General features: G+C 62.8%; 52 protein-coding genes. 28 read left to right on the plus strand and 24 right to left on the minus strand.

Going from position 1 to position 55,936, the window contains the following annotated elements; genetic code table 11:
- Positions 1–320 (minus strand): cupin domain-containing protein (locus tag G5134_RS18020; protein WP_336291972.1); only part of this gene is annotated, 320 nt, incomplete at its 3' end.
- 226 nt (positions 321–546) lie between these two features.
- Between G5134_RS18020 and G5134_RS18025 the strand changes: the two genes are divergently transcribed.
- From G5134_RS18025 to G5134_RS18045, 5 genes are all read left to right on the plus strand, one after another.
- Positions 547–1,905: an NCS2 family permease gene (locus G5134_RS18025; RefSeq protein WP_065017551.1), complete on the plus strand. Its 1,359-nt coding sequence runs from the start codon at positions 547–549 to the stop codon at positions 1,903–1,905.
- 239 nt (positions 1,906–2,144) lie between these two features.
- Positions 2,145–3,215 (plus strand): dihydroxyacetone kinase subunit DhaK, encoded by a 1,071-nt coding sequence (gene dhaK / locus G5134_RS18030; RefSeq protein WP_065017552.1) that lies wholly within the window; start codon positions 2,145–2,147, stop codon positions 3,213–3,215.
- 9 nt (positions 3,216–3,224) lie between these two features.
- Entirely contained in the window at positions 3,225–3,854 is a 630-nt protein-coding gene (gene dhaL / locus G5134_RS18035) for a dihydroxyacetone kinase subunit DhaL (protein ID WP_017765520.1), read from the plus strand.
- Between the two features lie 2 nt (positions 3,855–3,856).
- On the plus strand, positions 3,857–4,573 hold the full coding sequence (gene dhaM / locus G5134_RS18040; protein WP_065017553.1) for a dihydroxyacetone kinase phosphoryl donor subunit DhaM: 717 nt from the start codon (positions 3,857–3,859) through the stop codon (positions 4,571–4,573).
- 152 nt (positions 4,574–4,725) lie between these two features.
- Positions 4,726–5,808, plus strand: a complete 1,083-nt coding sequence (locus tag G5134_RS18045; protein ID WP_065017554.1) for a glycerol dehydrogenase — start codon at positions 4,726–4,728, stop codon at positions 5,806–5,808.
- 89 nt (positions 5,809–5,897) lie between these two features.
- On the opposite strand, the gene dhaR is transcribed toward G5134_RS18045, so the two are convergent.
- Together dhaR and G5134_RS18055 are read right to left on the minus strand one after the other, a co-directional pair.
- Entirely contained in the window at positions 5,898–7,808 is a 1,911-nt protein-coding gene (dhaR, locus tag G5134_RS18050; RefSeq protein WP_197495607.1) for a dihydroxyacetone kinase operon transcriptional regulator DhaR, read from the minus strand.
- A gap of 67 nt (positions 7,809–7,875) precedes the next feature.
- Entirely contained in the window at positions 7,876–8,769 is an 894-nt protein-coding gene (locus G5134_RS18055; RefSeq protein WP_065017555.1) for a LysR family transcriptional regulator, read from the minus strand.
- A 154-nt stretch (positions 8,770–8,923) separates the two neighbouring features.
- On the opposite strand from G5134_RS18055, the gene G5134_RS18060 reads away from it, so the two are divergent.
- The 4 genes from G5134_RS18060 to G5134_RS18075 all read left to right on the plus strand — a co-directional run bounded on the left by G5134_RS18060 (position 8,924) and on the right by G5134_RS18075 (position 11,706).
- A complete protein-coding gene (locus tag G5134_RS18060) occupies positions 8,924–10,057 on the plus strand; it encodes an agmatine deiminase family protein (RefSeq protein WP_065017556.1) in 1,134 nt (377 codons plus the stop codon).
- A gap of 311 nt (positions 10,058–10,368) precedes the next feature.
- The gene (locus G5134_RS18065; RefSeq protein WP_080761028.1) at positions 10,369–11,037 is read left to right on the plus strand and encodes an HNH endonuclease signature motif containing protein; all 669 of its coding nucleotides are present in this window, start codon (positions 10,369–10,371) and stop codon (positions 11,035–11,037) included.
- Positions 11,037–11,438 (plus strand): hypothetical protein, encoded by a 402-nt coding sequence (locus G5134_RS18070; protein ID WP_155292476.1) that lies wholly within the window; start codon positions 11,037–11,039, stop codon positions 11,436–11,438. Before G5134_RS18065 ends, G5134_RS18070 begins: the two co-directional genes overlap by 1 nt.
- Positions 11,410–11,706 (plus strand): hypothetical protein, encoded by a 297-nt coding sequence (locus G5134_RS18075; protein ID WP_082970021.1) that lies wholly within the window; start codon positions 11,410–11,412, stop codon positions 11,704–11,706. Before G5134_RS18070 ends, G5134_RS18075 begins: the two co-directional genes overlap by 29 nt.
- Before the next feature lie 245 nt (positions 11,707–11,951).
- Here G5134_RS18075 and ydiK read toward each other — a convergent pair whose 3' ends face one another.
- Both ydiK and G5134_RS18085 read right to left on the minus strand, forming a co-directional pair.
- A complete protein-coding gene (ydiK, locus tag G5134_RS18080; protein ID WP_065017557.1) occupies positions 11,952–13,037 on the minus strand; it encodes an AI-2E family transporter YdiK in 1,086 nt (361 codons plus the stop codon).
- Positions 13,034–14,413 carry a phosphatase PAP2 family protein gene (locus G5134_RS18085; protein ID WP_065017558.1) on the minus strand — a complete coding sequence of 460 codons (1,380 nt, stop codon included), beginning with the start codon at positions 14,411–14,413 and terminating at the stop codon, positions 13,034–13,036. The genes ydiK and G5134_RS18085 overlap by 4 nt, the downstream gene beginning before the upstream one ends.
- A gap of 196 nt (positions 14,414–14,609) precedes the next feature.
- Between G5134_RS18085 and G5134_RS18090 the strand changes: the two genes are divergently transcribed.
- The gene (locus tag G5134_RS18090; protein ID WP_005306207.1) at positions 14,610–14,990 is read left to right on the plus strand and encodes a hypothetical protein; all 381 of its coding nucleotides are present in this window, start codon (positions 14,610–14,612) and stop codon (positions 14,988–14,990) included.
- Positions 14,991–15,044: 54 nt separating this feature from the next.
- Here G5134_RS18090 and G5134_RS18095 read toward each other — a convergent pair whose 3' ends face one another.
- Both G5134_RS18095 and G5134_RS18100 read right to left on the minus strand, forming a co-directional pair.
- The gene (locus G5134_RS18095; RefSeq protein WP_017787909.1) at positions 15,045–15,818 is read right to left on the minus strand and encodes a substrate-binding periplasmic protein; all 774 of its coding nucleotides are present in this window, start codon (positions 15,816–15,818) and stop codon (positions 15,045–15,047) included.
- Positions 15,819–15,963: 145 nt separating this feature from the next.
- Positions 15,964–17,214, minus strand: a complete 1,251-nt coding sequence (locus G5134_RS18100; RefSeq protein ID WP_065017559.1) for a hypothetical protein — start codon at positions 17,212–17,214, stop codon at positions 15,964–15,966.
- A gap of 214 nt (positions 17,215–17,428) precedes the next feature.
- Here G5134_RS18100 and G5134_RS18105 point away from each other — a divergent pair, with 214 nt between their 5' ends.
- The 3 genes from G5134_RS18105 to G5134_RS18115 all read left to right on the plus strand — a co-directional run bounded on the left by G5134_RS18105 (position 17,429) and on the right by G5134_RS18115 (position 19,541).
- Complete coding sequence (locus G5134_RS18105) at positions 17,429–17,755, plus strand: YnjH family protein (protein WP_065017560.1); 327 nt, start codon at positions 17,429–17,431, stop codon at positions 17,753–17,755.
- Between the two features lie 446 nt (positions 17,756–18,201).
- Positions 18,202–18,687, plus strand: coding sequence for a GNAT family N-acetyltransferase (locus tag G5134_RS18110; protein WP_005306188.1), 486 nt, complete (start codon positions 18,202–18,204; stop codon positions 18,685–18,687).
- The gene (locus G5134_RS18115; protein WP_017782148.1) at positions 18,684–19,541 is read left to right on the plus strand and encodes an AraC family transcriptional regulator; all 858 of its coding nucleotides are present in this window, start codon (positions 18,684–18,686) and stop codon (positions 19,539–19,541) included. The genes G5134_RS18110 and G5134_RS18115 overlap by 4 nt, the downstream gene beginning before the upstream one ends.
- A 71-nt stretch (positions 19,542–19,612) precedes the next feature.
- Here G5134_RS18115 and G5134_RS18120 read toward each other — a convergent pair whose 3' ends face one another.
- Positions 19,613–20,512 carry a DMT family transporter gene (locus G5134_RS18120; protein WP_421232107.1) on the minus strand — a complete coding sequence of 300 codons (900 nt, stop codon included), beginning with the start codon at positions 20,510–20,512 and terminating at the stop codon, positions 19,613–19,615.
- Positions 20,513–20,660: 148 nt separating this feature from the next.
- Positions 20,661–21,101: a DUF2214 family protein gene (locus G5134_RS18125; RefSeq protein ID WP_005306181.1), complete on the minus strand. Its 441-nt coding sequence runs from the start codon at positions 21,099–21,101 to the stop codon at positions 20,661–20,663.
- A 109-nt stretch (positions 21,102–21,210) separates the two neighbouring features.
- On the opposite strand from G5134_RS18125, the gene G5134_RS18130 reads away from it, so the two are divergent.
- Positions 21,211–22,821 carry a sensor domain-containing diguanylate cyclase gene (locus tag G5134_RS18130; RefSeq protein WP_206866007.1) on the plus strand — a complete coding sequence of 537 codons (1,611 nt, stop codon included), beginning with the start codon at positions 21,211–21,213 and terminating at the stop codon, positions 22,819–22,821.
- Positions 22,822–22,836: 15 nt separating this feature from the next.
- On the opposite strand, the gene G5134_RS18135 is transcribed toward G5134_RS18130, so the two are convergent.
- From G5134_RS18135 to G5134_RS18160, 6 genes are read right to left on the minus strand one after another with little or no spacing between them, the layout of a single operon-like run.
- The gene (locus G5134_RS18135; protein WP_206866006.1) at positions 22,837–23,496 is read right to left on the minus strand and encodes an HAD family hydrolase; all 660 of its coding nucleotides are present in this window, start codon (positions 23,494–23,496) and stop codon (positions 22,837–22,839) included.
- Positions 23,497–23,535: 39 nt separating this feature from the next.
- Positions 23,536–24,543 carry an ABC transporter ATP-binding protein gene (locus G5134_RS18140; RefSeq protein WP_421232108.1) on the minus strand — a complete coding sequence of 336 codons (1,008 nt, stop codon included), beginning with the start codon at positions 24,541–24,543 and terminating at the stop codon, positions 23,536–23,538.
- A 6-nt stretch (positions 24,544–24,549) separates the two neighbouring features.
- Positions 24,550–25,326, minus strand: a complete 777-nt coding sequence (locus tag G5134_RS18145) for an ABC transporter permease (RefSeq protein WP_421232109.1) — start codon at positions 25,324–25,326, stop codon at positions 24,550–24,552.
- A complete protein-coding gene (locus G5134_RS18150) occupies positions 25,319–26,218 on the minus strand; it encodes an ABC transporter permease (RefSeq protein ID WP_421232110.1) in 900 nt (299 codons plus the stop codon). Before G5134_RS18150 ends, G5134_RS18145 begins: the two co-directional genes overlap by 8 nt.
- On the minus strand, positions 26,218–27,051 hold the full coding sequence (locus G5134_RS18155; RefSeq protein ID WP_017787902.1) for an alkaline phosphatase family protein: 834 nt from the start codon (positions 27,049–27,051) through the stop codon (positions 26,218–26,220). The genes G5134_RS18150 and G5134_RS18155 overlap by 1 nt, the downstream gene beginning before the upstream one ends.
- 10 nt (positions 27,052–27,061) lie before the next feature.
- Positions 27,062–28,108 carry an ABC transporter substrate-binding protein gene (locus G5134_RS18160; RefSeq protein WP_005306158.1) on the minus strand — a complete coding sequence of 349 codons (1,047 nt, stop codon included), beginning with the start codon at positions 28,106–28,108 and terminating at the stop codon, positions 27,062–27,064.
- A 197-nt stretch (positions 28,109–28,305) separates the two neighbouring features.
- Between G5134_RS18160 and G5134_RS18165 the strand changes: the two genes are divergently transcribed.
- Positions 28,306–29,145 (plus strand): UTRA domain-containing protein, encoded by an 840-nt coding sequence (locus tag G5134_RS18165; protein ID WP_421232111.1) that lies wholly within the window; start codon positions 28,306–28,308, stop codon positions 29,143–29,145.
- 39 nt (positions 29,146–29,184) lie between these two features.
- Here the strand turns inward: G5134_RS18165 and G5134_RS18170 are convergent, their stop codons facing one another.
- Positions 29,185–29,949, minus strand: coding sequence for a helix-turn-helix domain-containing protein (locus G5134_RS18170; RefSeq protein ID WP_005306152.1), 765 nt, complete (start codon positions 29,947–29,949; stop codon positions 29,185–29,187).
- A 445-nt stretch (positions 29,950–30,394) separates the two neighbouring features.
- Positions 30,395–31,309, minus strand: a complete 915-nt coding sequence (locus tag G5134_RS18175; protein ID WP_010635876.1) for a LysR family transcriptional regulator — start codon at positions 31,307–31,309, stop codon at positions 30,395–30,397.
- Positions 31,310–31,566: 257 nt separating this feature from the next.
- Here G5134_RS18175 and G5134_RS18180 point away from each other — a divergent pair, with 257 nt between their 5' ends.
- The 7 genes from G5134_RS18180 to G5134_RS18210 all read left to right on the plus strand — a co-directional run bounded on the left by G5134_RS18180 (position 31,567) and on the right by G5134_RS18210 (position 43,355).
- Positions 31,567–31,899 (plus strand): hypothetical protein, encoded by a 333-nt coding sequence (locus tag G5134_RS18180; protein ID WP_011707661.1) that lies wholly within the window; start codon positions 31,567–31,569, stop codon positions 31,897–31,899.
- 30 nt (positions 31,900–31,929) lie between these two features.
- Positions 31,930–32,616, plus strand: coding sequence for a pirin family protein (locus G5134_RS18185; RefSeq protein ID WP_042006079.1), 687 nt, complete (start codon positions 31,930–31,932; stop codon positions 32,614–32,616).
- A 40-nt stretch (positions 32,617–32,656) separates the two neighbouring features.
- Positions 32,657–33,049: a DoxX family protein gene (locus G5134_RS18190; protein ID WP_024941255.1), complete on the plus strand. Its 393-nt coding sequence runs from the start codon at positions 32,657–32,659 to the stop codon at positions 33,047–33,049.
- A 223-nt stretch (positions 33,050–33,272) separates the two neighbouring features.
- On the plus strand, positions 33,273–36,623 hold the full coding sequence (gene recC / locus G5134_RS18195) for an exodeoxyribonuclease V subunit gamma (protein ID WP_065017568.1): 3,351 nt from the start codon (positions 33,273–33,275) through the stop codon (positions 36,621–36,623).
- Positions 36,623–40,228 (plus strand): exodeoxyribonuclease V subunit beta, encoded by a 3,606-nt coding sequence (gene recB, locus G5134_RS18200; protein WP_065017569.1) that lies wholly within the window; start codon positions 36,623–36,625, stop codon positions 40,226–40,228. Before recC ends, recB begins: the two co-directional genes overlap by 1 nt.
- Positions 40,225–42,264: an exodeoxyribonuclease V subunit alpha gene (gene recD / locus G5134_RS18205; protein ID WP_065017570.1), complete on the plus strand. Its 2,040-nt coding sequence runs from the start codon at positions 40,225–40,227 to the stop codon at positions 42,262–42,264. Before recB ends, recD begins: the two co-directional genes overlap by 4 nt.
- 380 nt (positions 42,265–42,644) lie before the next feature.
- Positions 42,645–43,355, plus strand: coding sequence for a winged helix-turn-helix domain-containing protein (locus G5134_RS18210; protein WP_005306127.1), 711 nt, complete (start codon positions 42,645–42,647; stop codon positions 43,353–43,355).
- Between the two features lie 394 nt (positions 43,356–43,749).
- On the opposite strand, the gene G5134_RS18215 is transcribed toward G5134_RS18210, so the two are convergent.
- The 3 genes from G5134_RS18215 to G5134_RS18225 all read right to left on the minus strand — a co-directional run bounded on the left by G5134_RS18215 (position 43,750) and on the right by G5134_RS18225 (position 45,765).
- A complete protein-coding gene (locus G5134_RS18215; protein ID WP_421232112.1) occupies positions 43,750–44,691 on the minus strand; it encodes a LysR substrate-binding domain-containing protein in 942 nt (313 codons plus the stop codon).
- A complete protein-coding gene (locus tag G5134_RS18220; RefSeq protein ID WP_156559802.1) occupies positions 44,688–45,038 on the minus strand; it encodes a hypothetical protein in 351 nt (116 codons plus the stop codon). The genes G5134_RS18215 and G5134_RS18220 overlap by 4 nt, the downstream gene beginning before the upstream one ends.
- A gap of 328 nt (positions 45,039–45,366) precedes the next feature.
- On the minus strand, positions 45,367–45,765 hold the full coding sequence (locus G5134_RS18225) for a VOC family protein (protein ID WP_065017572.1): 399 nt from the start codon (positions 45,763–45,765) through the stop codon (positions 45,367–45,369).
- A 75-nt stretch (positions 45,766–45,840) separates the two neighbouring features.
- On the opposite strand from G5134_RS18225, the gene G5134_RS18230 reads away from it, so the two are divergent.
- The 3 genes from G5134_RS18230 to G5134_RS18240 all read left to right on the plus strand — a co-directional run bounded on the left by G5134_RS18230 (position 45,841) and on the right by G5134_RS18240 (position 48,502).
- Positions 45,841–46,752 carry a helix-turn-helix transcriptional regulator gene (locus G5134_RS18230; protein ID WP_421232113.1) on the plus strand — a complete coding sequence of 304 codons (912 nt, stop codon included), beginning with the start codon at positions 45,841–45,843 and terminating at the stop codon, positions 46,750–46,752.
- Between the two features lie 188 nt (positions 46,753–46,940).
- Positions 46,941–47,942: a sensor domain-containing diguanylate cyclase gene (locus tag G5134_RS18235; protein ID WP_042050151.1), complete on the plus strand. Its 1,002-nt coding sequence runs from the start codon at positions 46,941–46,943 to the stop codon at positions 47,940–47,942.
- A gap of 140 nt (positions 47,943–48,082) precedes the next feature.
- On the plus strand, positions 48,083–48,502 hold the full coding sequence (locus G5134_RS18240) for a hypothetical protein (protein ID WP_421232114.1): 420 nt from the start codon (positions 48,083–48,085) through the stop codon (positions 48,500–48,502).
- A 57-nt stretch (positions 48,503–48,559) separates the two neighbouring features.
- Here the strand turns inward: G5134_RS18240 and G5134_RS18245 are convergent, their stop codons facing one another.
- The 3 genes from G5134_RS18245 to G5134_RS18255 all read right to left on the minus strand — a co-directional run bounded on the left by G5134_RS18245 (position 48,560) and on the right by G5134_RS18255 (position 49,699).
- A complete protein-coding gene (locus tag G5134_RS18245) occupies positions 48,560–48,910 on the minus strand; it encodes a hypothetical protein (protein WP_010635886.1) in 351 nt (116 codons plus the stop codon).
- A 218-nt stretch (positions 48,911–49,128) separates the two neighbouring features.
- Entirely contained in the window at positions 49,129–49,455 is a 327-nt protein-coding gene (locus tag G5134_RS18250) for a hypothetical protein (RefSeq protein WP_017782165.1), read from the minus strand.
- Between the two features lie 70 nt (positions 49,456–49,525).
- A complete protein-coding gene (locus tag G5134_RS18255; protein WP_017765550.1) occupies positions 49,526–49,699 on the minus strand; it encodes a hypothetical protein in 174 nt (57 codons plus the stop codon).
- Between the two features lie 179 nt (positions 49,700–49,878).
- On the opposite strand from G5134_RS18255, the gene G5134_RS18260 reads away from it, so the two are divergent.
- From G5134_RS18260 to G5134_RS18270, 3 genes are all read left to right on the plus strand, one after another.
- On the plus strand, positions 49,879–50,601 hold the full coding sequence (locus G5134_RS18260) for a response regulator (RefSeq protein ID WP_005306095.1): 723 nt from the start codon (positions 49,879–49,881) through the stop codon (positions 50,599–50,601).
- 10 nt (positions 50,602–50,611) lie between these two features.
- Positions 50,612–51,997 carry an ATP-binding protein gene (locus tag G5134_RS18265; RefSeq protein WP_005306091.1) on the plus strand — a complete coding sequence of 462 codons (1,386 nt, stop codon included), beginning with the start codon at positions 50,612–50,614 and terminating at the stop codon, positions 51,995–51,997.
- Positions 51,998–52,098: 101 nt separating this feature from the next.
- Entirely contained in the window at positions 52,099–53,586 is a 1,488-nt protein-coding gene (locus tag G5134_RS18270) for a diguanylate cyclase domain-containing protein (protein WP_421232115.1), read from the plus strand.
- Between the two features lie 35 nt (positions 53,587–53,621).
- Here G5134_RS18270 and G5134_RS18275 read toward each other — a convergent pair whose 3' ends face one another.
- Positions 53,622–55,568, minus strand: a complete 1,947-nt coding sequence (locus G5134_RS18275; protein WP_421232123.1) for a ligand-gated channel protein — start codon at positions 55,566–55,568, stop codon at positions 53,622–53,624.
- Between the last annotated feature and the right edge of the window lie 368 nt (positions 55,569–55,936).

The following is a 55,936-nucleotide window of genomic DNA, read 5'->3' on the forward strand; positions in this document are numbered from 1 at the left end:
CAGAGCCAGACAGTGGTCATGTCGGGATGGGTCCACTCGACCCTGTGCTTCTGGCGGGCAGGGATATTGATGTGATCGCCCGGCCCCAGCTGGACCAGCTGCTGTTGTTGGGTTTGCGGATCGATGAACAGCAGGCTAGCTTCACCCTGCACCACCAGGATCCACTCATGTTCGTCCTGATCGTACCATTCGCCGGGGGCCGTCTGATGGCCATGGGAGAGAATGCGCTCGATCCTCAGGTGATTGGTACTGACCAGATCCTGAAAGAGTTCGGTGGGGAGTGGCGAGGGGATATCGTTCAGCAGATTGCGGGTGTGCATGGGTATCTCCCGTCTGGCGGCGTGAATGGTTACCTGCAGTATAGGTGGGTCGTTTACGCTCGCAGGGGAAGAGGGGCAGCCTGAACCCGTCATATCTGTGCCCGAACGAGAACGTTCCCTGTGATTTTGATGAAAAAATCAGGGAAATCGCTGCAATCCGGATAAATTCTTGCTATTTTGCGCGCCATTAACGCAAACGATTTCCTTCACACTTTCAGGATTAGTTATGGTAAAGCAAGATATGGCCGCCCAATCAGGGAATGGCGGCTTTCTGGACTCTTATTTTTCCATTTCTGCGCGCGGCAGCAGCGTGCGTCAGGAGCTGGTCGCAGGGCTGACCACCTTCCTGGCTATGGTCTACAGCATCATAGTGGTGCCGAACATGTTGGGTGCTGCCGGCTTTGAGCAGGGGCCGGTGTTTGTGGCGACCTGTTTGATCGCCGCCTTCGGCTCTCTGCTGATGGGTCTGTGGGCCAAGCTGCCGATGGCCATCGGTTGTGCCATCTCTCTCACCGCCTTTACCGCCTTCAGCCTGGTGCTGGGGCAGGGGCTGAGTATCCCGGTGGCGCTGGGCGCCATCTTCCTGATGGGGGTGCTGTTCACCCTGATCAGCGTCACTGGCGTGCGCCAGTGGATCCTGGACAACCTCCCCTCCGGCATCGCCCACGGCACCGGCATCGGTATCGGCCTGTTCCTGCTGCTGATCGCCACCAACGGCGTCGGCATGGTGATCAAAAACGAAGGAGCCGGTCTGCCGGTACAACTGGGTGAAGTCACCGCCTTCCCGGTCATCATGACGGTGCTGGGTCTGGCCGCCATCTTTGGTCTGGAGCGTCGCAAGGTGCCGGGCGGCATCCTGATGGTGATCATCGCCATCTCCATCCTCGGCCTCATCTTCGACCCGAAAGTGACCTGGCAGGGCTTCTTCGCCATGCCGAGCCTGACTGGCGAGAAGGGCTCTCTGGTTGGCAGCATGGATCTGCTGGGTGCCCTCAATCCGGTGGTCATTCCGACCGTACTGGCGCTGGTAATGACTGCTGTGTTTGACGCCACCGGCACCATCCGTGCCGTGGCCGGTCAGGCGGGCCTCATCAACGAGCGTGGCCACATCATCAGTGGCGGCAAGGCATTGACTGCCGACTCTGTCAGCAGCATGGTGGCAGGCGCCGTCGGTGGTGCACCGGCTGCCGTCTACATCGAGTCCGCTGCAGGCACTGCCGCCGGTGGCAAGACCGGTCTGACCGCCACCCTGGTCGGAGTGCTGTTCCTGCTGATGATCTTCCTCTCGCCGCTGAGCTATCTGGTACCGGCTTACGCCACCGCACCGGCGCTGATGTACGTCGGCCTGCTGATGTTGGGCAATGTCACCAAGCTAGACTTCAACGACTCGGTCGATGCGCTCTCCGGCATGCTGTGCGCCGTCTTTATCGTGCTCACTTGCAACATAGTCACCGGCATCATGCTGGGCTTCGTGGCCCTGGTGATCGGTCGCCTGTTTGCCGCCGAGTGGAAGAAGCTCAACATCGGTACCGTCATCATCGCCGTGGCGCTGGTTGTTTTCTATGCCGGTGGCTGGGCCATCTAACCCGTCAGCTTATTGCGGTTGTAGCGAAGGGCCCCCGCGGGGCCCTTTTTGTTGGCTGTGAGGCGGCTAACAGTTTTCCTCTTATTTGCTCTGCACTGTTTCAGATTGAAACGCCAACCCCTCTTCTGCTGTTTCAAATCCGAACCAAACAGCCCGTCATTTTTATCCTCTTTTCTGCCGTTAGACTGGCTCCATCAACCATTTGCCCACCCGAGCGGTGGCAAGCCAAGGAGTGAGCCATGAAGAAACTGATCAATGCCGTCGATGCCGTGGTCCGTGAACAGCTGATGGGGATGGCCGCCGCCCACCCCGAGCTCAAGGTGCGTATCGAGCCCCATTTCATCACCCGTGCCGATGCTCCCGTGATGGGCAAGGTGGCGCTGGTCTCCGGCGGTGGCAGCGGCCACGAGCCGATGCACGGTGGCCTGGTGGGCAAGGGGATGCTGGATGGTGCCTGCCCCGGCGAGATCTTCACCTCGCCTACGCCGGATCAGATGTACGAGTGCGGCCAGGCGGTCGATGGCGGCGCTGGCGTACTGTTTCTGGTGAAGAACTACACCGGCGACGTGCTCAATTTCGAGACTGCGGTCGAGCTGCTGCACGGTGACGGGGCCAAGGTGGGCTTCGCCCTCATCGATGACGACGTGGCGGTGAAGGACAGCCTCTATACCGCCGGTCGCCGTGGCGTTGCCACGACCGTGCTGTGCGAGAAGCTGGTCGGTGCCGCTGCCGAGGCGGGCTATGATCTGGCGCGCTGCGAGGCACTGGCCCGCCGCATCAACAACCAGAGCCGCACCATAGGGGTAGCCATGCATGCCTGCACAGTTCCTGCTGCTGGCAAGCCCTCCTTCACCCTGGCGGACAACGAGGTGGAGTTCGGCGTCGGCATCCACGGCGAGCCCGGTATCGAGCGCCGCCCCTTCACCGACCTTAACACCCTGGTGGACGACATGTTCAAGGAGCTGGTCGACAACCGCCCCTACGGCCGCACCCTGCGTCACTGGGACAGAGCCTCCGGCAGCTGGCAGGAGGAGCACACCTTCATCGAGCCGTTCAACAAGGGCGACCGGGTCATTGCGCTGGTCAACAGTCTGGGCGGCACCCCCATCTCCGAGCTCTACGGCGTCTATGGCCGCCTCGCTACCCTGTGCGAAGAGGCGGGCATCCATCTGGTGCGCAACCTGATCGGCCCCTACTGCACCTCCCTCGACATGACCGGCATCTCCATCACCTTGCTCAAGGTGGATGACGAGCTGATGACCCTGTGGGATGCCCCCGTTCACACCCCCGCCCTGCGCCGCGGCTGCTGAGGAATATTCATGTTAAGCAAGCATCAAATCGTCAACTGGCTGCTCGACTGCGAGCACATCTTCACCGAGCAGCGTGACTACCTCACGGCGCTGGATACCGACATCGGCGACGGCGACCACGGCCTCAACATGCAACGCGGTTTCGCCAAGGTGGCCGAGAAGCTGCCGGCGGTGGCGGACAAAGACATCGGGCAGGTGCTGAAAACCACCGGCATGACGCTGCTCTCCTCGGTCGGCGGCGCCAGCGGCCCACTCTACGGCACCTTCTTCATCCGGGCCGCGGCCAGCAGCGATGCCTGCCAGAGCCTGACCCTTGGCCAGCTAGGCAAGATGCTGAGCGACGGGGTGGAGGGGATCGTCTCGCGCGGTCGCGCCGAGCCGGGTGACAAGACCATGTGCGACGCCTGGTGGCCGGCCCTGGCCGCCCTGCAGCAGGCGGAGCAACAAGGCTTGCCGCTGCCCGAGGCGCTGGACAGGGCGGTGGCGGCCGCTGCCGCCGGCACCGAGGCCACCATCCAGATGCAGGCTCGCAAGGGGCGCGCCAGCTATCTTGGCGAGCGCAGTATCGGCCATCAGGATGCCGGGGCCACTTCGACCCTGCTGCTGCTGACCGCCCTGCGTGACAGAGCGAGGTTGTAGACATGATCGGAATCGTAGTGGTCTCTCACAGCGCCATGCTGGCAGCCGGCTTGAAAGCGCTGGCCGATCAGCTGGGCAGCCCGGCGAAACTGTTGCTGGCGGCCGGGGTCGATGACCCCGATCACCCCATCGGCACCGACGCCATCGCCGTGATGAGTGCGATTGAAGAAGCGGATGACGGCAGCGGCGTGCTGGTGCTGATGGATCTTGGCAGCGCCTTGCTCAGCGCCGAGACCGCCCTCGAGTTGCTGCCCCCTGAGTTGAGTGCCCGGGTGCGGCTCTGCCCGGCCCCGCTGGTCGAGGGCACTCTGGCTGCCGTGGTGGCGGCCGGTTCTGGCCTGACGCTGGATGAGGTCGCCGCCGAGGCGCTCGGCGCGCTGGGCCCGAAACAGGCGATGCTGCGGGGCAAGGCGGAGCCGCAGGCCGTTGAAGCCGCTCCTGCGCCCGACGGCGACTGGCTGCGCTGCGAGGTGGTGGTAGACAATGCCCACGGCCTGCACGTGCGCCCCGCCGCCCGCCTGGTGGCCGCCCTCAAGCCCTTTGCCGCCGAACTCAAGCTGCAGAAGGGGGAGAAAGAGGCCAACCCCCGCAGTCTGACCCGGCTCACCATGCTCGACGTGCGCCAGGGGGACCGGCTCACCCTGCTGGCCCGCGGGGAGGATGGTGAGGCCGCCTTGGCCTGCTTCCAGCAACTGGCAGCGGAGCGCTTCGGCGACTGACCTGCCTGCTTCAAGGCGCTGTGCTCGCTCGCCGAGCCTGCACAGCGCCACTGTCATGCAAGTAAAAGACGAAGGAGTCCCCGGCACTGCCGCCCCTTCGCCTCCTTTAGTTTCAAAAGAAGTCTTACGAAATAAAGAGAGAGGGATAAAATATGGACCGCATCATCATCAGCCCCAGCAAATACGTGCAAGGCAACGGGGCCCTCGCCAACATAGGCAACTACGTCAAGGCACTCGGCGCCAAGCCGCTGATCCTAGCCGACGCCTTCGTCACCAAACTGGTAGGCGATGCCGTGGCCACCAGCTTCCACGGCGCCGGTATCAAGCCCGAGTTCGACTGCTTCAACGGCGAGTGCTCCCGCCCCGAGATCGACCGCCTGCTGGCCCGCTGCAAGCAGACGCCGTTTGATGTCATCATCGGCATCGGTGGCGGCAAGACGCTGGATACCGCCAAGTCGGTCGCCTTCTACCAGCAGGTGCCGGTGGTCATAGTGCCGACCATCGCCTCCACCGATGCCCCCACCAGCGCGCTGGCGGTCATCTACACCCCACAGGGGCAGTTCAGCGAATACCTGATGATCCCGACCAACCCCAACATGGTCATCATGGATACCGGCGTGGTCGCCCGCGCCCCGGTGCGGCTCTTGGTCTCCGGCATGGGGGATGCGCTCTCCACCTACTTCGAGGCGCGTGCCAACAAGGTGTCCGGTTGCCAGACCATGGCCGGTGGTGCCTCCACCCTGGCGGCGCAGGCCATCGCCGAGCTCTGCTACCAGACCCTGCTGGCCGATGGCTACAAGGCCAAGCTGGCGGTGGAGCAGGGGCTCTGCACCAAGGCGGTGGAGAACATCATCGAGGCCAACACCTATCTGAGTGGTATCGGCTTCGAGAGCAGCGGTCTGGCCGCCGCCCACGCGGTTCACAACGGCCTGACCCAGCTGGCCGAGTGTCATCACCTCTATCACGGTGAGAAAGTGGCGTTCGGTACTCTGGTGCAGCTGGTGCTGGAGAACGCGCCGATGGCGGAGATTGAGACAGTGCTGGGTTTCTGCCGCTCTATCGGCCTGCCGACCAACCTGCATATGATGGGGGTCAAGGAGCTGGACATGGCGCGCCTGATGGAGGTGGCCAAGGCCTCTACCGCGGAAGGGGAGACCATCCACAACATGCCGTTCAAGGTCACCGCCGAGGATGTGCTGGCGGCCATCGTCACCGCTCACCAGCTGGGGCTGTAACGACCAGCCAGCTTGCCATAGAAAAGGCCCCGCATCTGCGGGGCCTTTTTCATTTTCTGCGAACCGGTATGCAATGGTTCAGGCCGGCGTCAGCCGTGGTAGTCGGCGGGATCGATCTCGAGCAGTTTGAGCCGCCGCCAGAGGGTGGTGCGGCTGATGCCAAGATGCAGGGCCATCTGGCTCACCTGCCCCTTGCAGGCGTGGGCGCAGCGCAAAATGGCCTGGCGTTCCAGCTCGGCCAGGGTGAGCAGCGGCTGCCCCACCACCTCGTCCGCCACCTGCTGATAGCCGTGCCGAATGGCGGCTGGCAGCGCCTCCGGCGGGATTGGCCCCTGACCGGCGTGAAGCAGGGCATGCTCGATGGCGCTGCGCAGCTCCCCCAGATTGCCGGGCCAGGGGTAGGCGAGCAGGCAGTCGAGAGCTGCCGGGCTGAACTGGCGCCCCAGCTCGCGCCCCTGCGCAGCCAGCTGCTGGCTGATGAGGCCGGGCAGATCGGCGCTGCGCTCGCGCAGGCTCGGTAGCCACAGCTCGCACGCCTGCAGGGCATAGAGCAGCTGGCGGCCGAAGTGCCCCTCCTGCACCTTCTGCTCCAGCGCGGCGCTGCTGGTGGCGATGATCCGCACCTTGAGCGGCAGGATACGGGCCGAGTCGAAGCGCTGGAGGCGACCGGTCTTGAGCAGTTGCAGCAGCGCCGCCTGCATGGGGGCAGAGAGGCACTCCACCTGCTCCAGCACCAGGGTGCCGCCGTGGGCCAGTTCGAACTTGCCGGCCCGCTCCTGTCCGGCCTCATCGGAGCCCATCAGCTCCAGCGCCATTCGCTCGCTCGGCAGCGCCTGACAGTTGAGGGTGATGAGCGGCCCGGCGGCCCGTTCGCTGCCGAAGTGGATCGCCTCCGCCAGTTGGGCCTTGCCCACCTCCTCCTCGCCGCGCAGCAGGATGGGGCCCTGGCTTTGGGCTGCCTGCCGGGCGTAACGCAGCAGCTTGCGCATGGCGCTCGACTCCCCCACCAGCGCCGACAGCTCGGGTACCGTCTGGCGCAGCTGACTGATGGCCCGCAGCCGATCGACCGGGTGCAGCAGGGCGATAAAACTGACCCCGTCCGGCCCGGGTAGCGGCTTGAGGCTCACCAGCGCATTGATGAACTCCCCCTCCTGAGCGCCGAGCTTTTCCAGCGTCACCTCCACATGGCTGAGTGGAGTCTGCCCCTTGATGGCGAGCTGTAACCGCTGGGGCAACAGCAGGTGCTGCTCCAGCGGCTGGCCGAGGCAGAGCGCCGGATCGAGCCGCAGCCGATTGGCCGCCAGCGCGTTGAGGTAGCGCAGCCGGCCCTGCGGATCCCAGGCCAGTACGCCGTCATCCATGCCGTCCAGCAGGGCGTAGAGCTCGCTCAGGTGGTGCTGGGACTCCTGCATCAGGGTCTCCATCTGCAGCAGGTGGGCCAGCTCGCGTCCCGCGCTGACGGTGAGCGCCAGATCGCCGGCGCTCGCCTCCTCCACCTTGCAGGTCAGCGCCATGATGGCGACCTGACGGCCGTTGCTGTTGTAGACCGGGCTGGCGCAGCAGTGCCAGGGGTGCAGGGTCTGGTTGAAGTGTTGGGGGCCGCTGACGCAGAGCGGCATCCCCTCCAGCGCCGCCAGGTTGATGGCATTGGTGCCGATGCGCCCCTCGCTGAAGAAGGCTCCGGGGCCAAACCCCAGCGTCGCCAGCTCGCGCAGGGTGTCGGGGTGACCGGTCTGGGCCAGCAGGCAGCCACTCTCGTCGGTGAGCTGCAGGGCGCAGGGGCGCCCCTCCATGAATTCGTAGAGATCCTCGAGCGCCATTTCGCCGGTGGTGAGCAGGTCGCGCTTGCGCTGGCGCAGGCTCTGCAAGGTCTGCCCCTTGGCGCTGTGGGGCGGATGCCAGAGGGTGGCGCTGGTCTGGTGGGCGCAGCGCAGCCAAGAGGCCTGCAGATAGTCAGGCCAGTCCCGGGCTGGCGGCATGGAGGCGGACAGGATGGTCACGACAAGATCCGGCAAAGAGATGAACGCCCATTTAACCACCCTTGCGGGCCCGATTCAGTGACTTGCCTCAGAGGGATGGCAAACTATCCTCGGCGGGAGCGGGGTCGGCAAACTGCAACGCAAGCCAGCGACAGAAGGCGCGGCACTCCGGCATGGCCTCGCTCTCCTGATGCACCAGCAGATGCCACTGCGGCCCCTTGACCCTGTGGGTGGAGAGCGGCAACAGCTGCCCCTGCTGACGGGCGGGACGGGAGAGCCGCTCGCTTACCAGGGCGATGCCGAGCCCCTGGCAGGCGGCGTCCAGCAAGAGGCCGGGATCGGAGAAGTTGAGCCCCCGGGTCTGCAGTTGCAGATCCTCTCCACCCTTGAGGGTCCAGTGGTGCCAGTCCAGCTCCCGCTCCCCGTGCAATGTGGTGCGCTCTGCCGCCGGCAACGCCAGCACGGCGGGGGCGGCCACCGGCAGCAGGCGATCTGTCAGCAGCAACTGGTGACGACACTCGGCCTGGGGGGCCAGCTCCCAGCGCAGGGCGAGATCGATGGTCTGCTCGGCCATGTCGGGCTCTTCGTCGCTGGTGAACAGCCAGAGATCGACCTCGGGATGGGCGCGATGAAAGGCCCCCAGCCGCGGTAGCAGCCAGTGGCGAGCGATGGCTGTGCTGGTGTTGAGCACCAGCTGGTTCGGTTTGCGGTACTGCTCCAGCCGCTGGATCCCCATCGCCAGCTGCAGCAGCACGCTCTGGGTGGTCTCCAGCAGATCCTGCCCCGCATCGGTCAGCGCGACCGAGCGCCCCTGCCGGTGAAACAGCGGCTGGCCCAGCAGCTCTTCCAGCGAGCGGATCTGCTGGCTGATGGCGGACTGGGTCAGGTGCAGCTCCTGCGCTGCCTGATGAAAGCTGCCGAGTCTGGCCGCCGCCTCAAAACCCCGCAGCACGTTGAGCGGGGGCCACTGTTTGAACACCATTGATTAGCTCCACTTATCACTTTTACGGAAAATCGATCGTTTGTTCGCCATCTATGCGGCAGATAGTCTATTACTCAACGCAATTTGATTAACAGTGCTTGTCATTTTGGCCACTCATCGACGGTCAAGAGCGCGATCACCCAAGGAGTTTTTCATGTCATCCCGACGCAACGTCTTGAAACAGCTGGCCGCCATTGGCGCGCTGGCCGGGCTCGGCAACCTGCCGGGCAAGGTCAGTGCAGCCAGCAACAACGCAAGTGAAGATACCGCCACCAGCGGCGAGCCGTTCCATATGCCCGATGAGGCCGCCTCTCAGACCCGGGTCTGGGTCGCCTTTGTCGCCAGCGCGGATATCTGGGGCCGCGATTACCAAGAGGTGCAGGCCACCATAGGCCGGCTGGTGCAGGCCATGGTGCCCTATACCCAGGTGAACGTGCTCTGCCGCGCAGCCGAACAGGCGCTGGCCCGCCAGCTCTGCGGCGAGCAGAACACCCGCTTTGTCGTCGCCGAGCTGGACGACATCTGGCTGCGGGATACCGGCGGCGTCTTCGTCCAGAACGAGGAGGGGGAGCTGGGGCTGGTGGATTTCAACTTCAACGGCTGGGGTGACAAGCAGGAGCACGAACAGGATGCAGGCGTCGCCGAGCTGGTCAGCCAGCAGGCCAAGGTCCGTTATCTGCAGAGCAAGCTGACCGGCGAGGGGGGCGGCATCGAGGTGGATGGCAAGGGGACCGCCATCCTGACCGAGAGCTGCTGGCTCAACAACAACCGCAATCCGGGGGTGAGCAAGGCGCAACTGGAGGCGGAGCTGAAAGCCAATCTGGGGCTGCGCAAAATCATCTGGCTGCCGGGCATCAAGGGCCGTGACATCACAGATGCCCACGTCGATTTCTACGCCCGCTTCGTGCGCCCCGGGGTGGTGGTGGTCAATCTGGACAACGACCCGCAGTCCCACGACTACGAGGTGACCCGCCGGCATCTGGCCATCCTCAAACAGGCCACCGATGCGGACGGCAACAAGTTGGAGCTGCATGTGCTGCCGCCCCCGCTGGACGGGCGGGACAACCGCTTCAGCCGCAGCCGCGACTTCGCCGCCGGTTATATCAACTATCTGTCGATCAATGGTGCGGTGATCGCCCCCGAGTTTGGCGACAAGGCGGCCGACCGCTACTGCCACGAGTTGTTGGCCCGCCTCTACCCCGGCCGCGACATCGTGCAGATCAATATCGATCCGGTGGCCGCCGGTGGTGGTGGCATTCACTGCATCACCCTGCACCAGCCGGCCTGACCCTCATCTACCCACTGATAACCCGGGGCGTTGCCATGCCCCCGGTTATATCGCCATGCCAATACGCCCTCAGACCCATAGCCATAAATCTTGGCCAGATATGCCATATTATCTGTCACCTCGATCACACTCCTGAGTTGTTCAAGATGCTAAATCTTGGTAACGCTTTCCATTGCCACTCTAGAGGTGTATTTTTGCCCCATGGGAAAATAGGTCAAAGAGAAAGTTTTCAATGTATAAGTTTATTAACAAACTTATACAGCCTTTCAGCTAATCGTTGTTAGGCTTTTATACTAATCGAGGCAGCAAAAATGGCGATTGGCTCTGTTGATATAAAAATCCTTTGGGGTAGAGCAGGTGGTAGGTGTTCTCATCCAGATTGCGAAGAAGATCTTACTTCGTTAGTTGAAAATGGGAATTATGTTATAGGGGAAATGGCGCATGTAATAGGAAATAAGCCAACAGCTGCACGAGGAACACCCGAGGGTGGTGCTGATACCTATGATAACCTTATTCTGCTTTGTCCAACCCATCATACTCACATTGATAAAGCTCCCGAGGGTACTTATCCCGTAGAGATGCTGCATGAATGGAAAAGAAATCATGAAGAAAAAATTCGCTATGCGGGAAAAGCAGTAAAGTTTGAAGATTTCCAAAAATTACATACTGCTATAGCCAGATTATTAATTGCCAACAAGGCAATCTTTGATGCTTTTGGCCCAAAAAGTGAAGCTGCGAACGAGGATCCAAGCTCTAATGCATTTATCGTTTGGGAGTTACGTAGAATAGATAAAATTTTGCCTAACAATAGAAGAATACTACATCTTCTTGATGCTAATGAAGAGCTTATTGAAGATATTTCAGTTATTAAAGTCATTGAAAAGTTTCGTGCTCATGTAGAATCATATGAGAAACACGTATATTACAAACTAGATTCTTACCAACTCTTTCCAAGTGAATTTGCAGAGGTATTTTCATAATGTCAAACGGAACTAATTCTTGGGGGGTATCGTACAGTCGTATTGCATGGCTAGAATCAGCTATTCAATCTCACGAAAACGTAAGAGGTTATTCTAGACATGATGACATAATAATGGAGATCGAGAGGATAGATGGACCATCAATAACACTTATATGTTTAGATGAATACACACTAGGCGAAGCGATGGTCCATAGAGTATTGCAAGAATTCCCTACGGTTAACTATATTTCAGTAGGTGGTAACTGGAACGGATATACAGTAGAAGCCAAGAAGCTTTGTTTATCTAAAAAAATTGGTCTTTTCAATTCCAGTGAGTTAACAGGAGCTTTGTGGAAAAATGAATTCTGGAAATACCATAAGCAAGATAAAGATGGGAATCCAATCCATCAGTATAAATAATAGTAATTTACTGAGTGTTTATGGATTCGGTTCTTTTTTCCGAAGCGACACTCCTAATGATTGTGACTTATTATTAGTAGTTAAGGATACTAGTTTTGGCTTAGGGCAACTTCACGCAGTTTTATGCCAAGCCTTTGAAGAACTGGGTGCAAAGCTAAAAATTAAATTTGATCTAACTATTTTAACTGAGCGAGAACATAAACGGCGTCCACTTCGAGAGCATGACCAATTAGTTGAGCTTTTAACTGTACAGAAAAAAAATCCGTAGGTTCGATTAGCCGTCAGGCGTAATCGGACGTTCGCGTCAATCCATTCCCCCGCGATAACAGCCATCCATATTTCCCCTCTGCCAGATGCCGCTGATTCACGGAAATACCGTAACAACGGCATCTCGATCGTCCGATTACGCTTCGCTAATCGAACCTACATGGGGCGGTAATAAACAAAAGAGCCGCCCGATGGGCGGCTCTTTGTATCAGCGATGGATGGCTGAATCGTCTTTTTACTGAATCGTTATTGGGCCTTGGGCGGTTCAACCGCAACGGCCGCCGGTTGGTCGCCTTCCTTGATCCAGGCATCCAGCAGGGTGTAGCCCACTGCCAGCACCACCGGGCCGATAAAGAGGCCGATGATCCCCATCGCCAGCAAGCCGCCGATAACCCCCACCAGAATGAGGATCAGCGGCAGGTCGGCGCCGCGCTTGATCAGGAAGGGGCGCAGGAAGTTGTCCATGGTGCCCGCCAGCAGCGACCAGACCAGCAGGAAGGTGCCCCAGGTGGTGTCGCCGCTCCAGTAGAGGTAGCCGACGCAGGCCAGCAGCACCGGGAAGGGGCCAATCTGGGCGACGATCAGCAGGAACATCACCACCACCAGGATCATGGTGTAGGGAATGCCGGCAATCAGCAGACCGATACCGGCCACCGAGGATTGCACCAGCGCGGTCACCACGACCCCCATGGCCACGGCGCGGATCGCCTGTGAAGCGAGCACTGTGGCGTTGTCGCCGCGCTCGCCGGCCAGCCGGTGGGCGAAGCGGCGAATGCCGGTCGCCACCACTTCACCCGAGTGGTAGAGCAGGCCGCAGATGCCGACGGTCAGCAGGAAGTGGACGAACAGCAGCCCCAAATTGCCCGCCTGGGAGGCGAGCCAGCGGGCAGTCTGGCCGAAGTAGGGGGCAAGCTTGGCGAACAGCACCTGACCACCGCTCGCCAGGATCTGCTGCCAGAAGTCGTAAAGCTTGCCGCCCACCAGTGGCACCTGCTGCAGCCAGAGCAGCTCGGGGGGCGGGGAGTGGCTGATGGTGGTGCCCAGCTCGATCAGCATGGGCGCCTTCTCCGCCACGTTGGCCAGCGCCATGAAGAGCGGGATGACGAACATCAACAGCAGCACCAGGGTCATGAAGAGGGCCGCCAGGGCGCGCTTGCCCCACAGCAGGCGCTGCACCATCAACATCAGCGGCCAGGTGGCGATGGTGATCATGGTGGCCCACACCAGCGCGGGCAGGAAGGGGCGCAGCACCATGAAGCAGGAGACGATGAGGAGGCTGATAAACAGCACTCCCAGGGTTATCTTGGCTAAATCCACTTTTTTCATATTCATAGCAATCCCTTGTCAGGGCCTGGGCCCTTGGGTAGCGGGTCATTATTCACGAGAGAGAGTATCCACCAGAGACCGGCGCTCAACCAGAGCCCCAGGCAACAATAAAGCAGCCACTGGCCGAGCAGAATGAGCCAGGAGCTGGTCAGCCAGAGCGGCAGCGCCCACCACAATGCCCCCAGCGGCAGGCCACCGAGCAGGGCCAGCAAGGGGAGGCGCCAGCCGGCCTGCGCCGTGCGCGGCAGCGGCAACATCATGCCGAGGGTCAGCCCCAGGCTGAAGGTGGCCAGGCCCGCCAGCGCCGAAGATTGGCTCCACCCGGCGGCCAGCGCGCAGGCGAGGGTGAGCCCGGCCCAGCCCCGGCGACTGGCTGCCAGGCCGGCGAGGCGAGGATGCAGGGCCAGCAGCAAGGCGCCAAGTAGCAAACCGGCCGCCACATCCGACAGGAAGTGCACCCCGAGCCAGACCCGGGCCAGTCCGGTCAGGGCGGCCAGCAGCAGGGCCAGGGTGGCACTGCGCCAGGGGCTGGCGGGCCAGCACCCTCTGAGCAACACGCCCCAGAACAGCAACGCAGAGGCGGCGTGGCCGCTCGGCATGCCGAAGCCCTGGGCGCTGCCCTGTGCCAGGGCGGGGTCGAGGTGGAAGGGTCTGGGCCAGCCAATCCCCTCCTTGGCCAGCTGCACCAGCAGGGTGAGGGTCAGCATGGCCAGCAGCAGCTGGCGCACCCGGGGCCAGCCCAGCCAGGGCAGCAGCAAGGGTAGCAGGGCAAGCTGAAAGGCGGCTGAACCGAACAGGTTGCTGACCTCGAGCCAGCGCACCTGGGCACCGAGCCAGGTCTGCAGCTGGTGGATCAGCGGGACTTCCATGCGGTGCAGTGCATTGCCCTCGCCACGAAAATCGGGCAGCCAGAGCACGGGGCTGTCGGGCATGGCGGCCAGTTGGGGGGCTAGCCAGTCGAGCTGGGCCGGGAAACGGCGCTGATCCTCCGGCAACCGGGCCGGCGCGATCAGCCTGGCGTTGAGGATCTCGCCGCCCAGATTGGGGGCCTGCAGCAGGGAGACAAAGCCAGAGCCGGTCTGTGCGCGGATGGGCTCCAGAGTCTCACAGGCAAACAACAGGGCGCGCTGCCATGGCCCCAGCTCGGCGACGACCCGGCCTCGCAGACCGGTCTCTTCATACAACTCCCGCAGTGCCGCCTGTTGCGGCGTCTCCCCTGCATCTATGTAGCCACCGGTCAGGCTGTAGCGGGAGGAGACCCTGTCCTGCACCAGCAACAACTGCTGCTGGTGCTTGACCACGCAGACGGCCGCCGTCGGGGCGGCAAGGAGGGGCGGTGACGACAGCAGGAGGCAGAGCAGCAAAAAACAGTGGCGCAACATGAAGGCCTGACCGATAGGGGGTGATGGACACAAGCGTCACAGAAATCAGATAGTTGGGCAATGGTTTGTGGCCGGGCGCCGGGGCCGGGCCGGCGTGGCAAGCGGGCGACCCGGCGCGCAAGGATTGCCGTGGGGTAAGGCAGTCCCTAGTATTGGCAGCTATGTTATTTCCATGCAGCAAACCTTGGGACCTTCCATGAAACAGTTTGGTTTTTTTCTGGGCATCGCCATCGGTGTCATCCTGATCCTGTTCGGCAGCATCGTCATCTTCCAGGCCCTGCCTGCCGCGCTGGACGTGCTGGAGATGCCGAGCCGCATCCCCTTCGTGCGCGAGGTGTACACCTGGCTGATGACCAGTGCCAGCGGCCTGACCGGCCAGCTGGAGCAGAACTTCCTGGAGGCGTTCCAGACCGTGCTCAAGCTGATCCTGCTCATCACCTTCATGTGGGTCTGCGTCAAGCTGGTCAACATGGGGGTCCTGATCATCCGGGCCGGGGTCGACCTCATCCGCACCGCCATCGAGCACAGCGAGGGCGCCCAGAACAAGAAGTCCGAGCACGACCATCACTTCCAGTGAACGGCTCGCACCATGAAACAGGCCACCTTAGGGTGGCCTGTTTGCATCTGGTACTTACTCTATTCGTGGCAGGTGATCGGCCGGCGGTGGCTGCACCACATCCTGGTAGCGGGCGATGAGCTGCTTGAAGGCCTCCCCCTGTCTGACCTTGTCGAGCGCCTGCTGCAGACGGGCGACCTGCTGTTTGTCCGCCGCCGGGTTGAAGGCGAAGCAGTTGTCCTGATCCGCCAGGGTGGCGACGGTGACGAAGGTATCGGACGAAAAACCGAGCTGCCTGGCCTGATGAAACAGCATCACCTCGTTGCCGGCCACCAGATCGGTGCGGGCCATGATGAGCTGGCGCACCACCTGATCCATGCGCTCCACCGACATCAGGTTGGCGGGGCTGATGCCCCGGTTGAGCAGCAGCTGCTCCCCCACGTCCGCCTGCATCACCCCGATCTGCAGCCTGGTCAGATCGGCCTTGCCGGTCACCTTGGGGGCATCCCGCTTGCGGCCCACCAGCGACACCCGCGAGTGGCTGATGGGGCAGACCCAGAGGAAGTGGGGATCCCGCGCCCGGGTGTGGGCCGTGGTGAACAGCACGGCATCCGGCTGCTGGGTCAGCAGGTACCAGGCCTTGGCCCAGGGCATGAAGTGGATGGGCTGCTCCGGCTCCCCCATCTCCTGCCACATCAGTCTCAACAGCTCTACCGCCAGGCCGGTGCTGTTGCCCTTCTCATCCTGGCCGTTGAACGGCATGTTCTGCTCGGAGTAATAGGTGAACGCCGAGGCGGGCAGGGCGGCCCCCAGACAGCAGCAGACAAACAGACCGAGCAGACGCGACATGGCAGCACTCCTTGCGAAAAGTCGTCTTCATCCAGTTTAGGGAGTTATGCCGAGAAGTTCATGATTTCCGCTGCCAGGGAGCGGGTGGGAGGGGAGTGCGGGAGGGGAAAACAGCCAGGCCATCTTGCGATGGCCTGGGAAGGGGTTACTTGAGCAGAGCTTCCATCTCGGCTTCGGCGGCGGCGCGCGCGGCTTCGGCCTTGGCAGCCGCATCGGCGACCGCCTTGCCGGCGGTGGTGGCATCCGCGCTGCTGACCGCCTGCTTGGCCGGTTCGGTCACGGCCTTGGTGGCCTGCTGCTGCACGGTGGAAGCGGCACTGCTGACTGCCTGCTTGGCAGGCTCTGCCACCGTCTTGGCGGCCTGCTGCTGCGCGGTGGCAGTGGCGTTGCTGACCGCCTGTTTGGCCGGCTCGGTCACTGTCTTGGCAGGCTCTGCCACTGTCTTGGCGGCCTGCGGCTGCACGGTGGCAGCGGCGCTGCTGACCGCCTGCTTGGCGGGTTCGGTCACCGTCTTGGCGGCCTGCTGCTGTACGGTGGCATCCGCGCTGCTGACCGCCTGCTTGGCGGGCTCGGTCACTGTCTTGGCGGCCTGTTGCTGCACGGTGGCAGCGGCGCTGCTGACTGCCTGCTTGGCGGGCTCTGCCACCGTCTTGGCAGCCTGTTGCTGGACGGTGGTCGTGGCGTTGCTGACCGCCTGCTTGGCAGGCTCGGTTACGGCCTTGGTGGCCTGCTGTTGTACGGTAGCAGTGGCACTGCTGGCTGCCTTGCCGGCTTGTTGCTGGGCCGAGGTAGCGGCGCCGTTCACGACCTGCTGGGTGGTGTCAGCCATGGTCTTGCTGGCGCCCTGCTGCAGGGAACCCAGCACGCTGCCGAAGAGCGAGCTGCCGGTGGCCGCGCCGCTCAGGCTGTTGGTGGCACCGGAGAGCGCACTGGCTGCCGGATTGCCCTGCGCCTGCCAGTTCTGCATCTCGCTGGGCCAGCTCGGAGCGCTGGCCGCCAGGTTCTCGCCAAAGACCTGGGGCGTGCCGTCTCCCTTGAGCAGCATCACGGACATCTGGTTGGTCTGCGAGTTCCAGACCATGCCTGCCTGCTTGGCCACCTCGGGCATGGGGGCATAGCGGGAGACCACGTAGAACAGCGGCCCCTCCTGCTGCAGCTCGTTGGCGGTCTTGAGCAGCTGCATGGTGCTGTCGTAGTTGGGGCCGAGGATGGCGGTCATCCGGTCCTTGATCAGGGGCTGTTCAAACAGGTTGGCCTGGTTGGGATCGAAGCCGACCAGGGGTTTGAGCAGGGCCCACATCAGCTGGCTGGTGGGGCTCATCATCAGCAGGGGGGCAACGCAGGCGGACAACATCAGGCTCAGGCAGGCCGCCTGGAGCAACGGCATGATACGCATTGGGATAATATCCAAATAACGATTTGATTAATAAGGTTATATTTGTCTGGGGCCGACAAATTCAACGGGTTTTCCTGGCCCGGTTCTGAGACGGGCGGGCAGGCGCTGGCAGGCTACCATATTGGCTTGGGAATGCCAGAGAGGGCATCGCTTATTAATCAAGTTTGTGCGGCTGCCGGTCGCTTCCATTCTTCATCAAGCGAGGAGTGACATCATGAATTCAGGCAAGAGGGCAGGCAGCTGGCTGCTGCTGGCGCTGCTGGGCGGTGCGACCGGTATCGGCGTGGCGGCAGAACCGAAGCGGACGGAAGTGGGCAGCGAGCTGGTGTTGCCGCTGGGATCGCTGCCGGAGCGGGTCTGCTGGTATCAGGATCAGAAGTATTCGGCAGGGGCCCGGATCCGGCAGGGTGATGACTGGCTGGAGTGCGCTGCGCAAAACGAACAGGAGAGCAACGGGCCTCTGGTCTGGCGCGAGCCACAAAGGGCGTCGGATGTGGCTGGCAAGGCGACGCAGAGCGGCACCATCACCGTGGGCCAGTGAGGCTTTTCTTGATCCAGCTAAAGACATGGACGTGACCTCTATCGCATAATGCGGCTCTTTTCCTCTCTTGACTGGGACTTCAGAAATGGCTCGTCGCTCTTCCAACACTCAACGTCGTCGCAACAGCTGGTGGTACAAACGCCTGTTGGTACGGGAACGTGCAGAGCGCGAAGCGCGTTCCGTTCGAGATTGATACTGCAGTGAAACACGGAGCCTCTGGCTCCGTTTTTTATTCATCATGCGCCGTGATGATGCGGGGGCCCTTGGGCCCCCGTTTTGTTTGTCCGCCGCCCGGTGCAGCCAGCGGACGGGGCCGTTCACCTGTTTCGGCTCGCGGCGCTGACCCATGACGATAGTTGCCGGATCGTCCGCGCAAATAACCGTGGCAGGGGGATGACCGGACCCTTCTGATACTGCATGATGAAGTTTTCGAGAAGGAGCCTCAGATGCAGATCACCATTCGTCACGCCGAACCGGCCGATGCCCCCGCCTTGCGGGATCTCTATGCCATGCCCAATGCCCAGGCGGGCACCCTGCAACTGCCCTATCCGACCCTGGGGGTCTGGCAGAAGCGACTGGAGAGCGGCAGCGTGGTGGCGCTGGTGGCTGAGGTTGACGGTCTGCTGGTGGGGAATATTTCACTCCATATCGAGCCCAACCCGAGGCGCAAACACGTGGCCTGTATCGGCATGGGGGTGCGGGATGACTGGGCGGGCAAGGGAGTGGGCTCTGCCCTGTTGGGGGCCGCGCTGGAGATGGCCGACAACTGGCTCAACCTGCGCCGCATCGAGCTGACCGTCTATGCCGACAATGCAGCGGCGCTGGCGCTCTATCGCAAGTTCGGCTTCATCGAGGAGGGGCTGGCCCGTGGTTTCGCCTTTCGCCAGGGTGAGTATGTGGACGCCCTCTATATGGCGAGGATCCGGCCATGATCGACTACCGCCGCCGGCTCATCCCGGTGCTGCGGGCGCTGGAGCAGGATCCGGATCTCTCCATCGAGGCGCTGGCGGAGCGGGCCTGTCTCTCCCTCTACCATTTTCACCGGGTGTTCACCGCCGTGGCGGGGGAAGCCCCGGGCGAGATGTGCCGGCGCCTGCGCATGCAGCGTGCCGCCTGGCAGCTCTGCTACACAGATGCCAGCGTCACCGCCATCGCGCTGGGGGCGGGGCTCGGCAGCTCCCAGGCGTTCGCCAAGGCGTTTCGTCGCTACTATGGCTGTACCCCGGGGGAGTTTCGCCGCGACAAGGGCAAGAACGGACACCTGGAGAGCAAGGATGGACACGCATGGGATGCTCTGTCCCCTTATGCTGAAGGCCACTCATCAGCAAGGAGCAACACCATGAAAACCGTCGAGATGGATGCCCGTACCCTGGCCTATGTGCGGGTCACCGGTCCCTATGGCGAAGGCTATGATGCCGTCTGCGGTCGCCTGCACCAGTGGGCCGCCGCCCGCGGGCTGGAGGGCGGGGAGTGGATCTTCATCTACCACGACAACCCTGAGGTGACGCCGCCGGCCCAGTGCCGCACCGATATCGGCATCACTGTGCCGCCCCAGACTCGGGGCGAGGGGGAGGTGGAGACCCAGCTTATTCCGGCTGGGCGCTATGCCCAGTCCCGCTACCTCATCACCGACCGCAGCCAGTACGGGCCGCGCTGGCAGGAGCATGTGGGCGACATAGTGGCGGCCGGGCTGGAGTTCGGCAGCGGTCCCTGCTTCGAGCTCTACCACAGCGTGAGCAACGATCCCCTGCGCGATGACGTGAGCTTCTGCTCCAGCGTGCGCTAGACGTGCGGCAATAAAACGAGGCGCCTGTGGGCGCCTCGTTTTATTTGGGATGAAGGCTGACCGTTACCTCATCAGGGCTGGCTGGGCACCTTGTCCCGCCGGGATTTCCACCACCAGCGCAGGCGGATCTGGGAGATCAGCATACCCGCCAGCATCAGGGCGCAGCCGACGAAGGCGCGCTCGTCCAGGTGTTCCCCCAGCAGCAGGACACCGCCGATGGCGGCGAACACCGTCTCCAGGCTGAGGATAATGGCGGCATGGGCCGGGTGGGCGCCGCGTTGGCCTACCACCTGCAAGGTGTAACCCACCCCCACCGACACCAGGCCGGCATAGAGCAGCGCCTGCCAGCCGGCCACGGCACCGGCCACCGAGGGGGTCTCGATGAGGAAGGCGGTGGCCAGGCTGAGCAGGCCGCACACCACGAACTGCACCCCGGCGAGGCGAATGGGGGCGACCCGGCTCGAGTAGTGATCCAGTACCAGCAGGTGCACCGCCCAGAACAGGGCCCCCACCACCTGCAGCAGGTCGCCGTAGCCGATGGTGAAGTCCTCGGTAACGCTGAGGTAGTAGAGTCCCGCCATGGCGATGAGGGCGCCGACCCAGGTGTTGGCCCCCGTCTTGTGGCGCAGGGCCAGGCCGATGACGGGCACCAGTATGATGTAGAGGCCGGTGATGAAGCCCGCTTTGGCGGCCGTGGTGTAGAGCAGCCCCACCTGTTGTAGCGAGGCGGCGCTGAACAGCACGGTACCTGCGATGAGGCCGCCGGTCAGCAGCAGGCGGCGATCTCCGGCCTGCCCGCCCGGCTGGCGGGATTTGAGCCACCACAAGAGCGGCAGCAGGGAGAGGGCCCCCAGCAGAAAGCGCAGGCCGTTGAAGGTGTAAGGCCCCATGTGGTCCATCCCGAGCCGCTGGGCGACGAAGCCCAGCCCCCAGATGGCGGCGGCCATCAATAACATCATGTTCGAACGCATAGATTCATCCCTGAAAGACGGACGGGCAGGGCCGTGCCGCAAAGCGCCAGCCTCCAAGATAACCGTGAGCGGGGGGATTTGTCTTGCGCTGTCGGTGAGGTTGGCGGCGTGAGCGGTTATCCCGCTGCACTGCCGCAGGCCGGGGGAGTTAGCCGTTGGCGATTCTGGCCAGCAGGGGAATGAGGGCGAGCAGCAAGAGGTTGCCACGCAGGATCCAGATCACCCAGAACTGCTGTTGAATGGAGACCATGGGGGCGCGTCCCTGACGCAGGGAGCGGCGCCAGCGATAGAAGAGGCGGCTGGGGTAGCCAAAGCTGATGGCCATCACGAAGAACAGCAGCAGCTTGGTGCGGTAGCCCGGATTGGCAAGCAGCACGGCCGGTTCGTCGGGGTGAGCGAGCACCTGCAGCACCCCGGTGATGAAGATGAGCAGCAGGGCCAGCGCCGCCAGGCCGTCGGCCAGCAGCAGCTTGCGCACCTGCTCGATGGACATGCCGCGGCGGAACAGGAAATATTCGGAGGTGATCGCCCCGGTCAGGGTGATCACGGCGCAGTAGTGCAGCGCCATCAACAGGTCCGGGTTCAGCATCCGTGTCGATTACCTCTAATTGAGCAGATAAACAGCTTCCTTTTGGACGCCATCTCGCGCTGCTGATATTCTGACACTACGCGTGGTCTGGCAATAGCAGGAGTCAGGATTGGTTAAACGAGCGGTCGCCAAAAAAACCTGGTCCCTGGTGACAAGGATGCGTATGGGTCTGCTTTTGCTGTTCATTCCGGTGTTGATGCTGGGTGGTATCTACTACCTGCACATGGAGCGGAGTCTGCAAAGCGAGCTGCAGCAACGCCTGCTCGCCACCAACCACCAGCTTCGTCACGTCTTCATCGAGCCCTATCTGCACGAGATGGAGCGCCAGTTCACCCTCATCTACGACAGGGTCAAGGTTGAGGACATCAGCGGCCCCCGCCTGCTCAACACCGAGACCTATCTGAAGGAGTGGCAGCTCTACAAGGGGATCATGGCCGATCTGGTCTACATCTATGTCGGCACCGCCGAGCGCCAGATGCTGATCTACCCCGATTGGCAGGCGGATGCCAACTTCGATCCCAGGGTGCGTCCCTGGTATCAGCTGGCCAGCCAGCACGTGGGCAAGATGGTCTGGACCGAGCCCTATTACGACTACACCAACGGCAACCTGGTGATCGCCCTGGCGCGGGCCCTGACCGACAGAGAGGGCAAGGTGCGCGGGGTCCTTGCGGTCGATGCCATCCTGGCTCCCTTCTCCGCCCAGCTGAATCGTCAGCTGGGTGAGGGCTACCAGATGATCGTCAACCAGTCCGGCAAGGTGCTGGCCCATCCTGACGCGGCCCAGCTGCTCAAGCCCATGACCCACCCAGAATGGCTCGCTCGCTTCACTCAGGAGGACGGCATCTTTCTGGACAAGGACTCCCGCCAGTTCGTGGCCTACAGCAGGCTGCAGGAGCGCAACTGGGTGCTGATCAGCGTGCAGCCGGCGGCCAGCGTGATGGCGGTGGTGGACAGGGTCTCCCTCAATGTGCTGCTGATGGTGGCACTGGCCTGTGTGCTCTACCTGATGCTGGCGCTGATCTGGTCCCGCTATTTTCGCCGCATGCTCGACGAGATCTCGAGCATGATCCGGGCCAGCCGGATGGAGCCTGACGGGGTACCCCTGGGGGGCATGCGCGAGCTCAGGCACGTCTATGCCGAGCTGGCCGAGGTGAGCAAGGATTATCACGAGGCGCGCCAGCAGGCCAACCTGGACAAGCTGACCGGCCTCTACAATCGCCGCTTCTTCGACGAACGTTTCAACCGACTGCTGCAGGATCAGCAGCCGTTCTGCCTGGCCATGGTGGATCTGGACGACTTCAAGCGGGTCAACGACACCTTCGGTCATCAGACCGGGGATGTGGTGCTCAAGCGGGTGAGCCAGCTAGGCCGGGCCCTGCTGGGGGATCACGGCTGGGTCTGCCGTTACGGTGGCGAAGAGCTGGTGGTGTTGCTGGTCAACCCGGACATCCACTTCTGCCAGATGCTGCTGGAGCAGTTCCGCAAGGGGGTGGAGTCACTGGACTGGCGCGAGCCGGGGCTCAGGATCACCTTGAGCGGCGGGCTGGTGGCCAGCCGGGCGGGGATGGATGGCAAGGCGCTGCTGGCGGCGGTCGATGCCGAGGTGTATCGCGCCAAACGCGACGGCAAGAACTGCATCCATCTGGGCCGAGCAGAGGCGAAGGGGCAGGAGGAGACGCCCCCTGCCGACGATGCACTGCTGAGCAACGAAGAGGCCTGAGGGCCTCTTCTTCATTCAGGAGGCCAACTGCCACTCGAGGGTGGGCCAGGCCTGCTCGGTGGCGATCTGGCGCAGCCTCGGGGCGGGATTGACCGCATGGGGGTGGGTCACCGCCTGCAGCAGCGGCAGGTCGTTGTGGGAGTCGCTGTAGCCGTGGCTCTCCCGCCAGGGGTCGGCGCTTGCGGCAAACAGCTGGTTGATGCGGGCCACCTTGCCCTCGCGAAAACTGAGGGTGCCGCGGGTCTGGCCGGTCAGCATGCCGGCCTCTTCATCCAGCAGGATGGCCACGCAGTGATCCATCCCCAGCATCTGCGCCATGGGGGCCACCAGATGCTCACCGGAGGCGGAGATGAGCACCAGCTCGTCGCCCCGCTTGCGGTGCCACTCGATGCGCTCCACCCCCTCAGGGTAGATGCGCTCGCGCAGCACCTGTTCGGCAAAGCGGGCACAGAGCGGGTCGAGCCATTGGCGCGACTTGCCTGCCAGCGGCTGCAGGGTGAAGGCCATGTACTGGTGCATGTCCATCTTGCCCTGATGGTAGAGGGACATCATGGCCTGCTCCTCGGCGATCATGTCGGCCGGGGCCAGCTCCTCGGTCACCATGTACTCCAGCCAGAGGCTGGCGGAATCCCCCGCAATCAGGGTCTCGTCCAGATCAAACAGTGCCAGTGCCATGGGCGCTCCTCGCAGTGAAAATGGAAATGTAATGGGGCGTCATGCTACCTCACAGAGTTGATCCCGGGCCACCGCCAGGGTCACGGCGCTGCCCACCGGCAGCAGATCCCGGGCCGAGCGGTTGAGGCAGTCCACCGTCAGCAGGCCCGCCGCGCAGCTCACCTGATAGCGGATCACGTTGCCGAGCAGCTGCTGCCCGCTGATAACCCCTGGCAGGTGCGGCTCGTCGCTGCGGACGCCGGCCGGCAGCAGGGAGAGGGACTCCGGTCGCAGCGCCAGCTTGCCACGGCAGTGCTGGCCGAACAGGGCCTTGGCCTGCTCGCCATCGAGCAGGTTGTAGTTGCCGATAAAGCCCGCCACGAAGGCATCGGCGGGGCGGGTGTAGATCTCCTCCGGCGTGCCGCTCTGGACGATGGATCCCTTGTTCATCAGGAAGATCCGGTCCGACATGGTGAGCGCCTCCTCCTGATCGTGGGTGACGAAGATGGTGGTGAGCTCGAGGCGCTGCTGGATCTCGCGGATCTGCTGGCGCAGGCTGCGGCGGATGCGGGCATCCAGCGCCGAGAGCGGCTCGTCCAGCAGCAGGATCCGCGGCTGCACCACCAGAGCGCGGGCCAGGGCCACCCGCTGGCGCTGGCCACCGGAAAGCTCGGCCGGATAGCGGCGCTCGAAGCCGGTCAGCTCCACCAGCGCCAGCGCCTCCTGCACGCTGGCGGCCAGATCCCGTCCCGGCTGGGGCTTCATCTTGAGGCCGAAGGCGACGTTGTCCTGCACCGTCATGTTGGGGAACAGGGCATAGCTCTGGAACACCATGCCGATGCCCCGCTTCTGGGGTTCCTGCCAGGTGATCTCCTCACCGGCCACCCGCACCTGGCCGCCATCCACCGGGGTGAGCCCGGCCAGCGCCCGCAGCAGGGTGGACTTGCCGCAGCCGGAGGGGCCGAGCAGGGTCACCAGCTCCCCCTTGCGGATGCCGAATTCGATCCCCTCGAACACACTGGTGTCGCCGTAGGATTTGTGCAGTTGATTCACTTCTAGATGGAACATCTTGATTCACCTATGAAATCTGTTCGCCGCCCAGGTGAGCAGCAGGGTCAGCAGGAAGTAGCTCATCACCAGCGCGCTGGTGAAGTGGCCCGAGGTGGCGCGCATGTTGTAGAGGTAGACCTGCAGGGTCTCGTAGCGGGTGCCCACCAGCATGTTGGCAAACACGAACTCGCCGAGCAGGAAGGAGAGCGACAGAAACAGCGCCGCCAGCAGCCCCTTGCGCAGGCAGGGGATCACCACCAGCAGGAAGGCGCGGCTGCTGCTCGCCCCCAGCAGGTGGGCGGCATCCATCAGATCTTTCAGCGGCACCCCCTGCAGGCTGTTGGCCAGTGCCCGGTACATGAAAGGCAGCACCACGGTGAACCAGGTGCCGATCAGGATCCACGGCGTGCCTATGATGGGCAGGATGCCGTCGGCGTAGATCTGCAACAGCCCTACCGAGGAGACCACTGGCGGCACCGCGAAGGGGAGCAGGATCAACAGGTTCATCCAGGGATCCAGCTTTGGGAAGTAGTAGGCCACCACCAGCACGGTGGGCACCAGCACCAGGGTTCCCAGCAGCAGGGTGGCGAAGCAGACCAGCAGGCTTCGGCCAAACGCCGCCAGAAAGCGCGGGTCGCCCCAGAGTTTGAGATACCAGTCGAGGGTGAAGCCGTCTGGCAGCAGGGTGGCCCCCCAGCGGGTGGAGATGGAGTAGAGAAAGGTGGCCAGCAGCGGCAACAGCAGGGTGGCCACCAGGGCCCCCAGCACCCAGCGCGGCCAGCCAGGTTTCAAATCATGCATGGGATTGCCCCTTGTTCACGTAGCTCTTTTTCAGCAGCCACTGGTTGGCGGCCGTCACCGCCCCCAGCAGCACCATCAGGATCACCGCCAGCGCCGCCGCCATATTGGGTTCGAGGAAGATGTCGCCGGAGACCAGGCTCGCCACCCGGATGGTCACCAGGTTGAAGTTGCCGGTGGTGAGGGCATAGGCAGAGGCATAGGCCCCCACCGCGTTGGCAAACAGGATGATCAGGGTGCCGAGCAGGGCGGGGGTGAGTACCGGCAGCGCCACGTGCCAGACATATTGGCTCTTGCTCGCCCCCAGCAATGCGGCGGCCTGCGGCCACTCATCCTGCAGCGCATCGAACGCCGGATAGAGCAGCAGCAGGGCGAGCGGGATCTGGAAGTAGGTGTAGATGAGGATGAGACCGGTGCCGGAGTAGAGGTTGAAGCCGTCGATGAGGCCCCAGGATTTCAGCAGCAGGGTCACGGCGCCATTGATGCCGAGAATGATGATGAAGGCGAACGCCAGCGGCACCCCGCTGAAGTTGCCGGTCATGGTGACGAAGGCCAGCAGCAGCCGTTTTACCCGCTCACCGCTGTGGCGCAGCGCCGCCGCCCCGAGGGTGCCGATGGCAAGCCCCGCCAGGCTGGCGATGCCGGCGATGCGCAAGGAGTTGCCGAATGATTGCAGGTAGAAGGGGGAGCTCAAAATCTCCCGGTAGTAGTCGAGGCCCCAGCCATCCGGGGTCTGAAAACTGCCCACCAGCACCCACACCATGGGGGCGAGCTGGAACAGGATCATCAAGAGGATAAAGGGCAGCAGCACCAGGGCGGGCAGCCAGTGGCGACGCAGCCGGCGTCGGGTGACGGTCGGTTGATCCGCGAGGATCTCGGTGGTGGCGGGCATCATCAGTGTACCTCCGGCAGGTTGCCGGCCTTGAGCAGCGGCGGGCAGCCCGGCTTGTCGTGGGAAACTCCCAGCAGGTCGGCCATCAGGGCGCAGAGCTGGGTCTGCTGCATGGCGGGACCGGCCGGCCACTGGGCCACGAACGCATCGCCAAACAGCCAGAGCGGTACCCGGCGCTCTTCGGTCAGGGTACCGCCATGGCTGAGATCGTTGTTCATGCCGTGATCCGAGGTGATGACCACCTGGTACCCCTCCGCCAGCCACTGGGGCAGCAGGTCGGCCAAGAGGCTGTCCATCCGGCGTGCCTGATTGCGGTACTGACGGGAGTCGAGGCCGAACTGGTGGCCCGCATCGTCCACCCCCATCGGGTGGATCAAGAGAAAATCGGGGTCGTACTGGCTGCGCAGCCACTCGCCATCCATCAACAGGTGGCTGTCGGGGTAGCCGTCATCCCAGTAGAAACAGCCGTGCTGGATGGGCAGTCGCTCGTCATGGGTGAAGCGATCGCGGGCCGCTTGCCAGGGGCTCTGGTTGTAGAGCTCGCTTATCCAGTGGTAGGCCGCGGCCGCGGTGCGTTTGCCGCCCGCGCGGGCCAGATGGAAGATGGACTCCTGCCGGCTGAGACGGCTCACCCCGTTGTGGGTGATGCCGCTCTCCACCGGCGTCGTTCCGGTCAGGATGCACTCGTAGAGGGGCCGGGAGAGGGAGGGCAGGGCGCAGCTCAGGGTGGCCTGCAACCCCTGTCCCGCCTCCACCATGCCCGCGAGGTAGCCCATGCAATGGGCTACCTCGGCAGAGAGGCCATCCACAAGTACCACTATCACCTTGTGTTGCACTGGCCGCTCCTTACTGCATGTTGATCATGACGGTTTCCTGCCACTGGCGCGGCAGGGCCTTGGAGCTCTGCTCCCAGGCGGCGTGATCCTGGACCGGTTTGGCATTGGCGTACTGCTCGGCCGGCAGCAGCTTGGCCTTGACGTCATCCGGCAGGGTCACGTTGCTGCGGATGGGGCGGGCGTAGCCGCGCGCCAGGTTGATCTGGCCGGCGTCGGAGAGGATGTATTCCCGCGCCAGCTTGGCGGCGTTGGGGTTTTTGGCCCACTTGTTGATGATGGTGGTGTAGCCGGCGATGACGGAACCGTCGCTCGGGATCACCACATCAAACTTCTTGGGGTCGATCTGGTCGCGGTAGTTCAGGGCATTGAAGTCCCACAGCACCCCCACTTCCACTTCGCCCTTCTCGATGTTGGCGATGGTGGGGTCGTTCAGCGACAGACGGCCCTGCTGGGCCAGCTTGCCGAACAGCTCCAGCGCAGGCTTGAGGTTCTTCTCGCTGCCACCGGTGGCATAGGCCGCCGCCAGCACGCCGTTGTTGGCCTGGGAGGCGACACCCACGTCACCCAGGGTCACCTTGTAGTCGCCGCCCAGCAGGGATTGCCAGCTGGTGGGGGCCGCCTTGACCAGATCCTTGTTGATCAGAAAGGCGATGGTGCCGGTATAGGCCAGCATCCAGTGACCATCCGCATCCTTGGCCCAGTTCGGAATGTCGGCCCAGGTGGAGGGTTTGTAGGGCTGGGTGACCCCCTGCTTGACCGCGACTGGGCCGAAGGCGCCGCCCACGTCGCCGATGTCGGCGGTGGCGTTGCCCTTCTCGGCGGCAAACTTGGCGATCTCCTGGGCCGAGCTCATGTCGGTGTCCTGATGCTTGATGCCGTAGATGCTGCCGAGCTGCTGCCAGGTATCCTTCCAGTTGGCCCAGCTGTCCGGCATGCCGACGCTGCTGAGCTGGCCTTCACCGCGGGCGGCCTTCTCGAGATCCGCGATGTTCTCGGCGGCAAACAGTGGCTGACTGATGGCCACCAGGGCCAGTGCACTTGCGATCACGCTTTTCATCATTCCATCCCTCTGGACTAGGTCAGTTAAGGTTCGAGAGGGATGCTAGAGGGGAAATATGACGGTGGCGGGGCGCTTTGATGGCAGTTTGATGACAATCGCCCTGTCATGGCGCTGTCATCCTGCACGGTTACAACTCTCAATCCGAGTGAGGCTGGACTACTCCAGCGAGAGTTGAGTCAGCCACAGCAGCCAGGATGATCGACAGGAAGATGAGCGTGATCGAACCGAGATTGAGCGAGCGGGCAGTGGCCGATGGCCGCGCCTCCAAGTGTGAACAGATTTGCCAGACCCTGCGCCGCTATATCGGCAGCGGTCAGCTGGGGGCGGGGCAGCAGCTGCCCGCCGAGCGGGCCCTGAGCGAGCGCTTCGCCACCACCCGCATCACCATCAAGGAGGCGCTCTCCAGTCTCGAGGCGGATGGCCTCATCTACCGGGCTGAGCGGCGCGGCTGGTTCGTGGCACCGCCCCGCCTCACCTACGACCCCGCCATCCACACCCACTTTCACCAGTGGATCGGCGAGCAGCAGCGCACCGCCGAGACCCGGGTGCTGGCCCACGGCGGCGAGCTGGCCAGCAGCGAGCTCTGCCGCTGGATGGGGCTGGAGCCTTTTACGCCGCTCTATGAAATCCGCCGCCTGCGCCTTATCGACGGGCGCCCCGTGCTGCACGTCAGCCACCATCTGTTGGCAAGCCGCTTTCCCGATATCGCCAGCACGCCGCTGGCCAGCTCCCTCACCGAGCTCTATCGGGAGCACTATGGCATAGGCCAGGGTGGAGCGAGCCTCGAGATCACCCCCTCGGCGGCGCGCGGCGCCATTGCCCGCGCCCTCAATCTGGCGGAGGGGAGCGCCGTGCTGCGGCTGGTACGGGTCAACTACGACGAGCGGGGAGCGCTGGTGGATTGCGACATCGAACACTGGCGGCCGGATGCCATCCGCATTCACCTCGATACACGAGCATTGCAGCCCCTAGCAGGCAAGCAGCAGCAAACCCGGCTCGTGGATCCGGCGTGTCCTGGCGGGTCATGCCTGTGAGGAAAGGAGGGGGAGCGGATCCCGCGGGATCCGCCGGGATCAGTTGTCGATATTGGGGATCAGATCGTCGAAGCTCTGATAGCCGCAGTCGGCCAGTTGCAGCGACATGGTGTAGGTCTTGCTGCCCTCCCGCTGGCCGATGGCGGGGCGGTTGAGCTTGAGCTCCTGGTGCCAGTACTCCTTCATCCGCTCGATCAGCGCCATCGCCTCGCTCTCGTCCAGGTGGAGCTGACACAGCGCCATGTAGTTGTTGGGTCTGTGCATGTTCTCCACCAGATAGTCCCCCAGCACCGACATCGCCTGGCGCGCCTGCTGACGGGCGAAGCGGCTGTGCTGCTCGAAGCTGATCCGCTCGCTGATGAGGAAGTGGTAACTGTTGTCGATGCCGAGCTGCAGGATGCCGAGCTTCTCCAGCTTGCGCAGGTAGAGGTAGCAGGAGGCATCGGTCAGGCCGTACTCCCGCTTGAGATCGATTAACGTCTTGTCGCGCCAGAAGATGTTGGCGAGAAAAGCGTAGAGGCCGGGCTCCCTGTGGAACGCCTCGTCCTGCTCCTGGGTGAAGACGGCGCGCCGGCTCTGGGCGTCCTGGGTGCGGTCCAGCAGCTCTTCGAACGAGAGCCCCACCAGGTGGCACACCTCCAGCAGGGTGTCGAACGGCAGGGAGGGCTTGTTCATCATCCGTTTGACGGTGGCGATGGAGACCCCCATGGCTTCTGCCAGGGTCTGATAGCGGATCCCCTTGTCGGTCAGGGTCTTCTTCAGGGTGTCGAGAATATTGTTGGCCAGGGTCTGGCTGTAGGTCATGCAACTATTCCTTTATCTGCATTTTTATGTTGTGTCAGAAATTGAGTTCTTTTGTCGTTGTGGGCTCAGATATTGACACTTTAAAAAACCAGAGGAAACAAACCCGACCTAATCGATTGAAATGGCCAGACCAGTCGCGCTCGAAGGTTGCAGATAGTGATACTCTGCGGTGCATATCCTTCAACCGTTCAACATTTTGCTGGTGGCGCATAAAACATCGCGCATAATTCAAAACGAATCGGATTCAAGACCTTCCTGGTTGAGAAATCGATTGTTTGCTTCCAATTTAAGGGTTTTTTAAACCGCAAGGTTTTTTATTCTTTCCTGGCATTGAGCGGAACTCGCAAGAGGGCCGCTTTTTTCTTTTCCTAGAATCTGAGCCCGCCGTCAAGACAGGGGCTCAGTTTCGGCACTTCCTGCGCCGCCGCCCTCGCGCGGCAGACATTTATTCCCCCTTGCAGGGAAACAGCTTGGGTATCTCCCGGATCAGCCAGCTCTTGGCCTTGCCCATGGTGTCGCGCCGCCAGGCCAGTACCACCTGGATCTGGTGGCGATACTCGGGGCCGATCACCTTGAGCCGTCCGGCCCGGATGTCCTCTTCAATCCAGCTCAGCGGCATGGTGCCGACCCCGATCCCCGCCAGCAGGGCGTCGCGCTTCTCGCCCATGGTGCTGACGGTCAGCCGCGGCTGCTTGTCGAGCAGGCGATAGGTGAGCACCGGTTTGCGCAGTGCCGTGTCGGCCACCGCGATGGCCCGGTAGCGGCGCAGGGTATCGTCCGCCAGGGGCTCCGGCTCCTGATGCAGGGGGTGATCCGGGTGGGCGACGTAGAGCATCACCTCCTCCTGCAGCGGCTGGTGCTTGATGCCGGTCATCATGATGTCGGGATTGAGGGAGGAGATGAGTAGGTCGGCCCGGCCATCCTCCAGACACTCCCAGCTGCCCGCCAGCACTTCGGCCCGCAGCCGCAGCCGGGTATCGGTCAGCTCGGCCAGCCGCTCCACCAGCGGGTAGAGCGCCTGCAGCGGCACCAGCGCATCGACGGCGATGGTGATGTCGGTCTCCCAGCCGCGGGCCAGCGCCCGGGTCTCGCCCACCAGATGCTCGGCCGCCTCCAGCAGTATCCGGCCACGCTCCAGCAACATGCGGCCGGCCGGGGTGAACTTGGTTCTGTGGCCGCTGCGGTCGAACAGCATGGCGTCCAGCTCGTCTTCCAGCTTCTGTACCGTGTAGCTCAACGCCGAGGGCACCTTGCCCAGTTCGTCGGCCGCCGCCGCGAAGCTGCCGCGGCGATCGATGGCATCCAGCACCCGGATGGCTTCCAGGGTCAGCGCCCGTTCCTTGTTCAGTTCCTTGGCCATAAATTGCCTTCAATTTTTTTGAACATGTTTACCAGTTTATCTCGCTAACAAGTTAGGCCAAGTGTCTTTAATATTCAATCAACGCTTAGGCAGGAGCGCCAAGCAGCCAAATAAACGGGTAGTTCCAGACTGTGACCCCCCCAATCAGGGCGTCTGACTTCGGTGAAAGAACAACACACTATTTGAATGACCTCTTGCATGGATGCATTGATTCTGGCCACAGCGGCCTTGGCAATGACATAAAACCAAGAGAGTGAATGAACATGAAAAACGTAATCAAGATGCTGGCCGTTGCAGGCCTGATGACCGCAGGTTTTGCTCAAGCTTCCGTCCCGGCTGACCTCAACGCCGCCCCGGGTGTGCTGTTTGTAAACTGGCACGCCACCGCCGCGGTGGAAGGCAAGGGCAACCCCATGCTGGAAGTGCGTGACGAGTCGGGTGACCTGGTTGCCTCTGTCCACGCCAACCTGATGGGCAGCCAGCAAGTACAGATCCCGAGCCGCACCCAGGGCAACCTGACCGTGAGCCTGGGTGAGCAGAGCAGCGACTACCGCATTCCGTTCGGCATCGGTAGCGGCAAACAGCGTTAATCAACCGTATCGGTACGTGAGGAGCACACCATGATGAAATTGAGAGCCGCAGAAGCGCGCGGCAAGGCCAACTTCGGCTGGCTGGATGCGCGCCACAGCTTTTCCTTCGGGCACTACTACGACCCGGACTGGATGGGGCATTCAGTGCTGCGGGTCATCAATCAGGATCTGGTGGCGCCGGGTGGCGGTTTCGCGACCCACCCTCACGCCAACATGGAAATCCTGACCTGCGTGCTGCAAGGCACCATAGAGCACAAGGACAGCCTCGGCCATGCCGAGCAGATCCCGGCGGGGGATTTCCAGCTGATGAGCGCAGGGTCTGGCATCCGGCACAGCGAGTACAACCCTTCGCAGACCGAGCCGCTCTCCCTGCTGCAAATCTGGATCGAGCCGAACGAACACGGCACGACACCCGGCTATCAGCAGAAGAAGATTGAAGCCAATCCGGGCATGACGCTGGTGGCGTCACCGGACGGCGAAGCAGGATCCTTCAGGATCCGCCAGCAGGCCCGCGTCTGGCGGCTGCAGCTTGAACCGGGTGAGAGCCTCACCTGGGAGCTGGCCGGCCGACACGGCTACCTGCAGATGATTTCAGGGGAGCTTGCCGCCAACGGTCTGGCTGCCCGACCCGGCGACGGGGTTCTCAGTCGTGATGAGCCCAAATGGGATCTGGTGGCCGCGAGTGCCAGCCAAGCCCTGTTATTTGACCTACCCTGAAGCAGTCAGCGGTGATGTGACGCAAAACGAGGATATTGAAATGGACAAGATGAAAGATTTGGCACTGCTGGTGGGTCGCGTTCTGCTGGCTCTGATGTTTGTGATTGCGGGCTGGGGCAAGATCGGCGGTTACGCCGGTACCCAGGGGTATATGGAAGCCATGGGCGTGCCCGGTTTCATCCTGCCGCTGGTGATCCTGCTGGAGCTGGGCGGTGGCCTCGCCATCATGCTGGGCCTGTTTACCCGCAGCCTCTCGGTGCTGATGGCCGGTTTCACCCTGATGGCCGCCTTTATTTTCCACTATCAGCCTGCCGACCAGATGCAGATGCTGATGTTCATGAAGAACGTCTCCGTGGCCGGTGGTTTCCTGGCCCTGGCGGCGGCCGGTGCAGGGGCCTTCAGTCTGGATGCCCGCCTCGGCAAGAATTGGTAATACTGCAGGTTCGAGTTTTCCAACGCCTTTTGGCCGGTGCAGTTGCACCGGCTTTTTTATGCCCGTCACATTTGCCTGAGGCAGATGGGCGATGTGATCGGCGACAACAAGCGCCTTTTGCATCTTATCCCCCGATCCCCGACAATCCCGATACCTGTGACGTGACGGGGATCCTTGAGGTTTTCCCGCGCTGACCCCTCTTTTGCACTGGCGGGAATTGCCCATGTTTACCCTCTACCACTCCAATCAGCTGGATCTGCTCAAAGAGTTGCTGGTGAGCCGCATCCGGCAGGTGCCTCTCTCTCACCCTTTCGAGCGGGAACAGATCCTGGTGCAGAGTCCCGGCATGGCCCAGTGGCTCAAGCTGGAGCTGGCCAAGGCCTTCGGCATCGCCGCCAATATCGACTTCCCGCTGCCCGCCAGCTTTATCTGGGAAATGTTCACCCGGGTGCTGGCGGACGTGCCACGCCAGAGTCCCTACAACAAGGGTTCCATGAGCTGGCAGCTGATGACCATCCTGCCCGCTCTGCTCGACCGCCCCGCCTTTGCGCCGCTGGCCGCCTATCTGGGCGGGGATGACGCGGATCCCGTGCAGGATCCCGAGCAGGTGCGGCTGTGGCAGCTCTGCCAGAAGGTGGCGGATCTGTTCGACCAGTATCTGGTCTATCGGCCGGACTGGATCGCCCGCTGGGAACAGGGGGAAGGGTTGAGCCAGGAGCTGGCCGGGGTGAGCGGTCAGGATTGGCAGCCGGAGCTGTGGCGCGAGCTGGTGGCTCGCACCCTGGCGCTGGCCCCCAGCGGCTACCACCGTGCCAACCTCTACGAGGAGTTTATCCACGAGCTGGAGCGCACCCCGGAGCTGCCGGGCACGCTGCCCCAACGGGTCTTCGTGTTCGGCATCTCGGCGCTGCCGCCGCGCTACGTGGAGGCGCTGCTGGCCCTCGGCAGCCGGGATGAGGTGGAGGTGCACCTCTTCGTCACCAACCCCTGCCGCTACTACTGGGGTGACCTGCTCGATCGCAAGACCCTGGCGCGCCTCGAAAACAAGCTCAAACCCGGCACCGATCTCGATACCCTGCAGGGCCCCGCCAACCCGCTGCTCGCCTCCATGGGCAAGCTGGGGCGCGACTACCTGCACCAGCTTATGGAGCTGGAGGTACCGCAAATCGAGGCCTTCGTCGATATCGACGATCAGGATGAACAGGGCCAGGCCAGGCTGCTGCGCGCCATCCAGAAGGATGTGCTGGAGCTGGCCGAACGGGGGGCTGGCGAATTCGAACTGGATAGCAGTCACCACAAGAGCCCGATCGACGCGAGCGATGGATCCCTGCAGATCCACGCCTGTCACGGCCCGATGCGCGAGCTAGAGGTGCTGCACGACCGCCTGCTGGCGCTGTTCGAGCAGGACCCCACCCTCACCCCGAAAGACGTGGTGGTGATGATGCCGGATGTGAACAGCTACGGCCCCTACATCCAGGCGGTGTTCGGGGCGAGAGGCCAGATCCCCTTCGCGGTATCGGATCGGGCGGCCAGTCAGGAGAGCCCGCTGCTGCAAAGCTTCCTCGCCCTGCTCAGACTCCCCAACGCCCGGCTGGGGGCCGGCGAGCTGCTCGCCATTCTCGAGGTGCCCGCCGTGCTGCGCTGCTTCGAGCTCGATGACGACGAATTCAACCAGCTGCGGCGCTGGGTGCAGGAGACAGGCATTCGCTGGGGGCTGGATGACGGGTACCCGGAGCGCTTCGATCTGCCGCGCCTCTCTGGCAACAGCTGGCTGTTCGGCCTGCGCCGCATGCTGCTCGGCTTTGCCATGGGGGATGGCGAGCCGGTGGCAGGCATTCTGCCTTACGCCGATATCGAGGGTCAGCAGGGGCTGGCCCTCGGCAAGCTTGCCTGGTTCGTCGACTCCCTGGCGGAATTTTTGCCCCGCCTGCAACAGGCGCAGCCGCTGCCCGAGTGGATCGCCTGCCTCAACGAACTGCTGGAGCGCTTCTATCTGGCCGATGAGGATGAAGAGCGCCAGCTGCAGCTTATTCGCAGCCAGCTGGCGGACTGGCTCGCCCAGCTCGGCGAGGCCCGCTTCGAGCAGCCCATCAGTGCCGATTTGCTGCAGGATTACCTCGGCAGCGTGCTGGGGGAGTCCCGCTCCAGCCAGCGCTTCCTCGCCGGTCAGGTCAACTTCTGCACCCTGATGCCGATGCGCTCGATCCCCTTCCGGCAGGTCTGTCTGCTCGGCATGAACGACGGCGTCTACCCGCGCACCCTGCCACCCATGGGGTTTGACCTGATGGCGGTGGCCGGCCGGCGCGGGGATCGTTCACGTCGCGACGATGACCGCTACCTCTTCCTAGAGGCGCTGCTGAGCGCCCAGCAGGGGCTCTACATCAGCTATCAGGGTTTCAGTGCCCAGGACAACAGCGAGAAGGTGCCCTCCGTGCTGCTGGCGGAGCTCATCGACTATGTGCGCCAGGGCTTCGTGCTGGCGGGGGATGAGGACCTAGATGACGAGACGTCCGGCAAGCGGCTGCTCGAACACCTGATCGTCGAACACCCGCTCACCCCCTACAGTCGCAGCTACTTCTATCCAGAGGCGAATTCCGGCCTCTTCACCTATGCCGCCGACTGGCTGCCGGCCCTGAGCCCAGAGCGCGGGGCCGCCAACTTCCAGAGCGGCGAGCTGCCGCTGCCCCCCGAATGGGGGAAAGAGCAGGGGTTGGAGCTGGCGGAGCTGCTGCGCTTCTATCGCCAGCCCGCGAAGTATTTCCTCAACCGCCGCCTCAAGGTGTGGTTCGAGCTGGACGAGGCCGAGATCGAGGACAGCGAACCGTTCGAGCTGGACGGCCTGCAAAATTATCAACTTAAGGCGCTGCTGCTCGATGCCCACCTCGAGGAGGGGGAGAGTGAGGAGCGTCGCCAGCGCCTGCAGCTCTCCGGCCTGCTGCCCCAGGGCTGGTTCGGCAGCCTGCTGCTGGACGATCTGGACGCCGAGATGGGCAAGCTGGCGGCGCGGCTACGGCCCTGGGTGGCGGCCAATGAGGCGGACAAACAGGCGGTGGAGATCGATATCTCCCTGACCCAGGGCCAGCTGCAGGGGTGGATCGACACCCAGAAGGGGCGCTCGCTGGTGGTCAAACCCGGCAGCTTCAACGGCAAGGATCTGCTGCTGGGCTGGATCCAGCACCTTTGCCTCTCCCTGAGTGATGCCCCCGGCGACACCCTGCTGTTCGACGCCAAGCAGAGCCTGCGCCTGCCCAGGCTCCCGGCTGACGAGGCGCGCCCGAGACTGGCGGCCTTGGTGGCGCTCTGGACCCAGGGGATGAAGCGGCCGCTGCCGTTTTTCCCCAGCACCGCCTGGGAGTGGATCAAGGGGATCGAGAAGGATCCGGAGAAACCGGAGGCCGCCGACAAGGCGGCCCTCGCCCGCTTCAACGGCGGCTACATGGTGACGGGGGAGGGGCAGGACGTCTACGTCGCCCGCTGCTTCCCGGAACTCGATGACGAGGTGCTGGCCCAGCTGCAGGCGCTGGCCCGCGAACACCTGACCCCGCTGATCAAGGCGCTGGAGGAGTTGCAATAATGACCAATCCGCTCAATACCCTGCGTTTTCCCCTCCATGGCGAGCGGCTGATCGAGGCCTCCGCCGGCACCGGCAAGACCTACACCATCGCCGGCCTCTATCTGCGCCTCTTGCTGGGCCACGGCCCGCTCATCGAAGAAGGCGCCGATGCCGGTCAGCCCAGCGCCCACGAGCGGCCGCTGTCGGTGACCGAGATCCTGGTGGTGACCTTTACCGAGGCGGCTACCGCCGAGCTGCGCGGGCGGATCCGCGGCCGCATCCACGAGGCGCGCCTCGCCTTTATGCGTGGTGAGAGCAAGGACGCCCTGCTGGCCCAGCTGCTGGAGGAGGTGGAGGATCACGAGCTGGCGGCCCGCCGCCTGCTGGCCGCCGAACGGCAGATGGACGAGGCGGCCGTCTTCACCATCCACGGCTTCTGCCAGCGGATGCTGAAACAGAACGCCTTCGAGTCGGGCGCCCTCTTTGAAACCGAATTTCTCACCGACGACAGCCAGCTCAGGTTGCAGGCGGTGAGCGACTACTGGCGTGCCGAGTTCTATCCGGTGGATAAAACCCTGGCGAGCGCGGTGCGCGCGCTCTGGCCGAGCCCGGCGGCCTTGCTGCGGGAGATGAACGGCTGGCTCGACAACAGCGAGCTGGAGATGCGTCCGCCGGCGGGGGACGAGACCCTAGCCGCCCGCCATCAGGCGGCCATGGCCCGTATCGAGGCGGTGAAGGAGGGCTGGCTGGCGCAGGTGGACGAGATCCGCCGTCAGACCGATGGCCATATCAGCCGCTACACCGGCAAGAACTACGAGGGGTGGCTCGCCAAGATAGCCGACTGGGCGCAGGACGAGGCGAGCGGCTACGCCATTCCCAAGGAGCTGGAGCGTTTTGGCCAGACGGTGCTGGAGGCGAACCTCAAGAAGGGGGGGGCGGTGCCCACCCTGCCGCTCTTTGGCGAGATCGACGCGCTGCTGGCGAGCCGTCCCGGCATCCGCGACCTTATCCTGCAGCGGGCCGCCGTGGTGGTGCGCAGCCGGATGCAGGCCAGCAAGCGCCAGGCCCATCAGCTCTCGTTCGATGACCTGCTCAAAGACCTCGACGGTGCGCTGGGCTCCAGCCTTGGCGAGCGGCTCTGCGAGCGCATTCGCGCCACCTACCGGGTGGCGATGATCGATGAATTCCAGGATACCGACCCCCAGCAGTACCGCATCTTCCATCGTCTTTACGGCGGCCACCAGGACACGGCGCTGTTGATGATCGGTGACCCCAAGCAGGCCATCTACGGTTTTCGCGGCGCCGACATCTTCACCTACATTCAGGCGCGGCGAAATGTGAGCGCCCACTACACCCTGGGGCGCAACTGGCGCTCCAGCGGCGCCCTGGTGGCGGCGGTCAACGGCCTGTTCGAGCGGGCCAAGGATCCCTTTATCTACGAGGCGGATATCCCCTTCCTGCCGGTGGCGGCCCAGGGCAAGAGCAAGGCGCTGTGGCTGGAGGGCGAAACCGCCCCGGTGCTGCACTGCTGGCAGCTCACCGGCCAGCCCACCTTCAACCGGGGGGATTACCAGAGCAAGATGGCCCGCGCCACGGCGGCGGAGATCCACCGCCTGCTGACCCTGGCCCGGGAGGGCAAGGCGCTGATCGGCAGTGAGCCGGTCAAAGCCGGGGATATCGCCGTGCTGGTGCGCACCGGCGCCGAGGGCAAGCTGGTGCAGCAGGAACTGGCACGGCTCGCCATCGCCTCGGTTTATCTGTCGAACCGCGAGAGCGTGCTGGAGCAGGTGGAGGCGCGGGAGATCCTGCTCATTCTGCACGCCTGCCAGAACCCGAGCGAGGAGAGGAGCCTGCGAGCGGCGCTTGCCACCGGCCTGTTCGATCTGGACGCCAAGGCCCTCGACGAGCTTGCCTCGGACGAGCGGGTGTGGGAGAGCGCGGTGCAGGAGTTTATGGAGTACCGCAAGATCTGGCACCGCCGCGGCGTGCTGGCGATGCTGCGGGCCCTGCTGCACCGGCGCAATCTCGCCTCTTCGCTTTTGGCGAGCCCCTATGGCGAACGGCGGCTGACCAACTTCCTTCATCTGGGGGAGCTGCTCCAGCAGGTGAGCAGCGAGCTGGACGGCGAATACGCCCTGCTGCGCTGGCTGGGGGAGGCGGTGAACCGCCAGAGCAGCCAGGATGCGGAGCAGATACTTCGCCTGGAGTCCGAGCGCAAGCTGGTGCAGATCGTCACCATCCACAAATCCAAGGGGCTGGAGTACCCGCTGGTGTTCCTCCCCTTTATCTGCAGCCACCGCAGCGCCGATACTCCCCTCTATCACGAGGCCGATGAGGCGGGCAATCGCACCATCCTCGATCTCACCGGCGCCGAGGATTCCTTGGCAGAGGCCGACAAGGAGCGCCTCGCCGAGGATCTGCGCCTGCTCTACGTGGCGCTGACTCGGGGCGTCTACGCCACCTGGCTGGGGCTGGCGCCGGTGCGCTCCGGTAACGGCAAGTCGGAGAAGACCGACCTGCACCAGACCGCCATCGGCTACCTGCTGCAAAAGGGTGAGGAGGGGGACGCCGCGACCCTGGCCACCGCCCTCAGTGCGCTTGCTGAGGATCTGCCCGGGGTGGCCGTCGGTGAGCCCTCGCTCACCCGCCCGGCCCCGCTGCCGGCCGAAGAGGAGCAATTGGGCGAGCCCCAGGTGCGCCGCTTTGGCGGCACCCTTGAGCGGGACTGGTGGATCAGCTCCTACTCCGGTCTCGCGGCCCAGGGCCACGGTCACAGCAAGGGGGTGCTGGCCAATCCCGGCTTCGATGACGAGGTGGTCACCGAGGCGGCCGCGCTGGCGGCAGAACAACCGGAGGAGGCGCCCCAGCCCTCCATCTTCACCTTCCCGAAGGGGGCGCGCCCCGGCACCCTGCTGCACAGCCTGTTCGAGACCATCGACTTTGAGAGTGCCGCAGGCGACTCGTTGGCACAGCATATAGCCACCCTGCTGGCGCAGGATGGCTTCGACGATAGCTGGGCCCAAGTGCTGCAACAGCAGGTGGAGGCGGTGCTGGAGACGCCGCTTGAAACGGGCTTTGGCGAGCCGGTGCGGCTGCGGGATCTGGCCCCCGAGCGCAAGCAGGTGGAGCTGGAGTTCTTCCTGCCCATGGGGCGGGTGACGGCACCTGCGCTGACTGCGCTCTGCCAGCAGCACGACCCGCTGTCGCGGGGCAACAAGCCGCTCAGCTTCGCCACCGTGCAGGGGATGCTCAAGGGCTTTATCGACCTGGTGTTCGAGTGGCAGGGGCGCTGGTATCTGCTCGACTATAAATCCAATCACCTTGGCATGAGCCCGGCCGACTACAGCCGGCCGGCGCTGGAGCAGGCCATGGTGGAGCATCGCTACGACCTGCAATACCAGCTCTACTCCCTGGCGTTGCACCGGTTGCTCGCCCTGCGTCTGCCGGGCTACGACTTCGACCAGCACTTTGGCGGGGTCTTCTATCTGTTCCTGCGCGGCATGCCACAAGGGGGGATCTTCCATACTCGCCCCAGCCGCGAGCTGGTGCAGGGGCTGGATCGGCTGTTTAGCGAGGGGGCAACGACCGCCTCTGCACAAGAATGGGATAACGGGGTAGAAGCATGAAGAGCGCAATCATGATCGAACGGCTCAAGGCCCTGGCGCTGGCGGGGCGCATCCGCCAGCTGGATCTGCAATTTGCCAAGCTGGTGGCCGATCTGGGTGGCGGCCCCGAGCTGGTGCTGGGGGCGGCGCTCGCCTGCTTCGAACTGGGGCGCGGCCATGTCTGTCTGCCGCTTGAAATGCTATCTGCCGGATCCCTGCGCCCGTTTGGGTTGGATCCGGATCAGGGCCGGGATCTGCTGGCCGATCTGGCGGATCCGGCGAGCTGGCCCGCCCTGTTTGCGGCAAGCCCCCTGGTTGGCGACGAGCAAGATGAGGGGCAAGCCCCGCGCTGGCCGCTGCGGCTCTGGCACGGGCGCCTCTACCTCACCCGCTACCACGATCATGAGCAAGGGGTGGCCCGTCATCTGCGTGCCTTGAGTGAACGCGCCGAATGGCCCGAGATTGCCCCGGCCCTGTCGCGCCTCTTTGCCCGCGACTACGGCCTGGTGTTCGGGGCCCTGCTCAAGGCCCGCCTCGCGCCGGACTTCTCGGCCCGCCACTTTATCGAAAAGTATCTGGATCTGGTGTTCCCCAATGAAGTGGATTGGCTCGCCATCGAAGGGCTGCTGGCCAGCGCACAGGCGGCGAGCGACTTGAGCAAGCTGGATGCGCTGGTGCCCGAGGCGCTCTGCTGCAACGGCCAGAAGCTGGCGGCGGCCACCGCGGCGGCGCGCCCCTTTGCGGTGATTTCGGGTGGCCCCGGCACCGGCAAGACCACGACTGTGGCCAAGCTCCTGGCCATTCTGGTGGAGATCGGCCTGCAAGCAGGCAAGGCCCCGGCGATCCGGCTGGTGGCCCCCACCGGCAAGGCGGCGGCGCGTCTGACCGAGAGTATCGGCTCTGCCCTGCAGGCGCTGGACTTGCCCCCCGAGTGGGTCGAAGCCATTCCCACCGAGGCGGGCACCCTGCACCGGCTGCTCGGGGTTATTCCGGGGCGCAGCCAGTTCCGCCACCACAAAGGCAACCCGCTGCACCTCGACCTGCTGGTGGTGGATGAGGCCTCCATGGTCGACTTGCCGATGATGGCGCGCCTGCTCGATGCGCTGCCAAGCCACGCTCGCCTCATCCTGCTCGGCGACAAGGATCAGCTCGCCTCGGTGGAGGCGGGGGCCGTGCTCGGCGATATCTGCTGCTTTATCGAACAGGGCATCAGCCCGGCCCAAGCGGATTGGCTCTCCCGCCAGACCGGCTACCGCTTGCAGGGCACGCCTGCCGGGGCACCGGTGCGCGACAGCCTCTGTTTGCTGGCCAAGAGCTGGCGCTTCGATCAGCATTCGGGCATCGGCCAGCTGGCGCGCGCCTGCAACGGCGGCGATGCGGCGGCGGTGGAGGCGGTCTGGGGCGCAGGATTTACGGATATCAGCCTGCACCCCTGGGCGGGGGAGGCCTACGACGAATTGATTGCCCAGGGGGTGGCCGGTTACGGCAGCTATCTGAAGGCGGCCCGTGCGGGGGAGGCACCCACCGCCGTGTTCAAGGCGTTCAACGGCTTCCAGATCCTCTGCGCCCTGCGCGATGGCCCGTTCGGGGTCGAGGGACTGAACGAGCGGCTCGAACTGGCCCTGTCACGGGCTGGTCTGATTGCCCGCGACGGCGACTGGTATGCCGGTCGCCCTGTGATGGTGGTGCGCAACGACCACGGGGTCGGCCTCTACAACGGCGATATGGGGCTCTGCCTGCCCGATGAAACTGGGCGGCTCAAGGTATGGTTTGAGCAGCCGGACGGCACCCTGCGGGCGCTTTTACCCAGCCGGCTGCCACCTCATGAGACCGTCTACGCCATGACCATTCACAAATCCCAGGGCTCGGAGTTTGCCCATACCGTGCTGGTGCTGCCCGACAGCCCCAGCCCCTTGCTGACCCGCGAGCTGGTCTATACCGGCATCACCCGCGCCAAGGCACGGCTCGATCTCTACGGAGATCGCGCCCTGCTGGCACAAGCAGTGCGGAAAAAGACCGAGCGCTATTCCGGATTGGCGGAGAGGTTGGGGGAGTGATTGATGGCGGCGGTAAGAGGATTTACTGCCGTTTAACGAAGCTTCATTAAACGGTCTGGTGGTAAGTAACTGGGGTTCGCTGTGTACTAATGAAGTATTCTTATGTACTAATGAAAGATAATTTTTCATTTAATATCAATGTATTATGCGTAGCTTACTTCTAGAAGAGACTAGTACTTCCTTATTGGAAAGCCCCTGTTTGCATTACATAATGCCTACACATGAGCCAAAGTGCGTACAGGTGGGTACTAAATGGATCTTTTGGATAAGGTTATTGAGTTACTGGATTTTGTGTCAAAAAATGCTGCTTCATTGTCATTTTTTGTATTATGTCTTTCTATTTTTTTCCTCGCGGTTGCTTTATTACTGGGGAGAGTATAATGCAGTTGTCATGGGCTAAAATGCCATCAAAATGGATTGTCATTGGAAAGCTGAAAAATTTAAATGCTAATAAAAATGTTGCAGTAAATATTGCCGTCATAAAAATATATATATTGATATGCATTCGTTTAGCGCCAAGTGATAACCCCAAGAATAGTTGTGCCATAACTTATGATGAGATATCATCTGTCGCTAACTTGAGTCGTACAGTAATTAGTGGAGCGTTGAAGTGGCTCATAGCTAATAATATAATAGAAGCAACTGGGAGAAGGGTTAGGATATATACCATACCTAATTATAATAACCCTGGATGGTGCAAATTTCCTATTAGGGATGTTGTTGATAAGGGTGGGGAAATCAATTTTTTTAAAATGATATCGAACCGTCACCCTGTTGAATTACATGCCCTTAAGCTACTGGTGTATTTACTGGCTATTAGAGGGAATGATGATGAATATTCAGAAGTGTCTTTGTCAAAAATAATTTCAAAAATAGGCATCAACTATAAAGATATATTTCCTGCATTAACACTGCTAAAAGTATTGGGATTGGTTTCAGATTTTCAGAGAGAAACTCTTCCACAAAGAGGAATTAATATTAATTTGATGGAGTATAAGCAGGATGAAATATTAAATGTATATTTCCCTTACGGTTCATATCTGCCAAAGAGCACAAGACGCACCATATCAATGCCAGCGCTTACAGTTTAGTTTTAGATCTGCCCTAGTCTCGAACTCGTATATTGGGCTTCGCAGGTTCAGCACCAACCTACCGATTTTGTAGGTTGTGGCTGAGCGTAGCGAAGCCCAACGTTTACCGTGTAATCTCTTTTTTCCTCCCCCTCATCCCCGACCCTTCTCCTCCTTTTTTAATAAACGGGAGAAGGGAGGTTGGGCATCATTTTATATCTTTCGCACCAAGGGATTATCCGGCATTTGTAGGTTCGATTAGCGAAGCGTAATCGGACGGTCGCGTAATCGGACAATCGCGTAACCGGATGGTCGCGTAATCCGACGATCACCTGATTGGAGGCTCCCTTGGCCGGGGTTTCGGCAAGCCAGAGATTCGAGTGTCGAATATCCCCCCCCTCCAACCGCCTCTGGCTTATGGTTCGGCCTGCATATCCGGTTGGCAGCCGGGGCCCTGGGCGACCTCCTCCTTGAGCCAGTCTATAAAGCAGCGGATCCGGGTCAGTCGGGGGGAGTCGGGATCCCAGATCAGGTGGTAGTCGTTGTCGGGGTTGTAGCTCTTGGTGAAGAGGCGGGTCAGCAGGCCGCTGGCGATCAGATCCCCCGCCAGCACGTTGCGGCTCAGGGCGACCCCCTTGCCGGAGAGCACCATGTCGATCGCCAGGCTGTTGTTGACCTCGAAGCGCTTGATCCGGCTCAGGTCGAGCCGATAGCCAGACTCCTGCAGCCACTTCTCCCACGAGACTCCGGCGTAGTCGGGCCCGGAGACGATGACGGTGTCGTAGAGATCCTCGATACGCTGCAGCCGCTCGGCCAGGGCCGGCGAGCAGACCGGAAAGACGCACTCCCGGATCAGCAGGCAGGAGCTCAGCTCGGGGTCGACCCGGTTGCAGTAGCGGATCGCCAGATCCATGCCACCCCGGCCTATGGGTTGCACCTGGGGGTTGGCGTTGAGGCGCACTTCGACCTCGGGGTGGCGTTCGACGAAGCGCCAGAGCCTCGGCATCAGCCAGCGGCTGGCGAAGGAGGGAATGACGGTGACGTTCAGCACCCCTGCCAGCGGTTCACACTCGAGGGCGGCCATGCCCTGCTCGAACGCCGCCATGCCCTGGCTGACCCAGGGGAGCAGGCGTGCACCCCGCTCGGTCAGGCGCATGTTGCGCCCCTCGCGGACAAACAGCTTGACCCCCAGACTCTGTTCCAGCCCCCGGATCTGCTGGCTGACCGCCGCCTGGGTGATGAACAGCTCCTCGGCGGCGCGGGAATAGCTGCCGTGGCGGGCCGCCGCCTCGAAGGTGTGCAGGGCGCCGATCTGGGCGATGTATAACTTGCGCTTATGTGTCTGGTTAGCTTTCATCGTTGGCCTTCCTGGCCCGGATTAATAACACTCGACGTCCAATCAAACGGCGAAATAAAGGCGAGGTTATCATGGAAACGGCAGGAAGCAATCTGATCGAATCGATCATGAAAATATTGACCAGAAGGGCCGACAAGGCCCGCACATTCAAGCAGGAGAATATGCCAGACTGGTTGCGACACGATATGGGGCTGCACGATGATGACAATCAAAAGCAGCATCACGCCAGAGACAGGATTAAATATTGAGACGCTGTTTTTGGTACCGCGGGCCAAATTAATATTTATTTTTCTGAATATGATATTGAGTTGCGCTGGTGTCACCCTGTCTGAGATATGGTATTGCACCTCAGGTGATATGACCTGGCGATTGGTAGTCCCGTATATATTTCTGCTTGAGACCCGCATCAATCAATCTGGTGCGAAGGTGGTGGTTGAACGAAGTCCAACGTTTGCTGTTAAATCTCTTTTGCCTTCCCCTCATCCCCGACCCTTCTCCCGCAAGGGGAGAAGGGCGTAATAATGCGACCTTCGCTCAATTATGCTGCGCTAATCGAAGCGACTTGGCTGGCCATTTTTCCTTCAACCGAATCAACATGGCTGGCGATCATATCTTCGATGCTGCTTTATCCCCTCTCCCGTTGGGAGAGGGCAGGGTGAGGGGATCATTGAGGCATTAGATGGTCAGCTCCAGCCGGTTGCCTTCCGGGTCGAGAAAGGTGCTCTCGTAATAGCCGTCGCCGGTCCAGCGGGGGCCGTCCAGGTGTTTCACCTCGGCCCCCTTGAGCAGCTTGAGGCGGGCGGTCATCTTGTCCACCTCCTCTGTGCTGCCGAGGGAGAAGGCGAGATGGGCCAGCCCCTGCAGCGGGTGCGGCAGACTGAGATCTGCCGGAAATAGTATGGGGGTGTGCATCAGCTCCAGGCTGGCGCCTCCCTCGAAGCGCACGAAGTAGGAGCTGAATTGTTTGGCTTGATTGTGGTAGCGCTCATTGGCCTGCCCGCCAAACAGGGTGCAGTAGAATGTTGTGAGCGCCTCCAGATCCTGCGCCCAGATGGCGACGTGATGGATATGCATGGCTGGTCTCCTGTGACTTGATGCCCTTAATGCTATGCTGGGGCCTGCCCCTTCGACATGGCTGAGTCCGTCCTGATGATGTCTGAAACTGCCAACACCGAGTTTATCGATGTCTCCCCCGACTGCCGCGAGCAGATCTGCTGTGACAGCCTGCTGCCGGCCCTCGCGCAGGAGCAGGTGTGGCTGGCGGGGTTCTCCCGCCTCAAGACCCGCTACCGTATCGCGCGCCGCTTTGCCGATATGCACTGCTTTTTGCTGACCCTGGGGGGCGAGGGGGAGGTGCAGGTGGGCGAGCGCATGGCGCGGCTGCAGGTCGGGGAGTGGGCGCTGATCCCGGCCGGGGAGCCGCTCTGCTATCAGTTGAGAGAGCAGCTTAGTGAGCAGCCGAGCGAGCCGCTGAGCCAGCGGTCGAGCGAGTGGGAGCTGGTGTGGCTGCTGCTGCACAAGGACTCCCCCTGGGATGCCTTCGCCAGCCAATCCCGGTTGGGTTGCACCTCCCAGCAGGCCACCCTGCTGCGCACCATCGAGAACCTCTATGCGGAGCAGGAGCGCCATCAGGACCCGCTGCTCAGCGCCCTGCTGGTAGAGCAGCTCGGCTTCTATCTGCGCCGTCTGTTGCAGAAGGGGGAGGGACAGCGGCGCGGCGAGCGGCTGGCGCTGCGCCTCGAGCTGCTGCTCAAGGAGGCGCTGGCCGAGCCCTGGGACATAGAGCGCATGGCCGGCGCCCTGCATCTCTCCGAGCGCCAGCTCTACCGGCTCTGCCAGCAGCACTTCGCGCTGGCGCCCATGGCGCTGCTGCAACGGCTGCGCTTGCAGCGGGCTGCGCTGTTGCTGGCCAGTCGGGCCGATTCGGTCAAGCTGCTGGCCGAGCAGTGCGGCTTTCGCAACGAGTACCACTTCTCCACCGCCTTCAAACGGCTGCACGGGCTGGCGCCCAGCCACTATCGCCACCGGCATCATCCCGCCTTTAAAACCGGAAAAGGCTAGTGTATTGAGTCACACTGGTTGCTACTGTTGTTCAGACGAACCTGATTGCGGCCGATAACCGGAGACGGGCCATTAGCCGGCTGGCCGCGACAGAGTTGGGTTTCATGGGAGTCGTCTCCCCATAATCGTTTTTCTTCAATCAGATTGCATTTCCCGCAGTTGGGGGTGAGAGGGCAAGGATGGTCTCTATGCTGCAAGACAGTGACACGATCAGGATCTCGGACGTCAGCGAAGCCGTGGTGCACGGCATCCTGGCGGTGGTGAGCGACGGCATCTGGGACTGGAACGCCAACACCGGGTTCGTCTATCGCAATCCCGGCTGGTACCGGATGCTGGGCTACGAGCCCCACACCCTCGGCAACACTGTCTTCACCTGGGAGAGCGTGATCCATCCCGATGACATGGAGCAGGTGATGGCCTGCTTCGACGCCTACCTGAGCGGCGCCGCCCCCGACTACCGGGTCGAGTATCGCTGCCGTAGCCGCGGCGGCGACTACATCTGGATCGAGGATTGCGGCCGCATCATAGCCCGCAACCCGGACGGTTCTGTGGCCCGGATGATCGGCGCTCACCGCAACATCCACGCCCAGAAGCTGCTGCTGGAGCAGCTGGAGCGGCGCAATCACACCCTGGAGCAGCAGATCGCCTTGCGCACCGCCGAGCTGGTGCGGCTCAACGAGGCGTTGCAGCAGAAGGCGGAGGAGAATCGCCAGCTGGCGGAGACCGACGCCCTGACCGGTGCCGCCAGTCGCTACCGGCTGGAGCGCACCATTCGGCAGGAGTGCGAGCGGGCCAAGCGTTTTCAGCAACCCTTCTCCGTCATCGCCATGGATGTGGACGACTTCAAGCAGATCAACGACAGCCACGGCCACCAGGCGGGGGATCAGACCCTGATCAACATAGTGGCGCTGGTGCGCAGCCACATTCGCGAAATAGACCTGATTGCCCGCTGGGGCGGGGACGAGTTCATGGTGGTGCTGCCCAATACCGGCCTGGCCGATGGCTGGCGGGTGGCCGACAAGCTGCGGCAGTTGCTGATGGAGACGCCGGTGTGCGAGCACTTTCCCATCACCATGAGCTTCGGGCTGGCCGAGTACCGGCCGGACGAGAGCATGGGTCAGCTGATGGTCAGAATGGATCGGGCCCTCTATCAGGCCAAGCAGACGGGCAAAAACCAGATTTGCCAGTAGCCAGCCGCCCCGCCAGGCCGCTGGCTGCCGAATGGTGCTAATTCTTCCCCCCGAATGAGTCTTGACCGCAGCCTCATCTTGACTCCGTACGGGTACGCTGGTCTGATGCGCGCTCTTTAAACCCCGTGAGACATGAAACGATGAAAAAGAGCATCCTGGTTGCCCTGACTGCACTGCCCCTGATGGCCAACGCCGGCCTGATGGACTCCCTGACCGACACAGTGACCAGCAGCGTAACCAGCACTGCCAAAGAGATGGCCGGCACCGCCATGGACAGCGCCTCCAACGAGGCGATCAAGAAGGCGCTGGACATCAAGGAAGGCGGCTCCAACAAGCAGGCCATCAAAGAGAAGCTGGGCGCACCGGCCAGCACCAAGACCGAAGCCGGTCTGGAAGTGTGGACCTATGATCTGGGCGCCCTGAACAAGGTCTCCCCCATGCTGGCAGAGACCTCCAAGAGCCTGTTCAAGGAGTCCGAAGTGGCCCAGAAAACAGTGCTCATCAAGTTCGAAGGCGAAACCGTCAAGACCCTGAGCCTGGCCGACAAGACCAAGGCCTGAGTCTGAACGACGTGCATGAAAAAAGGGGCCCGCGGGCCCCTTTTTGCTGCTTTCGAATTACTGGTGCGCTTCGGCGAACTGCTTCATCGCTTCGGCGTGTTTGGTCATGCCGTCGGCACGCAGATTCAGGTTTTTCACGAACTCGGCCTTCTTGGCCGGATCTTCGATCTTGTCGTAACGCTGCTGCAGGTGAGTCTGGATTTGCTCCGGGGTCATGTTCTGCATGCGGGCCATCTTGTCGTGGCGGCCGCCATGGTGCTTGCCGCCCATCATGCCGCTGCCGTCCATCGGGCAGTCGGTCATCATGCCGGGCTGGGCAGTGCTGACGGCTTCGCTGGCGGCATAGGCGCCAAGCGGCAGGCCAAGGATCAGGGTGGCGGTCAGCAGAGTCTTGGTCAGTTTTTTCATGGTCTATCTCCTTGCGGATTGAGTTCGGGGTCGGCTTGCTCGCCTTGACCCTGATTACACACCAGACAGGTGTCTGAACTTTGCCAGTTGAAGCCTATTTTGTAGCAGAGTGTGACACCATGACCCTGTACTGGGCATTGACCGGGCCCATGCTGGGCGGGCAATAAAAATACCCCGTCAGCGTTGGTCGCTGACGGGGTATTTTCAGGCTGGCCGGCTTAGCGCTGGCGACCGCTACCGACGTTGTAGGGCATCCGATAGCTGCTGCTCTCGCCATCCAGGCTGAGGGTCAGGTCACCCTGGGCCCGCATTGGCAGGCGTACCTGCTGCATGCCGTTTAGCCGGGCAGGGACCCGCTTGATCAGGTCGCCGGCGGCATTGTGGACCTCCAGGGTCGGATGGGCATCGCTGCTGCTGGCGGTGTCGTGCCAGTTGACGAACAGCAGGCCGGGGGCAACGCTGACGTCGGCCGGCAGGGCTGCCTGGGCCAGCCCGGTGTGGGCCAGTCCGGCCAGCATGAACAGGGCCATGGTCTTGTTGATCATGAGTCGATTCTCCTTGATGAGATGCCGCAGGGGCGGCGGGAAGGTCAGGGTGCGCACCGGAGGGGGCGCATCATGACGAAGGGGGCTCGGTCGCCTGGTCGGGGGGCACGCCGGTATCGTCTGCTGCCGCGTCGACGGCGCCGGCTTGCACTGGGTCGGTCTGGCCGGATGTGCGCCTTGCCTGTCTGGCAAGGGCTTCGCTGGCGGCAAAGGCCAGCAGCAAGGGGGTGGTGAGGGCCAGCATGGCCTGTCTGCTCCTGCAACCGATGGGGTGGCCACAGTAAACAGCCGGTCTGTGTCTCAACTTTGCCGAGCGGCCGCTTTTTTGTAGCAGAGTGTGGCATCTTGCTGATCTGGCACACTTTGACACAAACCGCCCGGCGGATTTTCGTATACTCGTGCCAGCTCTAACAGGAGGTCCCCATGAATCAAAACAGCACCCACATTCTGGTGGTCGACGATCACAGCGAGATCCGCGATCTGCTGAAACGTTTTCTGGAACAGCACGGCCTGCGGGTCAGCTGTGCCCGCGATGGCAAGGAGATGAAGCGGCTGCTGGAGGAGCGGGAGTTCGATCTGCTGGTGCTGGATCTGATGATGCCGGGAGAAGACGGCCTGACCCTCTGCCGCGAGCTGCGGGCCAAGTCCAGCCTGCCCATCATCATGCTCACCGCCATGGGGGAGGAGACCGACCGCATCATAGGGCTGGAGATGGGGGCCGACGACTACCTCGCCAAGCCGTTCAATCCGCGCGAGCTGCTGGCCCGCATCAAGGCGGTGATGCGCCGCACCCAGGTCGAGCCGCAGCCGGTGGCCGAGGCCTTGACCCGGGATCTGCGCTTCGATCGCTGGCTGCTCGACATCAACCGGCGCGAGCTGGTGGATGAGGAAGGGGTGGGCCTGAGCCTCTCTACCGCCGAATTCGACCTGCTGCGGGTCTTTCTGGAGCGGCCGCAGCGGGTGCTGAGCCGGGATCAGCTGCTGGATCTGGCCCGCGGCCGCGAGGCGGTGGCGTTCGACCGTGCCATCGACACCCTGGTGAGTCGGCTGCGGCGCAAGCTGGAGCGGGATCCCAAGAATCCCGAGCTTATCAAGACCATCTGGGGCGGCGGTTACCTGTTCGCCGCCGATGTGACCCAGGTATAAGGCGGTGGGGATGTTAAGACGCGGCTGGTCGAAGCTGTGGCCCAAGGGGCTGACCGGCCAGATCATCCTGGTGGCGCTGGCCGGGCTGGTGCTGATCCAGCTGCTCAGCATCCAGATCTATCGCACCGATCGGGAAGAGGCGCTCGGCTACGTCAACAGTCGCAACGCCATGCAGCGCATCGTTTCGGTGGTGCGGCTGCTGGCCCTCTCACCCCCCTCCCTCTATGACGAGATCCTCAAGGCGAGCCGCAGCGAGACCCTGCTGCTGCGCATCGCCGACGAGCCGCTGCAGCCGGACAACCGCAGTCCCCGTTTCGAGCAACTGGTGCGCTCCCGGCTGGGTTACCCCTCGACCCTGATGGTGGAGATCAGCGCCGAGCTCAAGCAGGATGCCCAGCGCAGCCGGGCCTGGCAGCACCACAACCGGATGATGAAGGACCGCAAGGGGGTGCCGCCGCCGCAGGACATGCGGCTGTACGGCTCCATCCAGCTGCCGCGCGGCGGCTGGCTGCAGTTCAGCTCGCTGGTGGACAAGGAGTCGGCCAGCTGGTCCTGGCAGACCACCTTCAACCTGATGCTGGTGGCGAGCCTGGTGATCGGCATGATGATCTGGCTGTTCCGTCGTGCTACCCGGCCGCTCAAGCAGCTGGCCGCCAACGCGGACCGGCTCGGCCGCGGCGAGGACATAGAGCCGCTGCGGGAGGAGGGGCCGACCGAGGTGCGCGAATCCATCCAGGCCTTCAACCGCATGCACACCCGGCTCGATCGCTTCGTGCAGGACAGAACCCGCATGCTGGCGGCCATCTCCCACGACCTGCGTACCCCCATCACCAGCCTGCGGCTGCGCACCGAATTCCTGGACGAGGGGGAGGACAAGGAGCGGATCCAGCAGACCCTGCAACAGATGGAGCAGATGCTGGCGGCCACCCTCAGCTTTGCCAGGGAGGAGGGGCAGCAGGAGGCGACCCGGGAGCTGGACCTGGTCAGCCTGTTGGAGAGCCTGTGCGACGACTATGCCGACACAGGTCAGCCGGTTACCTGCCTGGCAGAGGGCAAGCAGGTCTACGCCTGCCGCGCCAACACCCTGCGCCGGGTGCTGCAAAACCTCATCGGCAACGCCATCAAGTACGCCGGCAGCGCCGAAGTGTCGCTGGAGCGCACCGACAGCGAGCTGGTGATCCGGGTCTGCGATCAGGGGCCCGGCATCGATCCGGCCCGGCTGGAGGATGTGTTCAAGCCGTTCGTGCGCCTCGACGAGGCCCGCAACACCGAATCCGGCAGCGTGGGGCTGGGGCTCTCCATCGCCCGCACCCTGGTGCACCAGCATGGGGGTGAGCTGACCCTGCACAACCGGGAGCAGGGCGGGCTGGAGGCTCGCATCAGCCTGCCGCTGTGAGGGGCGAACGAGCAGATGAAAAGGGCGCCTGCGGGCGCCCTGTTCGTTTTGGTCTTGTACTGGTCCGGCCGGCATCACGCTCGTTTCATACTCGCTCATGCTTGTTCTCCTATGCTGAAGATGGTGATAATCGATGGCCGCGCAGACGGCCAAACAGCAGGGTCGGTACAGGGATGGCAGGTGAGTCGGGAGTCAGGTGGCGAGTCGGATACGGGTGGTTGCTGCTGCTCTGGGCGCTGGTATTGCCGGCATGGGCGAACACAGCGCCCAAACCGCTCATCGTGGCCAACTCCAAGGCCTGGCAGCCCTTCTCCTATCTCAATGAAGCGGGTCAGCCCGATGGCCTGCTGATCGATCTGTGGCGCGAGTATGGCCGTGTCACCGGTCGCCCCATCCAGTTCAAGCTGGTGGACTGGCAGAGCTCGCTGGATCTGGTTCGCAACGGCCAGGCCGATGTCCATGGTGGCCTGCTCTGGTCGCCGGAGCGCAATATGGTCTACGACTATGGCCAGGCCCTCTCCCACCTCGACGCCCAGCTCTTCTTCGCCAACTCCCTGCGCGGTTCGGACGTGAACTACTACCTGCTGCACGAGAGCGTGGGGGTGGTGGCGGGAGGGTTCGAGGAGTACTACGCCCGCAAGAACTTCCCGCGCACCCGGCTGCGCACCTTCGATGACAACGACGCCATGCTGCGCGCGGCCTTGAACGGCGAACTGGAAGCCTTCATCGCCGACCTGCAGGTGGCCAACTTCTACATCTACACCGCGGCGGATCCCACCCGCTTCATCCCGGTGCGCCACCTCTACAGCGATGACGTCCGCTTTGCCGTCGCCAAGGGCAATCAGGCGCTGCTGCAAGAGCTGGAGCAAGGTTTCGCCCGCATCGGCGAGGCGGATCGGGAGCGGATCATCCGCAAGTGGATGCATATCGAGACCGTCTACCCGGCACATCTCTGGCCCTGGCTACTGGCCGTCGGCGGCCTGGTGCTGATGGCCTACATCATCCAGCTGCGGCGGGCGGTGGCGAGTCGTACCGCCGAGCTTATCCAGGCCAACGCCAGGCTGGAGCGTCTCGCCAGCACCGACTCCATGACCGGCATCCTCAATCGGCGCTCCTTCTTGCCGCTGCTGGAACAACGACTGAGCAGCAGCGAGGCGTGTGCCCTGCTGCTGTTCGATCTCGATCGCTTCAAGGGGATCAACGATCACTTCGGGCACGGGGTCGGCGACGAGGTACTGTCGGCCATGGTGGATCGCGTGCAGCGGGTGTTGCCCGCCAGCGCCCTGTTCGCCCGCATCGGCGGCGAGGAGTTCTGCATCAGTCTGCTGGTGGTCGACATGGCGACGCTGCAGCAGTGGGCCGAGCGGATCGGGCGGGAGGTCAATGGCCGCAAGCTGTCGACCAGCGCCGGGGAGCTTGGCATCTCCATCAGCACGGGGGCGGTGTGGGTGCCGGCAGAGGTGAGGGCAGAGGGCCGACGAGTGCTGCTGCAGGCGGATCAGCTGATGTATGGCGCCAAGTCGCTGGGGCGCAACACCTGGCAGGCGGCAAGCTATGTGAAAGAGATGGCCGACGAGGCGGGGCAATAAAAAAACCGCCGCCCAGGGTGGGCGGCGGCGGGTCATCAGAAGTTGTAGGTCATGCCCAGGGTGTAGCGGCGACCATCCAGCACGGTGCCGAAGCTGCTATAGTCCACCGTCTTGTCGAACAGGTTGTAGACGCCTGCGGTGACGTTCAGATGTTCGTTGGCCTTGTAGACCAGACCCGTGTCGAAGAAGGTGTAGGAAGGGGTGCCGTCGGCCATTCTGACCCGGCTCAGGTAGTCCGAGGTCTTGCTGCGGAAGTTGACCCGTGACCAGAGGCTGACGTCATCGGTACTCTTCCAGTCGACCGTGGTGTTGAACATGTGGCGCGGCATCTGGTTAAGCGCCTTGCCCTCGTTCGGACCGCTCTTCTGCTCGGACTGGGTGAAGGTGTAGCTGGAGGCCAGCGACCACTTTTCGTTGATGGCCCAGTTGGCCGTGCCTTCCACCCCGCGCATGTTCGCCTTGTCGACGTTGATGCGGTCGCTGATGAAGTCATAGGTGTGACCGTTCAGGGTGCAGGAGGGATCATCCTTGCTGGTGCAGCGGCGGATCTCGGAGATCTTGTCCTCGAAGTCGGTATTGAACAGAGTCAGCCCTGTGCTCAGCCCCTCCAGACCATCCCACAGCAGGGCGATCTCCTGGCTCACGCTGGTTTCCGGTTTGAGCTGCGGGTTGCCGACCAGCATGCCGTCCTGGGTGCCGCCGCCGGTGGCCTGGCCCCAGTTGGCGGCCGACATGCGCAGATCCGGTGAGCGGTAGCCGGTGGAGACGCCACCCTTCAGGGTCCAGAATTCGGCCGGGTGCCAGACGCCGTACAGACGCGGGCTCCAGTGGGTGCCGTAGTTCTGGTCACGGTCCATCCGCACGCCGCCGGTGAGGGCGAAGCTGTCGGTCAGCGACCACTCGTCTTCCACAAACAGGGCCCAGCTCCAGCGAGTCAGCTGATTGGCACGGTTGGCCACGTTGAGCTGGTTGCCCTCATCCTGCAGATCCTCGTGACGGTATTGACCGCCCACGCTCAGGTAGTGAGCCCCCAGTTCGAACTGGGTATGGGTGTCGGCGATGGTGTTGATGAGCTTCATCTGACGGCCGGGGTTGGTGTTCTCTTCCCGCTGCAGGTAGCTGGTGGAAGAGCCGAAGTCATAACGGCCGTCGTGGGTGATGGCGTAGTTGGTGCGCCCGTAGGTGTTCAGGCTGGGCTTGGCCTTGGCTGCCAGAGAGTCGCCCGGGGTACGGTTGCGATCCTGCAGACCGCGGCTGGCCTCGAAGTCAAAGCGGTTGTGCTCGTCCGGCGTCAGGCTGAACACCACAGTGCCGCTGCGCATCTCCTGTTCGGCGAACCCGTTCTGGAACTGATCCTCGCCGCGGTGGGAGAGCAGACCGTTCACTCGCACCCCCAGCAGGCCATCCACCAGGGCGCCAGCGGTGTAGGCGTTGCTCTGGAAGATGTTGCCGGAGTCCTTGTTCTCCTGGAAGGTGGAGTCGGCCTGCACCGAGCCCTGCCAGGCCGTCATGCTGGCGGTCTTGCGGGTGATGATGTTGATGACGCCGCCCATGGCGTCAGAGCCGTAACGGGAGGACATGGGGCCGCGCACCACCTCGATCCGCTCGATGGCCTGCAGCGGCGGCAGCCAGCCCTGCTCGATGCCGGGGCCGTCGCTGTTGGGACGGGTGCCGCGGCTGTCGACCCGCTTGCCGTCGACCAGCATCAGTGTGTACTTGGAGCTCATGCCGCGAATGCTGATGTCACTGCTGCTGCCGCCGCCGGTGATCACCACCCCCGGCACGTCCTTCAGGGCGTCGGTCACGTCACGGTAGGCGCGTTTCTCCAGTTGCTCGCGCGTCACCACCGAGATGGAGGCGGCGGTGTTCTCGATCTTCTGCTGGAAGCCGGAGGCGGTCACCACCATGACCTCCTGTTCGGCGGCATGGGCGTTGGCGGCGAGGACGGCGAGAATGAGCGTGGTCAGCTTGTTGCGGTGCATTGTTATCATGTTGGCCTGAACTCTTTTTTAGTAAGAAGATGCATTCATCCTTTGGGTGAATCGATGGGGGGTCTCGCCGCATCCCGCGTGAAACCCGGACCAGGCAGGTTCAATCGAATAGTGATCCCGGCGGTCGGCAGGCATTGTAGTGATCACTGATGATTGTGTAAATGATAATTAATCTCATTAATATTGTGCGGTTATCCTCTCGCCAGCAGAGGAGCGGAGGTATGCAAGGATGGGTGCAGGGCGGGGATGACGGGCAGGGTGAATTTGAGGCAACAAAAAACCCGCCGAAGCGGGTTTTTTCAATTCTTGCAGTGGATCCGTTCAGCCGGCAGAAGCGGGGTGAAGGTATCCCTGACTTG

Origin of the sequence: Aeromonas sp. 600276, assembly GCF_049175815.1 — a bacterium.
Taxonomy (GTDB): domain Bacteria; phylum Pseudomonadota; class Gammaproteobacteria; order Enterobacterales; family Aeromonadaceae; genus Aeromonas; species Aeromonas dhakensis.

Excerpts from the sequence above, each read along its gene's own strand:
- G5134_RS18025 (WP_065017551.1), top strand. The coding sequence starts at position 547 with ATGGTAAAGCAAGATATGGCCGCCCAATCAGGGAATGGCGGCTTTCTG.
- dhaK (WP_065017552.1), top strand. The coding sequence starts at position 2,145 with ATGAAGAAACTGATCAATGCCGTCGATGCCGTGGTCCGTGAACAGCTG.
- dhaL (WP_017765520.1), top strand. The coding sequence starts at position 3,225 with ATGTTAAGCAAGCATCAAATCGTCAACTGGCTGCTCGACTGCGAGCAC.
- dhaM (WP_065017553.1), top strand. The coding sequence starts at position 3,857 with ATGATCGGAATCGTAGTGGTCTCTCACAGCGCCATGCTGGCAGCCGGC.
- G5134_RS18045 (WP_065017554.1), top strand. The coding sequence starts at position 4,726 with ATGGACCGCATCATCATCAGCCCCAGCAAATACGTGCAAGGCAACGGG.
- G5134_RS18055 (WP_065017555.1), bottom strand. The coding sequence starts at position 8,769 with ATGGTGTTCAAACAGTGGCCCCCGCTCAACGTGCTGCGGGGTTTTGAG.
- G5134_RS18060 (WP_065017556.1), top strand. The coding sequence starts at position 8,924 with ATGTCATCCCGACGCAACGTCTTGAAACAGCTGGCCGCCATTGGCGCG.
- G5134_RS18065 (WP_080761028.1), top strand. The coding sequence starts at position 10,369 with ATGGCGATTGGCTCTGTTGATATAAAAATCCTTTGGGGTAGAGCAGGT.
- G5134_RS18070 (WP_155292476.1), top strand. The coding sequence starts at position 11,037 with ATGTCAAACGGAACTAATTCTTGGGGGGTATCGTACAGTCGTATTGCA.
- G5134_RS18075 (WP_082970021.1), top strand. The coding sequence starts at position 11,410 with ATGGGAATCCAATCCATCAGTATAAATAATAGTAATTTACTGAGTGTT.
- ydiK (WP_065017557.1), bottom strand. The coding sequence starts at position 13,037 with ATGAATATGAAAAAAGTGGATTTAGCCAAGATAACCCTGGGAGTGCTG.
- G5134_RS18085 (WP_065017558.1), bottom strand. The coding sequence starts at position 14,413 with ATGTTGCGCCACTGTTTTTTGCTGCTCTGCCTCCTGCTGTCGTCACCG.
- G5134_RS18090 (WP_005306207.1), top strand. The coding sequence starts at position 14,610 with ATGAAACAGTTTGGTTTTTTTCTGGGCATCGCCATCGGTGTCATCCTG.
- G5134_RS18095 (WP_017787909.1), bottom strand. The coding sequence starts at position 15,818 with ATGTCGCGTCTGCTCGGTCTGTTTGTCTGCTGCTGTCTGGGGGCCGCC.
- G5134_RS18100 (WP_065017559.1), bottom strand. The coding sequence starts at position 17,214 with ATGCGTATCATGCCGTTGCTCCAGGCGGCCTGCCTGAGCCTGATGTTG.
- G5134_RS18105 (WP_065017560.1), top strand. The coding sequence starts at position 17,429 with ATGAATTCAGGCAAGAGGGCAGGCAGCTGGCTGCTGCTGGCGCTGCTG.
- G5134_RS18110 (WP_005306188.1), top strand. The coding sequence starts at position 18,202 with ATGCAGATCACCATTCGTCACGCCGAACCGGCCGATGCCCCCGCCTTG.
- G5134_RS18115 (WP_017782148.1), top strand. The coding sequence starts at position 18,684 with ATGATCGACTACCGCCGCCGGCTCATCCCGGTGCTGCGGGCGCTGGAG.
- G5134_RS18120 (WP_421232107.1), bottom strand. The coding sequence starts at position 20,512 with ATGCGTTCGAACATGATGTTATTGATGGCCGCCGCCATCTGGGGGCTG.
- G5134_RS18125 (WP_005306181.1), bottom strand. The coding sequence starts at position 21,101 with ATGCTGAACCCGGACCTGTTGATGGCGCTGCACTACTGCGCCGTGATC.
- G5134_RS18135 (WP_206866006.1), bottom strand. The coding sequence starts at position 23,496 with ATGGCACTGGCACTGTTTGATCTGGACGAGACCCTGATTGCGGGGGAT.
- G5134_RS18140 (WP_421232108.1), bottom strand. The coding sequence starts at position 24,543 with ATGTTCCATCTAGAAGTGAATCAACTGCACAAATCCTACGGCGACACC.
- G5134_RS18145 (WP_421232109.1), bottom strand. The coding sequence starts at position 25,326 with ATGCATGATTTGAAACCTGGCTGGCCGCGCTGGGTGCTGGGGGCCCTG.
- G5134_RS18150 (WP_421232110.1), bottom strand. The coding sequence starts at position 26,218 with ATGATGCCCGCCACCACCGAGATCCTCGCGGATCAACCGACCGTCACC.
- G5134_RS18160 (WP_005306158.1), bottom strand. The coding sequence starts at position 28,108 with ATGAAAAGCGTGATCGCAAGTGCACTGGCCCTGGTGGCCATCAGTCAG.
- G5134_RS18165 (WP_421232111.1), top strand. The coding sequence starts at position 28,306 with ATGATCGACAGGAAGATGAGCGTGATCGAACCGAGATTGAGCGAGCGG.
- G5134_RS18170 (WP_005306152.1), bottom strand. The coding sequence starts at position 29,949 with ATGACCTACAGCCAGACCCTGGCCAACAATATTCTCGACACCCTGAAG.
- G5134_RS18175 (WP_010635876.1), bottom strand. The coding sequence starts at position 31,309 with ATGGCCAAGGAACTGAACAAGGAACGGGCGCTGACCCTGGAAGCCATC.
- G5134_RS18180 (WP_011707661.1), top strand. The coding sequence starts at position 31,567 with ATGAACATGAAAAACGTAATCAAGATGCTGGCCGTTGCAGGCCTGATG.
- G5134_RS18185 (WP_042006079.1), top strand. The coding sequence starts at position 31,930 with ATGATGAAATTGAGAGCCGCAGAAGCGCGCGGCAAGGCCAACTTCGGC.
- G5134_RS18190 (WP_024941255.1), top strand. The coding sequence starts at position 32,657 with ATGGACAAGATGAAAGATTTGGCACTGCTGGTGGGTCGCGTTCTGCTG.
- recC (WP_065017568.1), top strand. The coding sequence starts at position 33,273 with ATGTTTACCCTCTACCACTCCAATCAGCTGGATCTGCTCAAAGAGTTG.
- recB (WP_065017569.1), top strand. The coding sequence starts at position 36,623 with ATGACCAATCCGCTCAATACCCTGCGTTTTCCCCTCCATGGCGAGCGG.
- recD (WP_065017570.1), top strand. The coding sequence starts at position 40,225 with ATGAAGAGCGCAATCATGATCGAACGGCTCAAGGCCCTGGCGCTGGCG.
- G5134_RS18210 (WP_005306127.1), top strand. The coding sequence starts at position 42,645 with ATGCAGTTGTCATGGGCTAAAATGCCATCAAAATGGATTGTCATTGGA.
- G5134_RS18215 (WP_421232112.1), bottom strand. The coding sequence starts at position 44,691 with ATGAAAGCTAACCAGACACATAAGCGCAAGTTATACATCGCCCAGATC.
- G5134_RS18225 (WP_065017572.1), bottom strand. The coding sequence starts at position 45,765 with ATGCATATCCATCACGTCGCCATCTGGGCGCAGGATCTGGAGGCGCTC.
- G5134_RS18230 (WP_421232113.1), top strand. The coding sequence starts at position 45,841 with ATGATGTCTGAAACTGCCAACACCGAGTTTATCGATGTCTCCCCCGAC.
- G5134_RS18235 (WP_042050151.1), top strand. The coding sequence starts at position 46,941 with ATGCTGCAAGACAGTGACACGATCAGGATCTCGGACGTCAGCGAAGCC.
- G5134_RS18240 (WP_421232114.1), top strand. The coding sequence starts at position 48,083 with ATGAAAAAGAGCATCCTGGTTGCCCTGACTGCACTGCCCCTGATGGCC.
- G5134_RS18245 (WP_010635886.1), bottom strand. The coding sequence starts at position 48,910 with ATGAAAAAACTGACCAAGACTCTGCTGACCGCCACCCTGATCCTTGGC.
- G5134_RS18250 (WP_017782165.1), bottom strand. The coding sequence starts at position 49,455 with ATGATCAACAAGACCATGGCCCTGTTCATGCTGGCCGGACTGGCCCAC.
- G5134_RS18255 (WP_017765550.1), bottom strand. The coding sequence starts at position 49,699 with ATGCTGGCCCTCACCACCCCCTTGCTGCTGGCCTTTGCCGCCAGCGAA.
- G5134_RS18260 (WP_005306095.1), top strand. The coding sequence starts at position 49,879 with ATGAATCAAAACAGCACCCACATTCTGGTGGTCGACGATCACAGCGAG.
- G5134_RS18265 (WP_005306091.1), top strand. The coding sequence starts at position 50,612 with ATGTTAAGACGCGGCTGGTCGAAGCTGTGGCCCAAGGGGCTGACCGGC.
- G5134_RS18275 (WP_421232123.1), bottom strand. The coding sequence starts at position 55,568 with ATGCACCGCAACAAGCTGACCACGCTCATTCTCGCCGTCCTCGCCGCC.